We start from the raw sequence: 41,844 nt of genomic DNA on the forward strand, positions 1-41,844 counted from the left end.
CGTCCCTCAGTGATGGTACGGTGGCCCTCAACGTCAATCTGGCTTCGGAGCGGCTCCAACCCTTCGAGGACCACCTGAAAGCTGGCTTGAGGCAACAAGCCGTACTTCATGCGGACGAGACGGGTACCAAGGTGAATGGGAAACTGAACTGGTTCCATGTGGCCTGTTTTGCCAGGGGAACGCTCTATACCCTGCACGAGAAACGCGGCTACGCAGCTATCGAGGCGGCTGGCGTGTTGACCGACTTTACGGGCGTCGTGGTTCACGACGCCTGGAACACCTATTTCCGTCTGCCTGGAGAACATGCGCTGTGCAATGCTCACCTGCTGCGTGAACTGCGCAAACTGGATGAGCATGACCAGCAACCCTGGGCCGGTGAACTGCGGCGGGCGTTGCAGCAGGTCTACCATGCCCAGAAGACCGCGATCCTGACGGATGAGGAGAGAGCAGCGTTCTACACGCGATTTGATGAACTGGTGGCCGCTGGCCTGGAAGCAAATCCAGTGCAGGAACCTGTTCCAAAGCGACGTGGGAAACCCAAACAACTTCCGGGGCGCAACCTGGCCTTGCGGTGTCAGCAGCACCGCGCAGCGATGCTGCTTTTCCTGGAGCGAGCTGATGTGCCGTTTGACAACAATCAGGCGGAACGGGACATCAGGATGGCCTGTGTGAAACGCAAGGTTTCGGGTGGGTTTCGCTCGGAGTCCGGAGGTCAGGCGTTCTGCCGGATTCGCAGCTTCATCTCTACCCTTCAGAAGCAGGGTCTATCCATTTGGACTGGCTTAGTTGACGTTTTTCGTGGCGTCTTACCCAAACTCGACTTCTCGTGCTGAGCAGTTACAAAATATCTTTAATTCTTCATCTATATCAGATGGGCACGCAAACATTACCCTAATAATCCTTGCAGGAACACCTAAATCAGCCGTCAAGCGTTTATCTCCTGTAAGGACTTTACTGTATCATCTACGCTCTTCTTCAAATCTTCACAGCAGTATGTAAAGCTTAGTTGTACTCCATCTAGATTTCCCAAGTCACCTTCAATACCTTCAAACTCCGCGAACTTACCATGAGTTGGGCAATATTGTTCCTCAATAGCATTTCGGAGATTTGCAAGCAGTTCCTCCTGCTTAGCAGTGACTTGCCGTTGAATCTCACGGATGATTTTATCGGTATCAAACTTAAATCCGGACATTTTTACGCCTCCGACAAAACTATACTATCCAAAATACCCCAGCAAATCAATGAGCATCCGGGCATAGTCGTCTACCTTTATCCCCCGTTTTTCCAGCTTCACACTGGGCGGGAAGGTAACGACTTCGGTCTTGTGCGGGAACTTTTTCAGGCCCGCCGCGTCATAGTCCAGCGACTTGTAGGCAAAGGTAATCTGTAGCTGCGTAATAGTTTCGCCAATGCTTAGCACGCGCTTGGCAGTGGCGACCAGCCTCAGCTTGGCGAGGTCTATAAAGTTTTGCACTTCGGGCGAGGGCGGGCCGTATTTCTTGCGAAGGTCGCGCTCTACCCGGCTAAGGGCCTGCAAGGTACGCGCCTCGGACAGCTTGCCGTAGGTGGCAATGCGGGCTTCCTCGGCTTTCTCGGGGCCGTCACCAGCGCCGAAATACTCCGGTGCTAGGCGGGCATTAATCGGCAGGTCAATGCTCACGTTCACGGGCGCTTCCAGCTTCTCGCCCTTGAGCCTGGCGACCGCTTCGGCTAGCAGTTCGGTGTACACGTCAATGCTCACGGCCTGTACATGCCCGTGCTGCTCCTCGCCCAGAATGTTGCCCACGCCGCGAATTTCCATGTCCTTTTCGGCCAGCAGGTGCCCGCTCCCCAGGTCTTGCAAGTCGGCAATGGCCCACAGTCGCCGCTGCGCGTTTTCGGTCATGCGGGGCGGAAAAAACAGGTAGGCATAAGCGGTTTGCGCCCGCCGCCCCACGCGTCCGCGAAGCTGATAAAGCTGCGCCAGGCCCAGGCGGTCGCTGCGCTCAATCAGAATCGTGTTGGCCTCGGGAATGTCTAGCCCGGTTTCCACAATAGTGGTCGCCAGCAGTACGTCGAATGCGCCCTGCTCAAAGCCCAGCATGATTTCTTCCAGTTCTTCCTCATTCATGCGCCCGTGGGCCACGCCAATGCGGGCCTCTGGCACGAGGTTGCGCAGATACAGGCTGCGCGCGCTGATGCTGGCGACGCGGTCATGGATGTAAAAGACCTTGCCGCCGCGCTCAATTTCGCTCAGTATTGCGTGCCGCACGGTGCTGGGGTCGAACGGGGCCAGGATGGTCTGAATGGGTTTGCGGCCCCTGGGCGGCGTCTGGATGCTGCTCATGTCGCGCAGGCCCACCATGCTCATGTAGAGGGTACGCGGAATGGGCGTGGCCGAGAGCGCCAGCGTGTCCACCGCCTTGACGCCTTCGGGCATTTCCAGTTTGCCGCCTTCCATAGCGGGCAGGCCACGCAGAGCACGCAGTTTTTCCTTCTGGCCCACGCCAAAGCGGTGTTCCTCATCCACGATAATCAGGCCCAGATCCCTGAACTCTATGTCGCCGCTCAGCAGGCGGTGGGTGCCAATCAGGATGTCCACCCGGCCCGCCTTGAGGTCGGCCAGAATCTGCCGCGACTGGCTCGGAGTGGTAAAGCGCGAGAGGCCCTCTACCCGTACAGGCAGCCCCTTAAAGCGCTCCATGAAGGTGGAGGCGTGCTGCTCGGCCAGCAGCGTGGTCGGCACCAGAATCGCCACCTGTTTGCCGTGTCCCACGACGCGGTGGGCGGCCCGCAGCGCCACCTCGGTTTTGCCGAAACCCACGTCGCCGGAAATCAGGCGGTCAGCCGGGTTGGGTTTTTCCAGGTCGCGCATGGTTTCCTTGAGAGCCGTGACCTGGTCTTTGGTCAGCTCAAAGCTGAAATTGGCCTCAATCTGAGTGTCCCATTCGGGCTGCGGTGCAAAGGCGGTGCCCGGCGTGACCTGCCGCGCCGCGTACTGCACCAGCAACTTGGAGGCGACCTCCTCGGCGTTCTTACGGGCTTTTTCCTTCGCCCGCGCCCAGTCTTTCTTGTCAAAGCTGCTTAGTTGCGGCGGGTCGTCGGTGGTGCCGGGGTGACGGCGCAGCACCGGCAGTTGCTCAATCGGCACGCTCAGCAGGCTGCCGCCCCGGTACTCAATGTTGAGGTAATCGCGGGTGACGCCCAGCACCTTGCGCGTCTCCAGGCCCAGAAACTGCCCGATACCGTGTTCCGGGTGAATCATGAAATCGCCCACATGCAGCCCCAGCGCGTCGGTAATGGGCCGCCCCGCCAGCTTCTTGCCCCGCAACGCCGAGCCGCCCTGAAAGCCGTAAATCAGGTCTTCGGTAATAACCACCGTCTTGTGTTCGGGAATGACAAAGCCGCCCTCGCCCGCCGAGCGCAAAAAGCCCAGGCCGCCAGGTTCCAGCCGGGGCAGGGTCAGCCAGGGGATTTCGGGCGAGTTGAGCAACTTATCAGCCAGATACGCCGCCGTGCGGTCATGGCGCACCAGCACAAACACCCGGTAACCCGCGCCGCGCCACTCGGCCACATCGCGTTCCAAGTCGCCGAGGCGGGCGCGGTAGAAGGGTAGCGTTTCCAGCCCGGTGTGCAGGTCGGGCAACTCCAGCGGCGAGCGGCCAAAGCTGGTGACCTCGCGCCCCTCCAGCCGGGGCCACAGCGTATCGGTCAAGATGCCCAGCGACGAGGCATAGAACTCCGGTGAATCCAGAAAAACCCGCCCCGGCAGCAGCTCCAGCCGAGTCGCGTCCCACTTGGTTTCGGTCAGGTAGTCGGCTGTGGGTTCCAGCGTAAAGGCGTCTACCTTTTTGCCGCTCACCTCGCCGGGTTGCAGCAGGCGCAGGGTATCAAGCTCGTCGCCGAAGAACTCGGCCCGCACCCACAGCCCTTCCTCGGCACCTTGCGCCAGTCCCAGGCCAGGGGCCAACCTCAATTCCAGAGTGTCGCCCTTCACTTCAAAGCCGGGTTCCTCGCCGCGCTCGTAGCCAAACTTTTCCAGCTGGGCCAGCAGGCTTTCGCGGGGGTAGCTGCCGCCCACCTTTAGGCTCAGGGCGTGTTCTCCCGGCTGGTGGGGAAACAGATCAAGCGCCGTGTTCACGTCTAGCACGATGTGTTCGGCCCTGCTGTCCCAGTCGTGCAGGCCGGGATTAACGCTGACCGGCACGCCAAACGCGCCCGCAGTGGCGTAACTGGGAAGCCTGTCGGGGATAGTCAGCAGCAGCGCGGGGCCGGGGTAGGCAGCGAACAGGGCGGCGCGGGCGATTTGCGGGAGCAGCAGCAGGTTTCCGGCGGGGGCGGGGTCTAGCAGGCGGGTGAGGTTGGGGGTGGAGACGGTGGGCACCGCAGGATTTTACGCCTATTGAAGCGTTGGTGATATTCCCAACGTAACAGATATTACACTTCGCATTTGTAACTGCTCATACGAATTCCAGTTGGATCGGGCCGTTTTGGATTCAAGGCGAGCGGAGGCGGGTAGGAACCCTAGGGGTTTAGCAAAGTCTGTATGCACGCTAAGTACGTTGAACCTAACATTGCGAGATTCCGGGAAAGCACCGGAACCTCTCCATTCCCGCTCCAACGTACTTTCTTCTGCTACGCGCTCCGCGCGGTTTATCTACAAGATAAACGCAGTGTACTTAACAGGTCACCGCTGTGCGTGTGCAGCAGGGCAACCGCAAAGTCCCTCAAATGTAAAGTGAAACTTTTCGTTTGAAAATCACGCTTCGCCATGCCGAGAGTATTTGGCCGATGGATACAGTAAAAATAGCCAGCCTGCTTACTGGCTACTTATCAAATGTTATGCAGTCTCCGACTTTGCGGTTGCCCTGCGTGTGCAGCCGTTTTGCGTCCGGGTGCAGGCCCCAGCGTTCAAGACCCCAGCGTTTAAAAAGGGGGCCGAACACCCTTGAGGCCGCCATGAGAAAAGTCTATGTGTTCTTGAGCGGCCCGGTCAGGCAAGCGTCAAGACACGCGGGCAAGCTAGACCCATGAAAAAGATACTTTCGCTGACCGTCCCTACTGCCCTGATCGCCAGTGCCCTCATCGGCAGCGCCAGTGCCACGCCCCGCATCACGGCCCAGAGCATCATCGTTAACCCCGTGCAGACCAATGTCGCTGTGCGGGTGTGGGTTGACCGTGACCCCAGCGGCAACGTGGTGCCCAACTACGCTCCTGGCGAACGCATCCACCTGTATACCTCGGTCGATCAGGACGCTTACGTGTACCTGTTCAACGTCGACCCCCAGGGCAAAGTTGATCTGGTGCTGCCCAACCAGCTCTCGGGTGGTCAGAACTTCGTCAAGGCCAACACCACCAAGGTCTTCCCCGATTCACGCGACAACTTCACCTTCGACATCGCCGCGCCCTACGGCCTGAACAAGGTGCTGGCGCTGGCAAGTACCACGCCGCTGAACCTGGATCAGATCGCCTCTTTCCGCAGCCAGCAGGGCGGCTTCGCCACAGTCAACGTGCAGGGTCAGCAGCAGCTCGCCCAGGCGCTTAGCATCGTGGTCACCCCCGTCGCCCAGAACACCTGGACTTCAGACACGGCGTACTACAACGTTGTGCAGGGCCGCCCCGCCCAGCGCCCCAACCCCGTCCAGGGCTACCCCGTTCCAACGTACCCCACGCAGCCAATTCAGGGCACCTACCCCTGGGCTACCCAGGGTCAGTGGAGCGTGTACGTCGATATCAACACCGACTCGCTGGCCCGCACCCATGAGCAGTACGCCAACCAGTTGCGCTCGCAGGGCTACCGCCTCGTGACCATCCGCCAGAACGGTAACCACATCCGCAGCGAGTGGCAGCGCGGCCAGCAAACCGCCCTCCTCGAAGTCAAGCAGCAGGGTGGCCGCTACCGCGTGCAGATCGAGCGCGACAACTAAAGCATTCTGCAAAAAGATGGCGCTCTTTTGACCATCTTTTTGCCGAGTGGAACAAGTGAAGAAAAAGAGCAGGACGTAGACTGAAGGGGGCGGCAGTGTTTTTCCGACGTGCCCATCATTCACAGAACTGCTCTAAAGTTCAGCCCTCCTAAACCGACTTTCCCAGAAAGAACCTGCCCCATTGACCGGAGCAGGTTCTTTCTGTTGGAAGTGGTCAACCAGACCACCCGTAAGGACGCCGGATTGCCAGCTGCACGCCCGGAAACCCGTTTGCCCCCTGCCCTCATCCGCTCCGATTGAATCTAAAGTAGAGAGACACGCTGGTCACGCCGTAGTTGCGGGCACCTTCCGGGCGTCAGGTCACTGGTCGAATCAGTAACCACGGCAAGAGTCATGTGCGTCAGTTCACACACTGGTCAACCAAGAGGGCCAGGGCCGTGTGACGTGCGGCTCACTGCAAACACCTTGAAGCCCAGCTCCCGGCGCAACTCACGCACGGTGCCCAGGGCGCTGAGCGGTTGCTCGTAGGGCAGGGGATCGTTGGCGACCAGATACAGGGTGCCGCCGGGCTTCAGCCGCCGCCCCGCCGCCGCGATAAACTCATTTGCCACGTCCAGCACAACGCCGCGCCCCACATGAAAGGGTGGATTGGTCAGGATGAAGTCGAAGGTGCGCTCGCCCAGCGCCGCATCGACATCCGAATGGAAGCACTCGCCCGCCAGCCCGTTGGCTGCCAGAGTCGCCTCCGCACTTCGCACGCTTTGCAAGTCTCCGTCAACCAGCGTGACCGCCGCGCCGTGCCGGGCCGCCCACGCACCGATCAGCCCGGTGCCGCAGCCCAAATCGAGGGCCGTTTTGCCGTTCCAGTCGGGGTTTCCCAGTACATCCAGCAGCAGAGCAGTCGCCTTGTCAGGGCGGGCGGCGCTGAACACTCCGGGCAGGCCCACGACCTTAACGCCCCATTCCTCGTAGGTTTCGGCTTCGGGCATGGGCGGGGTCGGCCCGGGACGGCGCACCAGCCGCGCCACCCGCATTCCGCCGTCCCGCGCCACTGTTTCGCCAGAGCCGAAGGCCGCGCCCGCCGCCCGCACGTAGCGGTCGAACCCCTTGTCGCGGTCGCCCGCCAGGTAAAGCGTGCCGCCGGGCGGCGTGTTGGCGTGCGCCCAGGCGACCTGACCCTGCGCGTAGGCATTGCCCCGGTCGCCCGCCAGGATCAGCGCCACGGTGGGAGCCCGCGTGGGCCAGCGGCCTAGCACGGTGCCCAGCGCGGCAGCCTCGGCGTCCAGTCCAGCCTGTTGCAAGGCGCGGAGTGCGGCCGCAGAGCCTTCGACCGCACGCAAGGTCACGCCCGGCAGACTGGCGAGCAGACCTCCCGCTGCGCTCAAATCAAGCACGTCGCCCTGCACGCGGTCTTTACGCATCGTGCGGGCCAGCAACTCCTGCGCGTGGTCTACCCCAGGAAAGCCGCGCACGCCGGGTTTAGTCAGGGCGTGCAACCCCGCCAGGGCGGGGGTAAGCAGCGCTGGGCGCACGTCGCCGTAATTCATCCCGGTTCCTGTTCTGCTCTCCCCCGCCCTGCTCTGAGACGGTGCTGAAGGCTGCCTGGGCGGCTGTCCCGAGCGAGATCTGATTTTCCGGCTCATCTTCTGGCCATTTTTCTGGTTGCGGGAACGGGTCACGGTTCTCCGTTTATCACATCGGCTGGCGTTCGCCCACCGCTGCCTGCCGCCTAGCCAGTTCTGCTGCCAGATCGTGGGCCACCCAGAGGCCAAGCGTGTCGGCGGAGGGGCCGCCGAGCAGCAAGAAAGCCTCTGGTGTCAGCTCTTCCCAGAGCGGCCACCCGTTCACCCGGCCACCCGGCAGGCTGACCCAGGCTCCCGGCAGGTCGCTGAGGCTGCGGCCCACCTGTAGGCCCTCGGCGGCCAGGGCGGGCACAGCAGGCATCAGGGCCACCAGATCCTCAAGGAGTTCGCGCCGCAGTCCCGTCTGCACCCCGGTCAGGTGCCCGGCGGTGGGCTGGTAGCCGTGCGGGTCGCGGTGGTGTGGGGCCGGAATCAGCGTGTAGCCGCCATGTTGGGGCCGCAGGGTCAGTGGCCCGGTGCGCAGTATGGGCGCGTCTTCGCGGCTGGGCTGCTCTAGCCGGGGGTACTGCTGGTAAGCCCGGCCATGCGCGGTGTGCACCCCCAGCTGATGCTCGGCCAGCGCTGGCCCGGCAGCGCCCGCCGCGATCACAGTCACTCCGGCCCGCAGATTCAGGGTTTCGTGCGTCACGATCTGGTGGGTGTTGGTCACGGTCAGGCGCTCGAGCTTCAGGCGGGCCAGTCCCGAACCCGTTGACCCTGAATCAGTTTGGGCAGACACCGCAGGCAGAGGCACGGCGCGGGTATTGAGCAGCAGATTGGCCCCCAGTTTTATGGCCTGCTGCGCAGCATTCAGCGCCACATTGCCGGGGCGGTAGGTCGCGGCGTACCCGTCTAGTCGGGCAAAAGGCAGCTGTTCAGGGTTGATCAGGTGCAGGGCTTCCGGGAAGTCGGCCAGGGCTTCACGGGTCGGGCGTGCGCCGGGCGTTTCCTGGGTGTGCAATTCGGCCAGGGCACGGGGCCGCCACTGCACGTCTCCCAGAGCAGTTTCAAGCTGCGTCCTGGTCCAGCGGGCCTGCTCCTGCTGGGCCACGGGCAAATCCAGGGTGCTCCAGATTCCGGGGGCCAGAATAGTCGCGCCCTCCTCGTTGGGCAGCCCGCCTTCCTCGATCAGCAGTACGCTCCGGTGAGGCAATAGCTGGCGCAGGTACAGCGTGAGGGCCGCTCCCATACGCCCCGCACCAACCACCACGAGGTCAAAATACGGCTCGGTAAAAGGCTGGCCGACATGCGCCCAGACACGGCCCGGCGCAGCGGCCCTCAGTGGTGACGTTGAAGGTGACGTGGTCATGTGACCATGATGCCCTACCGCTAAGGAGGCACCACCTGTACCGCCCCGCCACGAAAGCCGTATTTTGCCTTCTCGCATCCGCTTAGAGCAGTTTGCAAAAAGATGGTGCTCTTTTGACCATCCTTTTGCCGAGTGCAACGAGTGAAAAAAAAGAGCAGGACGGAGAATGAAGGGGGCGACGGTGTTGTTCCGACGTGCCCATCCTTCACAGAACTGCTCTAGCTTGAATCTGAAATAACCGGGTTTAGTCGGCAGCGCGTATCCGTGTTGTGACCAGAAAGACACCGGTTCTGCCGTCTGGTGGTCACAGGGCTGCTTTCCAAAACGTGCCGCAACCCCGGCGCAATTCGCAGCCACCTTCCCACCCCGCGTGCCTGGCTCTCACCTACCTGTCAGGACGCGTGCAGAGTCAGTTCGTATACTCGACTAGCTCATGGGTCTTTTGCGTGTCTGTTCCAAGGTGTCTTGCTCTCTTGCTCTGGCGGCGGCGTTTTCGTCGGCAGCGGGGCTGAATGTTCGCGTGCTGCTGGTCTCTGGCCCGCAGGTCACGGTCAAGGTGCCGGTGCCGGTGGCTGCCGTGACAGGCGCGGCGGCCCTGGCCCCCCGGTCGCCGGTCGGGGCCGACGCACCACAGGCGGCGGGGCTGAACACGACCACCTGGCAGGTCGCCTTGGCCAGCAACGGCCACCTGACCCTGAACGGGCTGGACGCGGGCAACAGCACCCTGTACCTCCCCCCGGCACTGGGCAGCACGGTCAAGGTCGCCGGAACCACCTACCGGGGCGGGCTGCTGCTGCGCTCGCAGGGGGGGAGCGTGCAGGCGATCAACGTGGTCGATGTAGATGATTATGTGCGCGGTGTGGTCGCCTCCGAGATGCCCGCGAGCTGGCCCAAGGCCGCGCTCTCGGCGCAGGCGATCATCGCCCGGACCTACGTGGCGGCGCGGATCAATCCGGCGCTCGCCTACGATACCTGCGCCAACGCAAGCTGTCAGGTCTACGGCGGCGTCGAGGCCGAAAAACCCCAGACTGACGCGGCAGTGCGGGCCAGTGCCGGGCAGGTTGTTTCGTTCCGGGGCAAGGTGGCCAGCACTTACTTCAGCAGCGATTCGGGCGGCTACACGGCCTCCGCCACCGAGGTCTGGGGCATGAATAACCTGCCGTATCTGCCCGCGCAGCCCGACCCCTTTTCGCTAGAGGGACCGCGTTCCATGTGGAAGCTCGAGATTCCCCAGGGACAGGTGCAGAGCGTTGCCGAGCGTTACGGGGCGCGGGTCGGGGCGCTGCAAAGTGTGGGCATTACCAGGGTCTCTTCTTCGGGCAGGCCACAGGAAATCACCCTTGTGGGCACGTCGGGCACCTTCAAACTGGGCGGGGCTGAGGCGGGCGGTTTCGTGCGTTCGCTGGGCGCTGGCAGCAGCCGGGTGGTTATCAGCGGCCTGAATCCACTGGTGATGCAGGGTAACGGCCAGGGGCACGGCGTGGGCCTCTCGCAGTACGGGGCACTGGGACTGGCCCGCAAGGGCTACGATCACCTGCATATCCTGGGCTTCTATTACCCTGGTACGGTGCTCAGCGTGCTGGCAGGCGTCCGGCCTACTGGTGCGGTGCTGGCCGATGTGGGGCCGCTCAGCAGCCCTGAAACCGCCCAGCTCATGGTGTCCGCGTCCAGTGCAACCACCCTTCTTACCACCAGGAAACCCGTGGCCCAGACCTTGCTAACCCAGACCTTGCTAACCCAGACCTTGCCAACCCAGACCCTGCTAGCCCAGACCCTGCTGAACTGGATCAACGGGTGAAACATCAACGGGTAAAACGGCGGCCCGGAACGCTGCGCCTGCTGGCCGTAGCCGTGGGCGGCCTGCTGCTTTCAGGGGGCTGGGCGCAGGCCCGAACCGTTAAGATCATCACGGCGGATACCCTGGAAATGCGGAGCGTCGACGACCAGGAAATCGTGATTATCACGGGGCGCAATGTCGAGCTGCACGTCGACGACGATGTGGTCAAGGCGCAGCGTGTGGAATTTAACCGCACCCGGCGCACGCTGACTCTGGTCGGGCACGCCACCTACCACATGGCGAAAGACAACCAGAACCTGACCGGCGACGATCTGGTCGTGGATGTCGGGAGCGAGGCCCTGACCGGTCAGGACGTGCTGATCAGCGACAGCAGCCTGGAAATTATCGGGTCGGAAATCGAGCGTGTGCCGGGGCAACTGCGGGCTACCCACAGCTATTTCACGCCGTGTGCCCGTTGTGGCCGCACCCCCAACGACTACGCCTTCCGCGCCGAGCGGGTCATGCTGTATCCCGGCGACCGGCTGGTGGCCTACCGCGCTCAGCTGCTGCTGGCCGACCACCCGGTGCTGTACCTGCCGGTGGTGGTGTTGCCGCTGAATCCCAAGGCTCGCCAGCCCCGCCTGAGCCTGGGCAAGGACAACATAGACGGCTATGTGGCCGGGGCTGACCTGCCCTTTGCCATCGGCAGCAGCGTGCTGGGCACCACCATGCTGCGCTACTACCAGAACCGCAGCCCGCGCCTGGGCGGCGGCGTCGAGCTGCACGATTACGCCCCGAACAACTGGATCGACCGCCTTGACCTGTACGCGCTGATGCTGCCCAGGCCGCTGCCGTTGACCACAGGCTTTGGAGCTACAGGCTCTGGCAATCCCGTAACGCCGGAATACGGCAAGGACCTGAGCTTCAGCGTCAGGGGCCGCGTTCCGGTCGAACTGGCCGTGACCGACCTGACCTACTCGCTGCGGGTCAACCGCAAGGACACCGGGCGGTCGCCCCGCGACCCGGAATACGGCCTGACCAACGCCGACTTCACGGCCAAAGTCGAGTACCCCCGGTTCTCGGCGGCGCTGTTCTACCTCAACCGCTTTGGCCCCGAACCCACCACGGCGCTGTATTACCCGCTCAAGAAACCGGAATTCGGTCTGGACCCCAAGCCGTTTTCGGTAGGCCCGGTCAGCCTGGATTTCGACTTCAAGGTGGGAGCGTACACTGCGGGCAGCAACCCCAACTCGCGCCAGGCCCGCGCCGCCGGACTCAATTTCACGACCTCGCGCCTGGAAGAAATTCACAAGATCGGCTATACCCGCCAGCTCTGGAAACAGGCCGAGTTGCAGGTGACCAACGACTTTACTGGTCACTATTACGGCACCGGGGCCAGAACTGTGCAGCTCAGCGCCGCCGCGCAGCTTAGCCAGTCGTGGGCGACCACCAACAGCTTCACGGTGCGCCAGGACTACATTCGCAACGAGGGCACCAGCCCGTTCGCCTTCGACGTGGTGTCGTATACCCTCAGTGCGCCCCTTTCGCTGAACCTCTCCGCCAGACCGCTGCCCGGCGCGACCTTCAACGTCAAGTATCTGCGCGACGGCTTTATTCCGCCCGGCGCGGGTTACCGCAACGAGCACCTGACCGTCGGCAGCTCGGTTAACCGCGCTCCGGTGAACATGAGCTATGCCCTCGACTACAACTGGGCCACCGGCAACGTGGAGACTTCTTCAGTCAGTTTTACGGCGGGCGATCCCGATTCCGGCAAACTGACCTATGTGTCCCCGACCCCGGCGGTTCCGGCAACGCCCTACTCTGCGGCCAAGCCTGAACGGGCGGCCTACTACCGGCGCACCAGCGCGTGGCCCTATCCGAACCTGACCCTCACGACCACCAGCGCCTATACCCGCACCAGCGGGGGCCTGCAACCGATTACTGTCAAGGCCACGGTGACCGACGACATCCGGACCAACTCTTTCAGCGTGTCGGGCACGTATGACCCTCAGCCCGCCACCAGTGTGTATTCTTCAAGCTCCACCGCCGTTGCCACAACCTACAGCGCCGTCTCGTCGCGCGATTCGGTTCTAAATCCGGTCACCATTGCAGGCAATGAGACGCTTTACCTCAAGTCGCCGCGCGTGACCGGCAACCACTCGGTGACTTGGCGCGGCTACACGCTGGGTATGGCCCACGACCTGCTGCTCAATCAGGCTCCGGGAAACAAAAACAGCGGCAGCGTGACCTTTAACCTGGGAACGGAAGCGGGCAAGGCGACCAACTGGCAGCTGGTGTACGGAGGCTACTACGATATGCGCCGCCAGGGATTTACCCAGCCCTACCTGAAAGGGGCACTGACCACAACAAGGCCCGGCCAGAAGCTGAGCACCACCGCGACTTACAACCTTGTGGGCCTAGACCAGCCCCGCGCCGAACTGTCGGCGGCCACCATAGACGCGGCGTGGCAGCAGGGACGCTTCTCACTTTCGGGCCACGCGAGTTACCAGCGCATCCGCTACGGCACCTACCCGAAAGACATTGCCAACGACACCCTGACGCTCGACCCGCTCCGGGTGGGGGTGGCGCTGGGCAACGGCCCCAAACCGGGCGCGTACCTGACCGCCAGCCTGAGCCAGACATTTACCTACGTCAACGGGCAGCGCCAAAACCGCCAGCCCCTCGGCCCCGTGATCGGGCTGACCATTGACCGCTGCTGCTGGATCATGCAGGCCGAAATAGACCTGACCCGCAAAAGATACCGCCTGGCGGTGGGGCTGCCGGGCCAGATGTATCCCCTGTTCCAGCTTAATCAGGACGGCCCCAGCGTGCCGCTACTTCCCCTCAACAGCCCAGCCACTTCGCCGTGAAGCCCCGTGGCCCGGCCCCGTGGCCCAACCCCGTGGCCCAGCCCCCCGATTCAGAAGTCCTCCGCCAATTCAAGAATTCCGAGGTGCCGACCATGACTGTTTCACCGCTTTTCCGCTTTTCCCGCCGCGTTTTGGGAGCGGCGCTGCTGAGCACGCTGCTGGTCGGCTGTACCGGCACCCAGGAACCGGCGCTGGACGTGCGCCTGGGCCTGATTACCGACGGCGGACAGACCCTGGGCTACGCCGACCAACTGGCGACGCCCGACGGGGCCGTGACAGCCCGTTTTACCAGGGCCACTCCCCTGGCGACCGACCCTAACGGCGCAGGCAAGGGCGTGGGCCTGCTGAACCTTAACAGCGGCAGCAACGCCATTTTGACCACCACCAACGCCGCGCAGCTGCTAGACGCCAACCTGAGCAACCCGCAGCCGTTTAACAGTCTCAACGTGGCCTATACGCCCTCGCCCTGCCTGATCAAATCGGTTCTCAGCCCCACCGGGGACCGCCTGCTGACCCTGAGCGACTGCCAGGGCAACCAGAAGGTGGCGCTGTTCAACGTCAACCGCACCCTAATCTGGTATGCCAACTTGAGTGCCAGAACGGCCAGCCCCACCGGCAACGACACGCCGCCGACCCGCATCGCGGTTCTCGGAGACGTGGGCATCGTGGCGCGTCCGGCGCTGGGCGGAGGCAGCGAGGTTATCCGGGTCGCGCCGCGTACCCCCACTGGCGACCCGGCCCAGGACCTGATCGCGGTGGTCGGCGATCCCCTGCCCAGCATGAGCATCCGCGATCTGGCCGCCGTAGCCGGATCGCCGTCGGTGATCTACGCCGCCACCGACAGCGGAGTGCGCCCGCTTCAGGCCACCGGAGTGCCGGACGCCAGTTCAGGCACCAACAGCCAGGTGGCCTTTGGCAGCGCCCGCGTCGACCGCCTCTGGAGCGGGCTGGGCGGGTCCAGAAGGGTGCTGGCGGCCTGGCGCGACAACGAGGCGAGCGGCAACGGCAGCGAGCCTCTGCGGCTGTGGGACGTGGCCCGCACGACCGCCGTCACCGTTGCCAACTTCAGCAGTGTCCGGGACCTGACCTTCGATCTGAACGGTCAGCTGTACGTACTGACCCGCAAGGTGCTTTCGCGCTACGACACCTCGCTGGGATTTCAGCAGGGCAGCTGGAACGGCAAAACCCTGCTAACGACCCTCAACGACCCCCAGGCCATCACCTGGCTGATTGCTCCGGTAACGGACAAATGAGAATCTGCCGGGTTCAGTGATCCAGAGAGCGCCGCCCGCCAAACTATTCCCGCGACCACATCCCACCGGACTTTGTCCTGTTATGCTGCACGCGTAATGGCGACGGTTCAGGAATTACAAGAAAGGTTGCGGCGGCCCCTCGCCGCTGAACTGGCGGGCGGCTGCCAGAACCGCGTGGTGGCGGGGGGCGTAGACAGGTTGCTGGCCGGGCCGTTAGCCAACCCCTTTCCGAAGGTGCGTGAGGCCTTGCAAGGCTACGGCGAGATGGACACCGAAGCCCGCGCCGAAGCTTTACGCGGCGCCTTAAAGCTGCTGGGTGACGACCAGAAACCCGCGCAGCGCCCACCGCCCACCGCCCACTGGGTCGCCCCCCTTACCCCCGCCCCCGGCGAACGCCTGGCACTAGACGCCCCTCTGGAGCGGCTGGACACCGGCCCCGGCGGCGCCCGCAAACTGTCTACGCTGGGCCTGCACACCCTGCGCGACGTGCTGCACGCCTACCCGCACCGCCATGAGGATCGCCGCGCTCAGCCCGACCTCTCGGAAGTGGAAGAAGGCCAGAAAGTCACGGTGCAGGGCACGGTGGTCAGTAAGCACCGCCGCAGCCCCAAGCCGGGGATGCTGATTATCGAAATCGTGCTGGAAACACCCAGTGGTGGGCGCGTCAAGGCCACCTGGTTCAACCAGCCCTGGGTGGAAAAACAGCTGCGCGAGGGCGCGAGGCTGGTTCTGACGGGCCGCGTCAAGAAGTTCGGGCGCAGTGTGCAGCTGGGCGTAGAGCACCTGGAAACGGTGGACAAGGCCAGCGAAAGCCTGAGCACAGGCCGAATTGTAGGCGTGTACGACAGCAAGGAAGGGATTTCGCAGGAGTTTTTACGCAGGGTCGCGTACGCCGCTTTGCGCTCGGCCCCGCTGGACGATTATCTGCCGGTGCACTGGCGCAAAAAATACAGCGTGACCGACCTGGGCGACGCGTTGTGGGGCATCCATTTTCCGTCCGACGAGGCGCAGTTGGCCCGCGCCAATCACCGCCTGCGCTTCGACGAATACCTGTTTTTAGAACTGCGGATGCTGCTGCAAGGTGAAGACGCTGTGCTGCAAGGCAAACGCTTTGAGGCGCGTGGCGACGACATCAACACCTTTGAGGCCGCGCTGCCTTTCCGCTTCACGAACGCCCAGCGCCGCGTCCTGCTGGAAATCACCGACGACATGCGTAGCGACCAGCAAATGGCCCGGCTGGTGCAGGGCGACGTGGGGAGCGGCAAAACCGCCGTAGCTGCCTGTGCGCTGTATCTGGCCGTGCGCGACGGCTACCAGGGGGCGCTGATGGCCCCCACCGAGATTCTGGCGCGGCAGCACTACGCCAGCCTCAGCGGGTATCTGAGCGGGCTGGACGTGCGGGTGGGCCTGCTGATTGGGGCCATGACCCCGAAAACCAAGCTGGAAATGCAAACCCGGATTGCCGAGGGCGACGTAGACATCGTGGTGGGCACCCAGGCGCTTATTCAGGAAAATGTGCAGTGGGACAACCTGGGGCTGGCAGTGGTTGACGAGGAACACCGCTTCGGCGTGCAGCAGCGGCGCAGGCTGCTGGCGAGTCGCCCCGACGTGCTGGTGATGTCGGCCACGCCTATTCCGCGTTCGCTGGCACTGACAGCTTACGGCGACCTGGAACTCAGTGTTATCGACGAGTTGCCGCCGGGGCGCACGCCTATCGAGACCAAGCTGATTCAGGACAACTTCCGGCAGCAGGCTTACGGCTTCGTGATGGGCCAGATTCGCCAGGGGCGCCAGGCGTATGCGGTTACCGCGCTCATCGAGGAAAACGAGAACCTGGAACTGCTGGCCGCCACCCAGTTGGCCGAGGATTTGAAGACGATTTTGCCCGAGGCCCGCATAGACCTGCTGCACGGCAAGATGGCGGCTGCCGAGAAGGATGACGTGATGGAGCGGTTCCGGACGCGGGAATTCGACATTCTGGTGAGCACCACCGTTATCGAGGTCGGCGTGGACGTACCGAACGCTACCGTGATGGTGATCGAGAACGCCGAACGCTTTGGCCTGGCGCAGTTACACCAGTTGCGCGGGCGGGTCGGGCGCGGGGCGCACCAGAGTTACTGTCTGTTGATTGCGGGCGAACACAGCCAGAAAACCCGCAAGAGATTAAAAATCATCGAGGGCAGCACCGACGGCTTTGTGATTGCCGAGGCCGACCTCAAGCTGCGCGGCCCCGGCGAGATTCGCGGCACCCGCCAGAGCGGCATTCCCGACTTGCGGCTGGCCGACCTTGCCAACGACGAAGAAATTATTGTGCAGGCGCGGGAACTGGCCAAGCACATTCTGGCTAACGACCCCCGGCTGGAGCACCCGCGTTTGCAGTATTTAAGGTCGGAACTGCAAAACCGGAGTTCGAGTGTGGCGTATAGAGAGGTGATTTAAAGCATTTTGCAAAAAGACGGTGCTCTTTTGACCCTCTTTTGGCCGAGTGGAACGAGTGAAAAAAAGAGCAGGACGGAGAATAATACGGATTCCGATTGATTCGGTGCAGTTCTGAATCAATCCGAGCGGATGTGAGTAGGAACAGCATACGGGTTTCGCGGTATAGAGCCACAGACGGCGATTTTCCGACTGTGGCGGAATTTAGCGGAATCCGTATAAAGGGGTCGGCGGTGTTGTTCCGACGTGCCCATCATTCGGAACACTGCTCTAAAGACAACCCAGGAACGCGCCCCGTTCAGGGGGCCGTGCAATTTCGGCAACAAGGCCCAGAGTAGACCAGACACCCTACCCCTGCGGCAATTCCCGCACATGGTCTTCAATCAGGCCGCCGCCCAGCAGCTTTGGCCCGGCGTACAGCACCGCGCTCTGGCCCGGAGCTATGGCAAACTGCGGCTCGGCAAACTCAAGCTCAAAGCCGCGCTCGTCAACGTGAATCACGCGGGCCTTGACGGGCGTAGTGCGGTAGCGCACCTGAACATCCAGTTCACGCGGCAACTCGGCTAGGTCAATCAGGTAATTGGCAGCTGCGGCCTTTAGCCCAGGCCACAGGCAGTCTTCGTAATCGCCCACCCAGACGGTGTTGCTGGCGGGGTCGAGGTGAACCACATGCCGCACCTTATGCGTCTGGAACAGGCCCAGACCCTTTTTCTGACCCAGCGTGTAAAACTGCGTACCCAGATGCTCCCCCACCACTTCCCCGGTTTTGATCTCGCGGATTTTTCCGGTGGCCTGGGGCAAATGCGTCGCCACGAAATCAGAGAGTTTACCCGGTACAAAGCAGATGTTCTGGCTCTCGGCCTTCTGCGCTGTCAGCAGGCCACGCTCGGCGGCGATTTCGCGCACACGTGGCTTTTCCAGTTCGCCTACCGGAAACAGGATGTAAGGCAGCGCGTCGCGGGGGGTGCCCCACAGAAAGTAGGTCTGGTCTTTGCGCGGGTCATCGCCCCGGTGAAACTCTACCTCGCCGCGCTCATTTTCCACCCGCTTGACGTAATGCCCGGTGGCGACATATTTGCAGCCCAGCATCCTGGCCTTTTTCACCAGTTCGTCAAACTTGACTTTGGTGTTGCAATTCACGCAGGGATTGGGCGTGCGCCCATGCGCGTACTCCTCAATAAATGGCCCCACGATGTGCCGCTGAAACTGCTCACGGTAGTCCAGCAGGTAAAACGGCACGCCCACCTGCTCGGCCACGCGGCGGGCCTCGTAGGCAGCGTCGGGCGAGCAGCAGCTTTCAAAGGTGTCTTGCTTCTTGTCGTCGGGCCAGAACCGCATCATCGCGCCAATCACCTGATAGCCCTGTTCCTTGAGCAGCGAGGCGGTCACGCTGCTGTCCACGCCACCCGACATGGCGCACAGCACCCGCTCACCCTGGGGCGGGGTCACGGCTGAGGTAGAGATCGTGGCAGGCGCAGTCATAGCGCCCAAGCATAACAGGTATGATGTCGGGCCAAACGTGAGATATGTCCGCAGATGTGTCCGCCTAGTGCTCTTACAAACTACGGAATAACCCAGGCGCCCTTGTTTGCCCCACGCTCTTCCCCGCAACAGCCGCCAGCCTCTAGAGTGCGTAGCGATGCTCTCCGCCGACTTGCTCCAGACCGCTGCCAAACGCTTCGGCACGCCGCTCTACGTTTATGACGCTGCCGAACTGGACGCCGCCCTGGGGCGGGTGCAAAGCGCTTTTGCCCAGGCCAGGATCTTCTACGCCATGAAGGCCAACCCCAACATGCACCTGCTGACGCGCCTGGCGGCGGCGGGCGTGGGCTTCGAGTGCGTCAGCCCCGGCGAACTGGCGCGGGCCGAACATTTGGGCGTGCCGGGCGAGCGCCTGCTGGTCAACGGCCCCGCCAAGTCGGACAGCGAGTACGCAACGGGCGCACGGCTGGGCGCGACCTTTATCGTTGACCGCGCTGAGGAAGTCGGGCTGCTGCCTCCCGGCTCACGGGCGCTAGTAAGGGTCAATCCGGCGCTGAGCATCAGCACGCATGACCACTTGGCCACCGGGTCAAAGGCCAGCAAATTCGGCGTGACACTGGAACAGGCCCCGGCGGTGCTGGCGGCCTTGCAAAGTGCCGGGCACGCTGCTCTGGGGCTACATGTTCATATCGGCAGCGCGATTAGAGACGCCAACGACTTCACGGCGGCGTTTGAAAGGCTGGCCGAACTGCGGGCGACAACCGGAAGCGTGCAGGTGCTTGACGTGGGCGGCGGCTGGGGCCTGGACGCCGACCTGCACGGTATCGCGCATGAGGCCAGGGCCGCTGCCGAACACTTTGGCGCAGAGTTGTGGGTAGAGCCGGGCCGCTATCTGGTCGCCACTGCGGGAACACTGCTGACCCAGGTGGTGGGCACCAAACGCACCGGGCGCAACTTTTGCCTGGTAGACGCCGGAATGACCGAACTGATTCGCCCGATGATGTACGGCGCGGAGCATCCGGTTAGGCCTCTCTGGGAAGGCAAACAGACAGACGTGTGGGACATCGCTGGCCCCGCCTGCGAAAGTGGCGACCTGTTGGCCCGTGACGTGACCCTGTCTACGCCGGAACGCGGCGACCTGCTGGCCATTGCCGAGGCCGGAGCTTACGGCGCAGCTATGAGTAGCACCTACCTGACCCGTCCCCGCCCCGCCGAGGTGCTGTGGGACAACCAGGACTGGCAGTTGATCCGCAGGCGGGAGACTGTGCAAGATATCTGGCAGACGGAACTGTAACGGGCTAGAGCTTGCTGAGCTTCGGATACTTCTGAATCGCCTCATCTTCCGAGAGGAATTCACCCTCGGCATCGGGACTCCAGATCACCTCGGCGCGGATCAGGTCGTCGGGGTTGACGCTGCTGATGGCGCTCAGGGCGGCGCGGGCCTCGGCAGCGGTAGTCGCTCCGGCGGGGGGCAGATTGTTCAGCGAGTGCGCGGCCACCGCAATGGTCACGGCCAGATACAGGTCGCCGATGTCTTTCTTATAGGTGTAATCATGGTGGGCATACCCGCTGTTGGGGTCGTTGTCCTGATAGTTGCTGGTGGTCTGCTCGGTAAAGGCGGCCCGCGCCTCGGTGGCCCAGCTGCCCACCTGAGTGTCGGTAGCACTCGCCGCGCCCTGCGCCCGCTCGACGTTGCCGTATACCCAGCGTTCAGGGTGGCGCAGGGCCACCAGCGCGGCTTCCTGAAGCATGCGTGCCAGGCCCGCGTTGGTGTCGGGGTCGCCAGCCTGGGCCACCCGTTGCAGCGCCGCCTTGACCTCGTCGCCCTGCGCCATAAGAATCTGCACGCTGACTGCCTGGGCGGTGCCGCTGAGATCGCTGTTGGGCAGGTTGCCAATGCCGCGGCCACCACCGCCCCCGCTCATGCTGCGGCGCAGGCCGCCGACCACCATAAAAATCACCACACCGAAAATAAGGAGTGGCACGATGCCCAGGCCGCCCCCGCCGCCGTAATACCCGCCCCCATAGCCGCCGCTGTTAATGATAATCGGGCCGCTGCTGTAGCCGCCGCCGTAGCCCCCACCATAACTGCCGCCACCGCGACTGCTGCCGCCCGAATACCCACCCCCGGAACTGCCGCTGCTGTGGCTGCTGCCGCCAAAGCCGCCGCCCGACTGCGCCGAGGCGCTGCTGCCGACCAACGTGGGGTACCCGGACAGTTCGGCGCTGAAGCCTGTCATCAGCAGGCCCGCCAGGCCCAGGGTCAGCAGGCCGCGCAGACCACGGCGCCGGGAGAAAGGAGCGGGACGCTGTCGGGGTTGAGTAAGACGCTGCATATTCACCCCAGTCTACGGGCCGAGTCCTGGCAAGGTTCCCAGATGAAACCAGCCTCTTGGTTGCATAAGGGCTGCTCTAGACTGCCCGTATGACCGAACCGACTATTCAGATAACAGCCGCGCAGTGGCAGGCCCTTCAGGAGCAGCTGTACGAGCGCGACCACCGGCTCGCTTTCCGCGTGGAAGGCCAGCACTACAGGCGAGACGAAACAGTCGACGCCTACACCCTCAGCGCCCACGCCGAAGCCCTGCAAAGCGGCGAGGTCGACGGCGACCTGTGGGGCACCCTGGAAGACATCGACGAAACCGCCGACAGCGAAGAAGACGCCTGGAACAAGATCAAGGCGTTCTACTTCAGCCGGGGCTGTGTGCTGCTCCGGGTCACCGGAACGGACGAGCCGGAAGAATGGATTTTGACCAGCGAACTGGCCCGGCACCTCAAGTTACTTGCCTAGGCTGCCTGGCTGAACGCTGCTGCCCTGACGCCCGCCCAAACTCAGCCGACTTTTTCACCCGGAAAGCGCCCATGCTTTTTGAAGAAAGCCAGGATGCTGCCTTCCGCCAGGGCCTCGCGCAGAAATTCAGGGGGCGGCGGCAATTGCACGGTTCGGGCTTGCCCGGTCTGAGCGGTATAGTTGAGCACGCCCGAATTGATGTCGAGCTGCACCTCGTCGCCGTCTTCCAGCAGCCCAGTGAGATCATAGGTAAAGGCCGGAATCCCTAGATTAAGCAGGTTGCGGTAATGAATCCGGGCAAAGCTCGGGGCGATGATCGCGCCGATCTGAAGCTTTTTAAGGGCCTGCGGCGCGTACTCGCGGCTGCTGCCTAGGCCCCAGTTCTTGCCGCCGATCAGCACGTCGCCGGGCCTGACTTCGCCCGCGAATTCGGGGCGGATGTAATGGAAGGCAAAGGTCTGAAACACGTCCTCCCCCGCCATGAAGGGGGCAAACTTGCCCGGCAGGATGTCGTCGGTGTTCACGCTGTCGCCAAATTTCCAGACTCTGGACATGCCTCTATTGTGCCACCCTTCCCGCGTAGCGTGTGGCCCGCTAGTCCGGCTGCGGTTTGCTCTGCCAGGCCAGATAAGCCCCGAACAGGTTGATCAGCGCGGCCAGCGCGTGCCAGGGCAGGAGTTCGCCGCGCAGCCCCCAGAACAGACTGACCAGCGCTAGGCTGACGTTGAACCCCAGACCCACATAAAACGTGAGCCATTCGTGCGGCGTCGCGTACATGGGCGTGCGCGGTCGCGGATCGCTCAGCGCGTCCTGAGCTTCAAAAAACCGGATAATAGTCAGCACACCGTACACCAGCAGCAGCCCGGCCAGAATCATCTCGAACAGACCCTCGTAGCGCCCGATGCGCGTGTATTCGGCGGCTCCCAGTGCAAAGTGGGCCAGTGCGCCCAACATACTGACCAGCGCCAGCCCGAGCGTGCGCGGCGTGCTGTAGTTGGGCGGGTCACCAAGAGGCATAGCGAGATGGATGATAGATGATAGGCGACAGACAGACCCGCGCACCCGCTTACCATACGAACCAGACGACCAGCCTGGAGCGCCGCCCCGAGTGCTCTAGACCACGCATAAAGCCGTCCCAGGCGGCCAGACGCGGGTAATCGCCCAGCGCGGCGTGAACGGTCAGAAGCGGCAATTCGCTGAAGGTCACGAAAGTCGCGTCACTAACCGCGCCTTCCTCGAATAGCAAATCCGTTTGAACGGTGGCACTGGCGTCCGGCGGCAGCCCGCGCCCATCTAGTCCCGCCTGCTGTAACAGTCCCTGCAAGCCCCGGCCACTACGCACCAGAAACCGCGCCTCGGCCTGCCACTCGCCCGCTTCCAGCGCCTCACAGACGATGAAGGCCAGTCCAGCCATTAGCCCGGCCCCCACATTAAACCAGCCTCGCCATCAGCCGAACAGCGCCAGCACCGTGCCGTCGCGTGTGGCTAGGGCGTCCCACTGCGTCACCAGCAAAAAGCCCTCGCCCACGCGCAGACGCACGAAATCGCCGCCGGGCAGGTCGATCACCGCTTCACCTTTTAGGCACAGCAGCCAGCCGTGAGCGCTCTGGCGCTGAAGTTTGGCCGCCAGCCCAATGACCCGCCCCGCCGCGCCCGGCAGCGTGACCCACTCGCCGGGCGAACCCTGGGCCAGGCGAATAAGATGCAGAGGTGGGGGCGCAGGAGGGCGGGGTTGGCGGGGCTGGGGTTGGCGGGACTGGGGCTGGCGGGGTGGGGGTTGGTGGGCCATCCGTTAATTATCATCCGCCAGCCAGGGAAAGCCCCAGGGGTCGGCGGCGCAGCGGGCATCCACAGTGTCAGCATCATGCAGGCGCACCGGCAAGGGGAAATCGTTGGACGTGACTGGAACGGCGAAAAGTGGCTTAACCGCGTGGGGACAAATCCACTGCGGCTCCAGCACCTGCCCCAGTCCCGGCCAGTCGTATTCGGGCATCGGCTCAAAGCCCGCGCTGGGCAAGACATAAACGACACCAGGGGCCATCAGGTCGCGCCCACTCTCCGGGGATGTTTCACGCGGGGCCAGCGAGAGAAAGTAATAGGGGTCGCTCAGGCCCGAAGCCTGCCGAAGCTGTAACGCTGCGTTGACCATGCGTTTGACTTGTGGCCCACGCAGAGCGTACATCATCGCCCACAGGCCCTCTGAGGCGGCAAAAACGCCCGTGCAGCTGCTGAATTCGTCGCCGCTGAGGTCGTGAGGCGTGCGCGGCTCAAACTCGCTGATACTTGGCTGCTGGGAACCGTGCAGCAAATACCCTTTCTCACTCAGCCAGCGCAGAAAGACCCATTTCGGCGTCTGCGGGGGCAAAAGCGCGGGGTTAAGTCCGGCTAAAGCCTCTGCAAATCGTTTAATTTCTTCGTCCGAAGGCCGGTACTCGGGAGCCGTCAGCATCCAGGGGCGCATGCTCAGCCCCGCGCCGCCTGATTCAGCTTTTTACTCGCCTGCAGGGCCATACCCTTCGCCTTTTTCACGTCCAGCCCCAGCTCGGGCGCGACTTCTTCTACCTTGCGGCCCTGTTCGCGGGTGGCGGTCACCAGGGCGCGTTCCTGTTCGCTCAGCACGCCGACGTACGGCTTCAACTCGGCCCAGGTGAGGGCGGCTTTGGCGGGCGCTTTGGCTGCGGCTTTCTGAGTCGGTGTTTTCTGGGCCGGAGCCTTTTTAGTCGCCGCCTTCTTGGTCGCCGTTTTCGCGCCCGCTTTGCCCGCAGTTTTGGCCGGGGCTTTGGCTGCCGCCTTGCGCGGGCTAGCCTTGCCCGGCTTCTTCTGCGGCTCTTTGCCGCGCTCCTCCAGAATTTCCAGGGCGCGGTCGGCGTTCAGGTTGTCCTCGGATTCGCCTTTGCGGAGGGTGGCGTTTTTCTCGCCGTCGGTCAGGTAAGGCCCGAAGCGACCCGACTTGAGCAAAATGGCAGCGCGGCCCTCGTACTCGAAGGTTTTCAGGGGCGGGGCGGGCGTGCGGCCCCGGCCAAAGCGCGGTTGCATGAACAGCGCCTGGGCCTCGTTGATACCGATATTAAACAGGTCCTCGTGGCTGGTCAGGCTGCGGCTGTCATTGGCACGCTTGATGTACGGGCCGTACTTGCCGTTGTAAGCCCAGACTTCCTCGCCCTCGCTGGTGCCCACCAGACGCGGCAGCGAGAGCAATTGCAGGGCACGTTCCAGCGTCAACGTGTTCAGGTCGTCGGTGGGAAACAGGCTCGCCGTGCGAATCGGCGGGTTCTCCGCGCCCAGCGTCACGTAAGGGCCGTAGCGCCCGGCGCGGGCGACCACCGGCTGCCCGGTCGCTTCATCGGTGCCCAGCTCACGGTCACCACTGGGGCGGCTCATGATCTCCTCGGCTTTTTCGGCAGTCAGTTCGTCGGGGGCCAGGTCCTCGGGAAGGTTGGCCTTGCTCTCGCCGCGTTCCATGTACGGGCCGTAGCGCCCCACCCGCACCTCTATGCCGCTGCCCTCCAGCCGGGGCACCTTGATGGTGGCAATTCCGCGTGCGTCGATCTCGCCCATCTGGCGGTCGATGGTGGGTTTAAGGGCCATCCCCTGTCCGGCGTCGCCCAGATAAAAGCGTTTGAGATACGGCACCCGGTGCTCGCGCCCGCCCGCGATCTCGTCGAGGTCTTCTTCCATCTTGGCCGTAAAGTCGTAGTCCACCAGCTGCCCGAAGTGATGCTCCAGCAGCGCAGAGGTAGCAAACGCCGTCCACGAAGGCACCAGCGCCTGCCCCTTTTTGGTCGCGTAGCCCCGGGCCTGAATGGTGCCCAGAATACTGGCATACGTGCTGGGGCGACCAATCCCCGCGCCTTCAAGCGCCTGCACCAGACTGGCTTCGGTGTAGCGGGCGGGCGGCTGGGTTTCATGGCCCTCGGGCTTGACCGAATCGGCGGTCACGCGCTCGCCTTGCTTCAGCGGGGGCAGCGGCGTTTCGCGGTCTTCCAGCGCGGCGGCGGGGTCGTCGCTGCCCTCTACGTAGGCCCGCAGGAAGCCGGGGAAATCAATGGTGCGGCCCGAGGCGCTGAGCTGCACTTCCTCGCCAGAGGTGGCTTTTGCGCCCAGGCGCACACGCAGGCTACGGCCCCGTGCATCGGCCATCTGGCAGGCAACTGTACGCTTCCAGATCAGGTCGTACAGGCGCCACTCATCGCCGCTCAGTTCGCCGCGCAACTGGTCGGGCGTGCGAAAGGTACTGCCCGCCGGACGAATCGCCTCGTGCGCCTCCTGGGCATTTTTAGCCTTCTTGGAGTACACGCGCGGCTGCGGCGACAAGAAAGGCTTGCCGTACATCTGCTCGACCTGCTGGCGCGAAGCCGTGACCGCCTCGGTGCTGAGGTTGGTGCTGTCGGTGCGCATATAGGTGATGTACCCGCCCTCGTAGAGCCGCTGGGCCGCCCGCATGGTGCGCGTGGCCGCGAAGCCCAGTTTGCGGCTGCCTTCTTGCTGCAACGTAGACGTGATGAACGGCGGGTACGGACGCTGCGTAAACGGCTTTTCCTCGGCGGAGGTCACGGTGAGTGGTTGCCCAGTCAGCCCCCCGGCCAAGGCTCTGGCCTCGGCCTCGGCCAACAGGCGCACGTTCGCGCCGCCTTTAAGCTTGCCGGTCAGCGAATCGAAGTCCTTGCCCACCGCCAGCTTTTGCAACTGGCCGTCGGGGCCACTAACGTCGGTCAGGCGAGCCGGAAAAAAGTGGCCGTCTGCGGTCATAGCCTGCACCAGCAGGTCCCACCAGTCGGCACTGACAAAGCGCATCCGCTCGCGCTCGCGCTCGACCAGCATCCGGGTTGCCACCGATTGTACGCGGCCCGCCGACAACTTGGGGGCCACTTTTTTCCAGAGAACCGGACTGACCTCGTAGCCGTACAGACGGTCTAGGGCACGGCGCGTTTCCTGCGCCTCGACCAGATTGGTGTCAATCTGGCGCGGCGCAGCAATCGCGGCCTGAATGGCTTCCTTGGTGATCTCGTGAAAGACCATGCGTTTGACCGGCACCTTGGGCTTCAGCTCCTGATACAGGTGCCAGGCGATGCTCTCACCCTCACGGTCATCGTCGGTCGCCAGAATAATTTCGTCGGCGTCCTGGGCCATCTTTTTGAGCTTGGCGACGTGCGCCTTCTTTTCGGGCGACACCACATACAGCGGCTGAAAATCATGTTCAACGTCCAGGCCAAGCCGCGCCCAGGCCTGTCCCTTGTACTTTTCGGGGATGTCGGCGGCACTTTTAGGCAGGTCCCGGATATGCCCGATAGACGACTCGACGGTATAGCCCTTGCCGAGATATTTCTCGATGGTACGGGCTTTGGCGGGAGATTCTACAATGACGAGGGTCTTGGGCATAGGGGCAACTCCTGAAACGTTAAGTCAAGGTGGAGCGTAGCACGGCCCCTGATCCGTTCATGGAACCATAGCTTCCAGTCCGGGCAAGGGCAACTTTAAAGACAAGTGACCCCGTCCTTCGTGACGGGTCAGGGGCGGTCGTCGAGCACCTCGTCCGGCACGCCCGCCAGCGCTGCCCTGACCACTTCCAGCCCGGCCCCCGGCTGATGTCCCTGCTCGGAAACCGTGCGCTTCCAGTGACGTGCGCCCGGCTGACCGGCAAACAGGCCCAGCGTGTGCCTGAGCATGCGGTTAAGCGGCTGACCACGCTCCAGTTGCGCAGCGACGTAGGGCAAGAAGGCTTCGATGGCCTCCCGGCGCGTGACCGGCGACGTGTCCTGACCGAAAATGTCGCGGTCGGCGGCGGCCAGGATGTAAGGCTCCTGGTAGGCGGCCCGACCGATCATGGCGCCGTCGGCCCAGGCCAGAGCACCAGCAGCAGTCTCGAGGTTCAGGAGGCCCCCATTAAGCACGGTGGTCAGGTGAGGAAAATCGGCCTTGAGCTGCCTCACCACGTCATGGCGCAGCGGCGGAACCTCGCGGTTCTCTCTGGGTGAGAGGCCGCTGAGCCACGCTTTGCGGGCGTGCACGATGAAAGTGTCGCAGCCTGCCGCTTCCACCGTTTTGACAAAGTGCGTGAGGTGCTCGTAACTGTCCAGGTCGTCTATGCCGATGCGGTGCTTTACAGTCACGGGCAGGTGGGTCGCCCCCCGCATAGCCTCGACAGCGCGGGCCACGGTGTCTGGCGTTCCCATCAGGCAGGCCCCGAACTGGCCGCTGCTCACGCGGTCGCTGGGGCAGCCGCAATTCAGATTCACTTCGTCGTAGCCGTACTGTGTGGCGATTCGGGTGCATTCGGCCAGCGCCGCCGCGTCACTGCCGCCAAGTTGCAGGGCCACAGGGTGCTCGGCGGGGTCATAGCCCAGGTGCCGTTCCTGATCGCCGCGCAAAATGGCCCCGGTGGTCACCATTTCGGTGTACAGCAGCGTGCGTTTTGTCAGGGTGCGGTGAAACACGCGGCAGTGCCTGTCCGTCCAGTCCATCATGGGCGCGACCGAAAGGGTGTGGGGCGGGGGCAGGGCGGTCATAACGGGTCAGTCTAGCGCAGGCGCACCGCCTGGCAAAACGGAATGGCGGCGCGCGACGCGGGGTGCAGCGACACCGCGACACAGGGATATGCCCCACCAAAATGGGATGGCAAGGAGAGTCGTTTTTACCGTGCCGCTCATGCCCCCTTTTCTGCGAGCTACACCCACACCCGAAGCCGTATAACTAGCCCCATGACCACTGCCGACCTCGCGCTGCTGCACGCGCCCAACCTGACCCTGCCCCACGCCTTTTCGACCCGCGCAGGTGGCTTTTCGGCGGGGGCCTACGCGGGCCTGAATCTGGACGACCGCGAGGACGACCCGGCTGTGGTGGCCCGTAACCGCGAGCAACTGGCCGGGGCGCTGGGCTTCCGCGCCGGGCAGGTGGCCCGCCTGACCCAGGTACACGGCACCGACGTCACCCTGGCCGAACACCCCGGCCACTGGACCGGCGACGCCCTGGTGACGGCCACGCCAGGCGTACTGCTCGCCATCGGTACCGCCGACTGCTACCCGCTGCTGCTGGCCGAGCCGCAAGCAGGCGTGATTGGCGCGGCGCACGCGGGCTGGAAGGGCACGCTGGGCCGCATCACCGAAAAAACGGTGCGGGCGATGACCCGGCTAGGAGCAAGCCCCGAACGGATTCACGCCGCTGTCGGCCCCGGCATCTGCGCCGAGCGTTACGAGGTCGGCCCCGATGTGGCGGCGCAGTTCACGCAGGCGGGGCTGGGCGAGTTCGTGCTCAACGTCAGTGGCCGCGTTCACCTTGATCTGGCCGGGGCCAACCGCGCCGTGCTGCGGGAAGCGGGCGTACAAGACATCTGGGTCAGCGGGCGGTGCAGCACCGAGGCCGACTTCTACTCGTTTCGGCGCGACCGTGGCACAACGGGGCGGATGTGGGCGGTGATCGGCCTGCCGGAAGCGCCAACCGCAGGAGGGGCGGCGTGAGCGTGCTGCGCCCTGACGACGTCATCACGCACCTCTCACAGATTACCCCCGAATTCCTGGCGGCGCGGGGCCTGCGCGGGCTGCTGCTTGACCTCGACAATACGCTGGTGCCCTACGGCAGCTACGAGGAAGCCCAGGACATGCTTGCCTGGGCCGCCGAGCTGCGCGGCGCGGGGATCGGGCTGTACCTGCTCAGCAACGCTACCGGCAAACGCGCCGCCTTCTGGCTGGAGCGGCTGGGCTTCAGCGGCGTGGGCATGGCCGGAAAACCCAATCCACGCGTCTACCTACGCGCAGTGAAGAAACTGAAGCTGGAGACGCCGCAAGTCGGCATGGTCGGCGATCAGGTGTTTACCGACGTGCTGGGCGGCAATCTGGCCGGGCTGCACACCATTCTGGTGCATCCGCTAGTGGTCAATGCGCTGCCGCACACCCGCGTGGCCCGCAAGCTGGAAAAGCTGGTGCTGCGGCGTTACGGGCACGAGTGGGAGTATTAGAGCCGTTCTCCGAGTGATGGGCACGTCGGAAAAACACCGCCGCCCCCTTCATTCTACGTCCTGCTCTTTCTTGTTTACTCGTTCTACTCGGCAAAAAGATGGTCAAAAGAGCACCGTCTTTTTGCAAACTGCTCTAAGTAGCCCTCAGTCCGTACAGCCTTCAGTCGGAGGCGACCAGCACCACAGCCCAGCGCCCCGGCACGGGCAGCGTGGTGTTCTCCCCTACCTCGACCGTTTGCCCACTGAGCACGTCGCGGTAGCGCCCCGGCTGCACACCCCTAGACGGAAGCTCACGCGGCTCGGGGGCGGTGTTCATGGCGACGTAAGCCGCACCCGAATTATGTTTGCGGGCATACACCAGCTCCTCAGCCTGGGCGTGCAATACCTCGAAACTGCCCCGTTGCAGGGCGCGGCTGGCGTGTCGAGCCGCCGTCAGGGTACGAATGAGGTTCAGGGTGTCGTGATCCCACTGCGCTTCGTCCCAGGGAAAGGCGCGGCGGCAATCGGGGTCGGGGCCGCCGGGCAGACCGATCTCGTCGCCGTAATAGATACAGGGCGTTCCCAGGTAGGTGAACTGAAAGATGGTCGCCAGCCGGAAGGCGCTGCGGTCGCCGCCCACCGCGCTAAGGTAGCGGGCGGTGTCGTGTGAATCAAGCAGATTAAGCTGGACGCTGACCACTTCGGGATGGTACATCTGCGTTACCTCGACCATGCGGGCAGCAAAAGTCTCGGCGTTCATCGACTCGACGCGGCCCACGCCGCTGCGCTCGTTCATGGGATGATCCAGCATGTTCGCCCCGAAAAACGCCAGACAGGAACGCGCGAAGTGGTAGTTCATCACGGCGTCGAACTGATCACCCTGCAACCAGCGCCCGGCGTCGCCCCAGATTTCGCCCACGATGTAGGCGTCGGGGTTCAGGCCCTTGACCCGGCGGCGAAATTCCTGCCAGAAGCTGTCGTCGTCGATCTCGTTAGGCACGTCCAGCCGCCAGCCGTCGATGCCGAACCTAATCCAGTGTTCGGCCACGTCCCACAGAAAATCGCGCACGCCGGGATGCCCCGTGTTGAACTTGGGCAGTGCCCGGTTGCCCCACCACGACACGTAATTGGCAGGCCGGGTGTCGTCGTAGGGTTGCAGCGGCCAGGCCTCGACATGAAACCAGTCGCGGTAGGCACTGTCCGGCCCCTGCTCCAACAGGTCATTGAACTGAAAAAACCCCCGACTGGCATGGTTGAACACGCCGTCAAGCACCACTTTCAGGCCGCGAACGTGGCAGGCATCGACCAGTGCCCGCAGCGCCTCGTTGCCGCCCAGCATGGGATCGACCTCATAGTAGTTGTGGGTGTGGTAGCGGTGGTTGCTGGCCGACTGAAACACCGGGCAAAAATAGATGGCCGTCACGCCCAGACTCTGGATATGGTCGAGTTTGTCCAGCACGCCCCACAGGTCGCCGCCCATGTACTTGTGAAAGGTGGGGGCCTCGCCCCAGGGTTGCAAGTTCATGCCGCCGACGCGCCCTGAGCGGGCAAAGCGGTCGGGGAAAATCTGGTAGAACACGGCGTCCTTGACCCAGTCGGGGGTCTGCGGGGAAAGGGAGGCGTCCGGCGTCATCGCGGGGCAGCATACCCCATACGACTTCCGGGTGACTTCGGCACTTTTAGACTCGGTGCGACTTGCAAAGCTGGGCCGCAGAGCGGATTCGGGGGGCTCTTCTTCGGATACGCGCAGCTGTAACTTTCCTGCATGTGGCGGAATTAAGCGAAAGTCCGTAACACCCACAAAGACCCCGCCACAGGCCGTCCGCTTAGCCCCGCGCCCACGCCTTCAAAAAGGCCCGCGCCCCCTGCGCGTCACTGACTTCGTGGGTCGCCGCCGCTTCTGCCAGGGCGCGAACGGCCTGCCCGACCCCCGGCCCCGGTTCCAGCCCCAGCAGTTCCATGATTTCCTGCCCGGTCAGCAGCGGCGCGGGCGCGGAGGGCTGCTCCTCCAACGCGGCCAGCACGCGCTCCATGCCCAGGGCGTAGGCGTAGCGGCTGGCGGGCGTACTGGCGGGGCCACGGGCGGCTTCGCGGTCAGCGAGCATTACGCTTAGCAGATCGGGCAACAGCTCACGGCGGCGGTGAACAAAGCGCCGGGCCTCCTTTGCATTGGCAGGGAGCGGCAGCATGTGCGCCCCGACCAGTCTGGAAGCGTGGGCAATCTCGCCCGCTGGCAGCTTGAGGCGGGTCAGAATCCGGTACGTCAGCTTGGCCCCCACCTTGTCGTGACCGTAAAATGTGCGGCGTCCCGTATCCGGGTCGGTGGCGGCAGTCGGCGGCTTGCCGATGTCGTGCAGCAGCGCCGCCCAGCGCAGCGGTAGGCTGGCGTGCGGCTGCCGGGCAATCAGCTGGTGCAGCGCCTCCAGGCTGTGCCCGTACACGTCCAGATGGTGAAACCCGCCCTGCGTAAGGCTCCGGCCCGCGCGGAGTTCGGGAACCGTGAGCGCCAGCAGGCCCAAGTCTTCAAGTTGCTGAATGCCGTGAGCGGCTAAAGGATGCGCCAGTAACGTCTGCACCTCATCACGAACGCGCTCGGCAGCAGGGACAGCCAGCGTTCCGGCAGCCAGCGCGGCGGCGACCTGCTGGACCTCGTGCGCGGTAGCCGGGGCCAGTGAAAAGCCCAGCGTCACGCTAAGCCGCGCCGCACGCCACGCCCGCAACGGGTCGGCCCGGAGGTTTTCAGGGCGCACCATCCGCAGCCGCTTCGCCCTTAGGTCGGCCCCTCCTCCCGCCGGGTCGATGACCTCTCGCCCGGCAGTGAGCGCCAGGGCATTCACGGTGAAATCGCGCCGCAGCAGGTCGTCAGCGATATCCGGGGGCAACGGCACAAAATCGTGCTGCACGCCACCCGGCGCACTGACCCGCCAGTAGCCGCGCTCGGCGTCCAGGGGAAACACTGCGCCGCCGGTGCCCTCTGCCCGTTGCCGGGCTGCCGCCGCCGGGTCGGGAACGGCCCAGTCAAAATCCCTGGGGGTCACGCCGCGCAGCCAGTCGCGGGCCGCGCCGCCTACCAGCAGGCCACCCGGCGGGAAATCTGGCAGGGGCGGGCGGCGGAACATGCGGGAATGTTATAAGAACTTAGAGCAGTTTTCCGAACGATGGGCACGCCTGAACAACACCGCCGCCCCCTTCATTCTACGTCCTACTCTTTCTTACTCGTTCCACTCGGCAAAAAGATGGTCAAAAGAGCACCCTCTTTTTGCAAAATGCTCTAAGGTGAGTCGGAGACCAACCCGAGCCACGCGGTCAAGCTGCCGCTCGCACTCCCGTATAAGCGCAAGCACTAGCGTGGGGCGTAAGCTTTCTGGCGTAGTTTTGGCTGGGGGCAGCCCGTGCTCAATGCGCCTGCATAGCCGCCGGACAAGACCAGCCGCTGACAGGCTATACACTGTTCAGGCGTTATAAACCGGACGTACTTTTGGCACCCACCCCAGCAAGTCCTTTTGAGTCTCACCACAACAGGAGAAAGTCAATGCAATACGTTGTTCACCGACCCCGTGTGGGCGTTTTTATCGATACCCAGAACCTGTATCACAGCGCCCGCGACCTGCTGGAGCGCACCGTCAACTTCGAGACCATTTTAAATTACGCCACCGCCCAGCGCGAACTGGTTCACGCCATCAGCTACACCGTCGAGCGCGAGGGCGAGGGCACAGCGCGGCCCTTCATCTACAAACTGTCCACGCTGGGCTTCAAGGTGCGGCGCATGAACCTGACGGTGCATCACGTCACCGACGGCGGAAAACCGATCTACAGCGGCAACTGGGATATGGGCATGGTGGCCGACATGTTCCGGATGCTAGACCACATGGACGTGATCGTGCTGGGCAGCGGCGACGGCGACTTTACCGACATCGTGGAAGTCTTGCAGGAGCGCGGCAAACGGGTCGAGGTCATCGCGTTTCGTGAGCACACCAGCCAGGATCTGATCGACGCCTGCGACCGGTTCACTCACCTGCCTGACATCGAAGAAGGGCTGATGCCCGCCCGCGTCTCGAAAAACGGAAAGACGCCCGCTGATGAAGAGCAGCCCTGAGCCTCTGACGGGTGCCGACGACGTTCTGACGCGGCTGAACTTTGAATTGCCACCTGGGCGCATCGCCCAGACCGGGGCCGAGCCACGCGACCACTCGCGGCTGATGGTGGTCGGCAAACACAACTGGCACGGCCCTGTCCAGCACCACCACTTCTACGACTTGCCGTCGCTGCTGCGCCCCGGCGACCTGCTGGTGTTCAACGAGTCGCGCGTGATTCCAGCCCGCGTGCTGGCCCGCAAACCAGTTATTGCCGGGCAGGGCGGCGGCCAGATCGAGGTGCTGCTGCTGCGCGAGGAAGAAGCGAACGTCTGGAGCGCCTACCTGAAACCGGCGAAGCGTGCGGGCCACGAGCTTTATCTAGCCGAACACCGCGCCGAAATCGTCGGAGTTCTGGACGACGGGGCGCGGCTGCTTCGCTTCGAGCACGACATCAAGCCTCACCTGGGCGACATCGGGCGCCTGCCACTGCCACCCTACATCGAGGCCGGTGACTCGGATGAGGTGTGGCGCGAACGCTACCAGACGGTGTATGCCCGCACCCCCGGCAGCGTGGCCGCGCCGACTGCCGGGCTACACTTTACGCCTGAGCTGCTGCACAAGCTGGGCGGCATGGGCGTGGAGCAGGCCAGCGTAACCCTACATGTGGGAGCCGGAACCTTCAAACCCATTACCGGGCCAGTCTCCGAACACGTTATGCACGCTGAGCGCTACTCGGTCAGCCCGCAGACGGCTGAAGCGATCAACCGTGCCCGCCGCGAGGGCCGCCGCGTCGTGGCCGTGGGCACCACCACCATCCGCACGCTGGAAAGCGCCTGGGACGGCCAGCAGGTCGGGGCGGGCGAGGGCGACACCCGCATTTTCATCACACCGGGCACGCCCGTTAACGTGCCCGACCTGCTGATTACCAACTTGCACCTGCCGGGGAGCACCCTGCTTTTGCTGGTGGCGGCCTTCGCGGGCGAGCACACGGTCAGGTCAGCGTATGCAGCGGCCCTGGCGCAGAACTACCGTTTTTATTCGCTGGGCGACGCGATGCTGCTGGAAAATCAACGGGCTGGGGGTCAGGGTTGAGGTGAGTGCTGGGTGACCACTGATCCGGACTGCGCTCAATTCTGCCCGCAATCGGGAGCGGTCAGGCCCCTTCACGGGTGCCGCTTTGACCAAGACAGCGGTCAGGCCCCTTCCTGGGTGCCGCTCTGACCAAGAATGTAGTTGCCCGCTGGTGTCTCAGATCTCCTTACGCCCAGAGTGGAATTGAGTATCAGGGTCGGCTGGGTAACGTAAATTTCTGCTCGGCAGCGGAGTAAGGAGTTCCTGGCTCCAGTGACATGGCTCTGGGAAAAGCGCCCAAACCCACTCCACTTGCGCCCAGAGCTATTTTTGGCTACTCGCTCTGCTTCGCCGCTTTGCAAGTCCGCTCGGGGCGATGAGGCCATCATTACGCGCCAGCTCCTTAGTCCCCGGAAGCGTTCTCCCACCCTTGAAGACCAAAATGAAAGGGTCAGTGCCGATACCAAGATTAATTTTACATTAAACCTTCAGGAATAGGCAGCAAAACCGCTCGTATCGCCCGTATACTGCCCGGCGATGAGTCAATCTGTTCCCGAAAGCAAAAACCCTCTGCTGAATGTCGGTTTCAAGATTCCATTCGATCAGATCAGGCCCGAACACGCCGAGCCTGCCATTACTGCCCTGCTGAGTGTGGCCTGTGAACGCGTGGAGGCGCTGGCACGGTCGGGTGAGCGCGATTTCAAGAACTTCATGCAGGATCTCGATCTGCTGACCGAGCAACTCGGCACCGTCAGCACCATCATTCATCACCTTGACAGCGTGGTGAGCAGCGACGAATGGAAGGCGGCAGTCGAGGCGATCATTCCGCTGACCACCGAGTTCTACACCGAACTGAGCCTGCACCCGGAGCTGTGGCAGGCGCTGAAATCCTTTGCCGAAACGGACGCGGCCAGAGGGCTTGACCCGGTACGCGCCCGGCACCTGAAGCTGACCATCGACGAGTTTCGCCGGGGCGGGGCCGACCTGCCAGACGATAAAAAAGCCCGCTTGACGGAAGTCAATACCCAGCTGGCTCAGGCCACCAACCAGTTCAGCAAGAACGTGCTGGATGCTGTGGCCGCCTACGAACTGTATGTGTCTGCCGAGCGCCTGCAAGGGGTGCCGCAGCGCGTGCAGGACGCGACTCGCCAGCTGGCCCAGGATAGGGGCCAGGAAGGCCACCGCCTGACGCTGCAACAGCCGGTGCTGACGCCGCTGCTGACCTATGCCGACGACCGCGAACTGCGCCGCGAACTGTGGGAAGCCAGCGGCCAGCTGGGGCAGCAAGAAGGGCGCGACAACCGCCCGCTGATACGGGAAATTCTGCAACTACGCCGCGAGCAGGCCACGCTGCTGGGCTTCAGGAATTTTGCCGACTACGTGCTGGAAGACCGCATGGCAAAAACGGGTGAGGGTGCCCTAAAATTCGAGCGCGACCTCGAAGCCAGAACCCGCCCCGCCTTCGAGCGCGAAAATGCCGATCTGGAGGCCTACTACCGCAGCAAAGCCGGAGCCGAGGCCCCCGCACTACAGCCGTGGGACGTGGCCTACTGGGCCGAGAAGCAGCGCCAGGAAAAGTACGATTTCGACGAGGAAGCGCTGCGGCCTTATTTCTCGATGAACAATGTGCTGGAGGGCCTGTTCGAGATTTGCAGGCGCGTGTTCGGCATCACGGTGCGGGAAGCGCAGGCCCCCGGCTGGCACCCGGAAGTCAGGTATTACGAGATTCACGACGAACAGGGCCAGCACATCGCCAGCTTTTACACCGACTGGTTTCCACGCGACACCAAGCGCGGCGGCGCGTGGATGAACGCCTTTATCACGGGCGGCCCGAAGGAAAATGATGTAGACCCGCACCTGGGCCTGATGTGCGGCAATATGACGCCCCCCATATCAGAAGGGACCAGCGCACAGACCCCCAGCCTGCTCAGTGTGCGCGAGGTTGAAACGGTGTTTCACGAGTTCGGCCACCTGCTGCACCACGCCATGAGCCGCGTGGCGGTCAAGTCGCTCAGCGGCACCAGCGTGCCCTGGGACTTTGTGGAACTGCCCAGCCAGATCATGGAAAACTGGGGGATGGAGCGCGAAGCCCTCGACCTGTTCGCGCGCCACTACCAGACCGGCGAAAAGCTGCCGCAGGAGCTGTTTAGCAAGATGGTCGCCGCCCGCAACTACCGCGCCGCGAACACCGCCATGCGCCAGTACAGCTTTGGCCTGACCGACCTGACCCTGCATGTAGAGTTCGATCCGAACGGCGCAGCCGACCCGGTAGACGTGGCCCGCCAGACCATGCAGCAGTTCTACCCGGTGGCGCTGCCTGCCAACTACGCGCAGATCGCCAGTTTCAGCCACCTGTTCAGCAGTCCAGTGGGCTACGGCGCGGGCTATTACAGCTACAAGTGGGCCGAAGTGCTCGACGCCGACGCCTTTTCCCGCTTTGCCACGGAGGGAATTTTCAACCGCGAAACGGGCCGCGACTACGTCGACAAAATCCTGAGCCGGGGTAACAGTGACGACCCCGCGCAGCTTTACCGCGACTTCATGGGGCGTGACCCGGATGCGGATGCGCTTTTGCGGCGGAGTGGGCTGCTTTAAGGGCTTGTGGCCTGTGGCGTGTAGCTTGTAGAAAAGGCGAAAAAGAGGGGCTGCGGCGGGGGCTACGGCGTCTCTGCTTTTTAGGGCTTCACTGAAAAGCTGCCGAGCAGTTTGCCGTCGCTGAGGCGGTAAATGTACGCTGTGAGCTTGCTCAGGTCAGGGTCGCGTTTGGGGTTGTAGTGGTAGGTGAGCAGGGCAGCCCGCGTGTTGTCGGGTGTCAGATGGGCGCGGAAGGTGTACTCGCCGCGCTTTTCCCACTGCGGGTCGTGGATGCTGGCGAGGCGCTTGCCCGTCTGCGTGTCCCAGACTTGCAGCGTGTTGCCCAGGATGTAAAGCCTGCTCCCGTCCTGGCTGACGTGCTGGACAGTACTAAAAGATTTTCCTTCCAGCGTAAGCAGCCGCTGACCGTCCCGGCTCATGATGTCGCCCAGGCAATTCCACTTCAGGCCGACCATTGCTGGGCAGACGGCAAAGCGTTCGCTGGGCAGTTCCTCACCCAGATAAATCGTGTCCTGGGCGGCGTAGGTATCAAACATGCTGCGGTGTCCCTCGGCTTCCTGGGCGCTGTGCGGGACGTGATAACTCAGGGGCGTCTGCTGCCCGGTGTTCAGGTCATAGCGGATAAACGGAAAGTCAGGCCTGTAGCTTTTGCTCGGTTTGTCCCAGTCGGCGGCCTGAAGATAGGCAAATTGCCCGCTGCGGGCGACGGTCATCACGGACCGATCCGGCAATCTGGCCCACTCGCTTTTCAGATCAGGCGCAAAGCAGCGCAGCAGATGATTTTGCCCCTGGTTGTCGGTGTCAGCCACACAGGGGCCGCGCAGAGTTCCCCAGAGAGTGTAGGGTGCTTTACGCGAAAACTCTGGAAATTCATCTAAAAATAATAAGCCCCGGTGTGATAAAGAAACCTCGCCGGGCTTAGGAATACTGCCGCCACCAATTAAACCCGCGTCCGAAACTGTGTGGTGAGGCGCACGAAACGGCGCATGACGGCTGAAGCTGCCGCGACTGGTCAGCAATCCCGCCGCCGAATGAATCCGGGTGACTTCGAGCGCCTCCGTGCGGGTCAGCGGCGGTAACAGCCCCGGCGCTCGCCGCGCCAGCATAGTCTTGCCACTGCCCGGAGAACCTACCATAAGCAGGTTGTGCCCGCCCGCCAGGGCCACTTCCAGCGCCCGCCGCGCCGCCGCTTGCCCTTTCAGGTCGCTCAGGTCAGGAAAAAAGGCGGAATCGTCCGCAGGCGCCTCGGGCCGGGTAACAGGCAAACGCGCCGCGCCGCTCAGGTGGGCCACCGCCCCGCGCAGGTTCGCCGCGCCGTAGACGCTTACGCCCTCGATCAGTGCCGCCTCCTGCGCGTTGCCCTCGGGAAGCAGGGCCTCGAAGTCATGGGCCGCCGCCAGCAAAGACAGGTTAATGGCCCCGGCAATAGGCCGCAAACTGCCGTCCAGCGCCAGTTCCCCCGCCATGATGGTTTCCTCGAGCGCCTCACGCGGCAGCACCTCCTGCGCGGCCAACACGCCCAGCGCAATCGGCAGGTCGTACAGTGGGCCTTCCTTGCGCAGGTCGGCAGGCGCTAGGTTGACCGTGATCCGCGCCGCCGGAAAGGGCAGCCCCGCGTTGCGAATGGCCGCCCGCACCCGTTCCCGCGCCTCGCTGACCGCCTGATCGGGCAAGCCGACTACCGTAAATGCGGGCAAACCGGGACTCACGTCCACCTCGACCTCGACCAGCACGGCGTCCACGCCGATCAGGGCCACGCTGCGGGCGCGGGCCAGCATCAGCAGGGCCTCATGAAGAAAAGAAAACTCACGCCCTACACTGTAAACGGGCGTGATGCACAGCGGTCTTACGGCCTATTTCGCCAGCGACTTGACGATGCTCAGATCCACGAATTTGTTCAGGTCAGGCACGTCGCGGGCAAATCCGGCTTCCTTGTTGAGCTGGGCGTACTCCGCCAGGGTGTTGAGGTTGATGTTCCAGGTCACGCGGGTGCGGGCCAGCGACTTAAACAGCTCGCCGCTGTTGGGGCGCTTGCCGGTATAGGTGTAAATCTGGTCGGCAATGGCTTTTTGCGCTCCGGCATTGCTCTTTTTAATAGAGTCGATGGCCGCCAGATGCCCACGCAGCAACCCCCGCAGGGCCTCAGGATTGGCGGCGGCGTACTTGCTGTTGAGAGCCAGTACAGCAGTCGTGTAGTCGCCGTTATTCCAGATGGCCTTTTCGTTGGCGATCATTCTGGCTCCCTGGGTTTCCAGAATCGCTCCCCAGGGTTCAGGCACCAGGGCGGCGTCCAGCTGACCGGCGACAAAGCCCGCTGATACATTCGCCGGGTCGGTGGGCACGATGGTCACGTTGCCGCCCTCGTCAGTCGCTTTCAGGCCGTTTTCGCGCAGCAGGTGGCGCAGACTGATGTCCTGCACACTTCCCCGTGTGGGCACCGCCACCTTTTTGCCCGCCAGCCCCTTGACGCTGCGAATTCCGCTGTCTTTGCGGGCCTCCAGCACGGCCCCGGCGTTGGCCGCCCCCGAGTAGACCTGTAGGGGAACGCCGCGCAGATAGGCGTTCATCACCGGGCCGATGCCAACATAGGAAGCGTCAATGGCCCCCGCCGCGAACGCCTCGTTGACCTGAGAACCGTTGGTGAATTCCTTGACCACCAGTTTGACGTTCGGCCCCAGTTCCTTCTGAATCAGGCCCCGGTTGATCCCGACCAGCCCAGCCGCATGGGTCACGTTGGGAAATACGCCCAGACGAAGTTCTTTGGCCTGCTGCGCCGAAGCAGTGCCGAGCAAAAGCAAGGAAAGCACAGAAATGACTCGAAGTGACATGCCCTCCAGCATAGCAAAGAAGATGACCAATTTGGTCAACTATTATCTGGCGTTCTTCAACCTGTTCTCCCTAAATCTGCTCCCGCTACCCCGGCACAGACAGCGCCCCGGCGCACGCGGCCCGGCTTCCTATACTGGCAGGCATGGAACTTGCCATTGTCGGCGTCGGAAAACTGGGCCTTGCTCTGCTGGAGGGCGTGACCTCAAAGGGGATGCTGCCCGCCTCCGAAATCGGTCTGATCGACGCGCATACCGAGCGGGTCAACGGCATCGCTGAGCGACTGGGCGCAAGGGTCATCCGTGAAAGCGACCTGCCGCACGCCCGGCGCGTGCTGGTCAGCCTGCAACCGCGTGTGTTTCCCGAGGTCACGCACTGGCTGGCGCAGGAGAACACCGGATACATCAGCACCATGGCTGGAGTCAGCGTTAGTACCCTGGTGCGGCGGCTGGGCACGCAGCGAGTCGTGCGGGTCATGCCCAATCTGGCCGCCACCATCGGCCACTCGCAGACCGCCATCGCCGGGCCGAAGGAGGCGCAGGACGCAGGCGACCTTGACTTTGCCCACCAGTTGTTCGGGGCTGTCGGGGACGTATACGACCTGCCCGAGCACCTGTTCAACGCCTTTACGGGCATGAGTGCTTCCGGCCCCGGCTACCTGGCGCTGGTAGCCGAGGCCCTCTCCGACGGGGCGGTGCGAATGGGCATTCCCCGCCCGCTGGCTCACGAACTGGCGGCCAAACTGCTGGTCGCCAGCGGGGAACTGCTTCAGCGCCGCGCTCACCCCGCTATGCTCAAGGATGAGGTGGCGAGCGCAGGCGGCACGACTATTTCCGGCTTGCAGGCCCTGGAAGAAGGGGGGGTGCGCGGGGCCATCATTCAGGCAGTGGTAGCGGCGACCCGGCGCGGCAACGAACTGGGCAAGGATCAGGAAGAATAGAGATCGCTGCAAAAGCCGGGGCGGGTCTAAAGGCAAAAACCGCCTGGGCGTAGAGCCTATCCAGAAAGTTATGACGAAGAAAAAGCCGTGCTCGACGTTACCCTGACCAAACCAGAAGCGGCGGCACTCAGCACCGGCTCAATTCGTTGCGGTAAGCCAGAAAGCCGCCCCAGACATGCAGGCGGCTCTTTTTATTCGTCCCGGCTTGAGGCTTACGCCCGCGTATCCCGCCGCTTGATCAGCTCGGCTTTCAGCTCGTCGAACTTCACGCCCTTGCGCTCCTGGGTGCCTTCGGGCGTGCGTTCGCGCAGGCTGACTTCGCGGGCTTCTTGTTCCTTGTCGCCCACGATCAGCATGAAGGGAATGCGGCTCAGTTCGGCCTCGCGCACCTTGGCCTGCATCCGGTTGCTGGAATCGTCCACTTCTACGCGCAGGCCCGCCGCGTGCAGCTCGTTTCGCAGTTCCCAGGCGTAGTCGTTGTGGCGGTCGGCAATCGGAATAATGGCGACCTGGCGCGGGGCCAGCCACAGCGGGAAGTTCCCGGCAGTCTGTTCGATCAAGAAGGCGGTCATGCGCTCCATCGTCGAGAGCAGGCCACGGTGAATCATTACGGGACGCTGGCGGCTGCCGTCCTCGGCCACATATTCCAGCTCAAACTTCTGGGGCAGCAGAAAGTCCAGCTGCACGGTGCTCAGGGTTTCATCCTTGCCCAGCGCCGAGCGCACCTGAATGTCTACTTTGGGGCCGTAGAACGCCGCGTCACCGGGCGACTCATAGAATTCCAGGCCCATCTTACCCAGGCCCTCGCGCAGTTGAGCCTCGGCGCTATTCCACATTTCGTCGTCCTGAAAGTATTTTTCGGTGTCATTAGGGTCACGCAGCGACAGGCGGTAGCTGAAGCCCGTGAAGCCCAGCACGTTGTAGCAGTCCTGAATCAGTTCAATGGCGGCCCTCAGTTCA

At 63.4% G+C, this 41,844-nt stretch carries 32 protein-coding genes; 14 read left to right on the forward strand and 18 right to left on the reverse strand.

Going from position 1 to position 41,844, the window contains the following annotated elements; genetic code table 11:
• Positions 1-833, forward strand: an 833-nt coding sequence (locus QZ269_RS02760; RefSeq protein ID WP_291424070.1) for an IS66 family transposase, incomplete at its 5' end; no start/stop codon positions are given.
• Positions 834-925: 92 nt separating this feature from the next.
• On the opposite strand, the gene QZ269_RS02765 is transcribed toward QZ269_RS02760, so the two are convergent.
• On the reverse strand, positions 926-1,192 hold the full coding sequence (locus QZ269_RS02765) for a hypothetical protein (RefSeq protein WP_291424072.1): 267 nt from the start codon (positions 1,190-1,192) through the stop codon (positions 926-928).
• A gap of 24 nt (positions 1,193-1,216) precedes the next feature.
• Positions 1,217-4,363 (reverse strand): DEAD/DEAH box helicase, encoded by a 3,147-nt coding sequence (locus QZ269_RS02770; protein ID WP_291424074.1) that lies wholly within the window; start codon positions 4,361-4,363, stop codon positions 1,217-1,219.
• Between the two features lie 646 nt (positions 4,364-5,009).
• Between QZ269_RS02770 and QZ269_RS02775 the strand changes: the two genes are divergently transcribed.
• On the forward strand, positions 5,010-5,906 hold the full coding sequence (locus QZ269_RS02775; protein WP_291424076.1) for a DUF4384 domain-containing protein: 897 nt from the start codon (positions 5,010-5,012) through the stop codon (positions 5,904-5,906).
• Between the two features lie 416 nt (positions 5,907-6,322).
• Here QZ269_RS02775 and QZ269_RS02780 read toward each other — a convergent pair whose 3' ends face one another.
• Both QZ269_RS02780 and QZ269_RS02785 read right to left on the reverse strand, forming a co-directional pair.
• On the reverse strand, positions 6,323-7,453 hold the full coding sequence (locus tag QZ269_RS02780; RefSeq protein ID WP_291424077.1) for a class I SAM-dependent methyltransferase: 1,131 nt from the start codon (positions 7,451-7,453) through the stop codon (positions 6,323-6,325).
• Positions 7,454-7,598: 145 nt separating this feature from the next.
• Positions 7,599-8,837 (reverse strand): FAD-dependent oxidoreductase, encoded by a 1,239-nt coding sequence (locus QZ269_RS02785; protein WP_291424079.1) that lies wholly within the window; start codon positions 8,835-8,837, stop codon positions 7,599-7,601.
• Positions 8,838-9,270: 433 nt separating this feature from the next.
• Between QZ269_RS02785 and QZ269_RS02790 the strand changes: the two genes are divergently transcribed.
• From QZ269_RS02790 to recG, 4 genes are all read left to right on the forward strand, one after another.
• A complete protein-coding gene (locus tag QZ269_RS02790) occupies positions 9,271-10,635 on the forward strand; it encodes a SpoIID/LytB domain-containing protein (protein ID WP_291424081.1) in 1,365 nt (454 codons plus the stop codon).
• The gene (locus tag QZ269_RS02795) at positions 10,632-13,484 is read left to right on the forward strand and encodes a hypothetical protein (RefSeq protein WP_291424083.1); all 2,853 of its coding nucleotides are present in this window, start codon (positions 10,632-10,634) and stop codon (positions 13,482-13,484) included. Before QZ269_RS02790 ends, QZ269_RS02795 begins: the two co-directional genes overlap by 4 nt.
• 92 nt (positions 13,485-13,576) lie before the next feature.
• Positions 13,577-14,737, forward strand: a complete 1,161-nt coding sequence (locus QZ269_RS02800) for a hypothetical protein (RefSeq protein WP_291424085.1) — start codon at positions 13,577-13,579, stop codon at positions 14,735-14,737.
• A gap of 96 nt (positions 14,738-14,833) precedes the next feature.
• Positions 14,834-17,176 (forward strand): ATP-dependent DNA helicase RecG, encoded by a 2,343-nt coding sequence (recG, locus tag QZ269_RS02805; RefSeq protein WP_291424087.1) that lies wholly within the window; start codon positions 14,834-14,836, stop codon positions 17,174-17,176.
• Positions 17,177-17,521: 345 nt separating this feature from the next.
• Here the strand turns inward: recG and mnmA are convergent, their stop codons facing one another.
• On the reverse strand, positions 17,522-18,655 hold the full coding sequence (gene mnmA / locus QZ269_RS02810; RefSeq protein WP_291424089.1) for a tRNA 2-thiouridine(34) synthase MnmA: 1,134 nt from the start codon (positions 18,653-18,655) through the stop codon (positions 17,522-17,524).
• Positions 18,656-18,812: 157 nt separating this feature from the next.
• Here mnmA and lysA point away from each other — a divergent pair, with 157 nt between their 5' ends.
• Positions 18,813-19,949: a diaminopimelate decarboxylase gene (gene lysA, locus QZ269_RS02815; protein WP_291424092.1), complete on the forward strand. Its 1,137-nt coding sequence runs from the start codon at positions 18,813-18,815 to the stop codon at positions 19,947-19,949.
• A gap of 4 nt (positions 19,950-19,953) precedes the next feature.
• Here the strand turns inward: lysA and QZ269_RS02820 are convergent, their stop codons facing one another.
• Positions 19,954-20,895 carry a DUF1517 domain-containing protein gene (locus QZ269_RS02820; protein ID WP_291424132.1) on the reverse strand — a complete coding sequence of 314 codons (942 nt, stop codon included), beginning with the start codon at positions 20,893-20,895 and terminating at the stop codon, positions 19,954-19,956.
• A gap of 185 nt (positions 20,896-21,080) precedes the next feature.
• Here QZ269_RS02820 and QZ269_RS02825 point away from each other — a divergent pair, with 185 nt between their 5' ends.
• On the forward strand, positions 21,081-21,446 hold the full coding sequence (locus tag QZ269_RS02825) for a hypothetical protein (RefSeq protein WP_291424093.1): 366 nt from the start codon (positions 21,081-21,083) through the stop codon (positions 21,444-21,446).
• Positions 21,447-21,487: 41 nt separating this feature from the next.
• On the opposite strand, the gene QZ269_RS02830 is transcribed toward QZ269_RS02825, so the two are convergent.
• The 7 genes from QZ269_RS02830 to dusA all read right to left on the reverse strand — a co-directional run bounded on the left by QZ269_RS02830 (position 21,488) and on the right by dusA (position 27,952).
• Positions 21,488-22,000 (reverse strand): homoaconitate hydratase, encoded by a 513-nt coding sequence (locus QZ269_RS02830; RefSeq protein WP_291424095.1) that lies wholly within the window; start codon positions 21,998-22,000, stop codon positions 21,488-21,490.
• Between the two features lie 40 nt (positions 22,001-22,040).
• The gene (locus QZ269_RS02835) at positions 22,041-22,463 is read right to left on the reverse strand and encodes a hypothetical protein (RefSeq protein WP_291424097.1); all 423 of its coding nucleotides are present in this window, start codon (positions 22,461-22,463) and stop codon (positions 22,041-22,043) included.
• 49 nt (positions 22,464-22,512) lie between these two features.
• Positions 22,513-22,860, reverse strand: coding sequence for a hypothetical protein (locus QZ269_RS02840; protein WP_291424099.1), 348 nt, complete (start codon positions 22,858-22,860; stop codon positions 22,513-22,515).
• 33 nt (positions 22,861-22,893) lie between these two features.
• Complete coding sequence (locus QZ269_RS02845) at positions 22,894-23,235, reverse strand: hypothetical protein (protein ID WP_291424102.1); 342 nt, start codon at positions 23,233-23,235, stop codon at positions 22,894-22,896.
• Positions 23,236-23,238: 3 nt separating this feature from the next.
• Complete coding sequence (locus tag QZ269_RS02850; RefSeq protein ID WP_291424104.1) at positions 23,239-23,907, reverse strand: hypothetical protein; 669 nt, start codon at positions 23,905-23,907, stop codon at positions 23,239-23,241.
• A 2-nt stretch (positions 23,908-23,909) separates the two neighbouring features.
• Positions 23,910-26,825 (reverse strand): type I DNA topoisomerase, encoded by a 2,916-nt coding sequence (topA, locus tag QZ269_RS02855; protein ID WP_291424106.1) that lies wholly within the window; start codon positions 26,823-26,825, stop codon positions 23,910-23,912.
• Between the two features lie 128 nt (positions 26,826-26,953).
• Positions 26,954-27,952, reverse strand: a complete 999-nt coding sequence (dusA, locus tag QZ269_RS02860) for a tRNA dihydrouridine(20/20a) synthase DusA (RefSeq protein ID WP_291424108.1) — start codon at positions 27,950-27,952, stop codon at positions 26,954-26,956.
• Between the two features lie 192 nt (positions 27,953-28,144).
• Between dusA and pgeF the strand changes: the two genes are divergently transcribed.
• Both pgeF and QZ269_RS02870 read left to right on the forward strand, forming a co-directional pair.
• Entirely contained in the window at positions 28,145-28,900 is a 756-nt protein-coding gene (gene pgeF, locus QZ269_RS02865) for a peptidoglycan editing factor PgeF (protein ID WP_291424110.1), read from the forward strand.
• Positions 28,897-29,397, forward strand: coding sequence for a YqeG family HAD IIIA-type phosphatase (locus QZ269_RS02870; protein ID WP_291424112.1), 501 nt, complete (start codon positions 28,897-28,899; stop codon positions 29,395-29,397). Before pgeF ends, QZ269_RS02870 begins: the two co-directional genes overlap by 4 nt.
• Positions 29,398-29,557: 160 nt before the next feature.
• Here QZ269_RS02870 and QZ269_RS02875 read toward each other — a convergent pair whose 3' ends face one another.
• Positions 29,558-31,009 (reverse strand): glycoside hydrolase family 13 protein, encoded by a 1,452-nt coding sequence (locus QZ269_RS02875; RefSeq protein ID WP_291424113.1) that lies wholly within the window; start codon positions 31,007-31,009, stop codon positions 29,558-29,560.
• A 193-nt stretch (positions 31,010-31,202) separates the two neighbouring features.
• The gene (locus QZ269_RS02880) at positions 31,203-32,495 is read right to left on the reverse strand and encodes an HD domain-containing protein (protein WP_291424115.1); all 1,293 of its coding nucleotides are present in this window, start codon (positions 32,493-32,495) and stop codon (positions 31,203-31,205) included.
• A 413-nt stretch (positions 32,496-32,908) separates the two neighbouring features.
• On the opposite strand from QZ269_RS02880, the gene QZ269_RS02885 reads away from it, so the two are divergent.
• The 3 genes from QZ269_RS02885 (at position 32,909) to QZ269_RS02895 (ending at position 37,118) form a co-directional block, all read left to right on the forward strand.
• Positions 32,909-33,472, forward strand: a complete 564-nt coding sequence (locus tag QZ269_RS02885; protein ID WP_291424117.1) for an NYN domain-containing protein — start codon at positions 32,909-32,911, stop codon at positions 33,470-33,472.
• Positions 33,456-34,544 (forward strand): tRNA preQ1(34) S-adenosylmethionine ribosyltransferase-isomerase QueA, encoded by a 1,089-nt coding sequence (gene queA / locus QZ269_RS02890; protein ID WP_291424119.1) that lies wholly within the window; start codon positions 33,456-33,458, stop codon positions 34,542-34,544. The genes QZ269_RS02885 and queA overlap by 17 nt, the downstream gene beginning before the upstream one ends.
• A gap of 516 nt (positions 34,545-35,060) precedes the next feature.
• Positions 35,061-37,118, forward strand: coding sequence for a M3 family metallopeptidase (locus tag QZ269_RS02895; protein WP_291424121.1), 2,058 nt, complete (start codon positions 35,061-35,063; stop codon positions 37,116-37,118).
• 80 nt (positions 37,119-37,198) lie between these two features.
• Here the strand turns inward: QZ269_RS02895 and QZ269_RS02900 are convergent, their stop codons facing one another.
• A complete protein-coding gene (locus tag QZ269_RS02900; protein WP_291424123.1) occupies positions 37,199-38,896 on the reverse strand; it encodes a YifB family Mg chelatase-like AAA ATPase in 1,698 nt (565 codons plus the stop codon).
• 75 nt (positions 38,897-38,971) lie between these two features.
• Positions 38,972-39,946 carry an ABC transporter substrate-binding protein gene (locus tag QZ269_RS02905; RefSeq protein ID WP_291424125.1) on the reverse strand — a complete coding sequence of 325 codons (975 nt, stop codon included), beginning with the start codon at positions 39,944-39,946 and terminating at the stop codon, positions 38,972-38,974.
• Positions 39,947-40,089: 143 nt separating this feature from the next.
• Between QZ269_RS02905 and proC the strand changes: the two genes are divergently transcribed.
• The gene (gene proC, locus QZ269_RS02910; protein ID WP_291424127.1) at positions 40,090-40,884 is read left to right on the forward strand and encodes a pyrroline-5-carboxylate reductase; all 795 of its coding nucleotides are present in this window, start codon (positions 40,090-40,092) and stop codon (positions 40,882-40,884) included.
• Positions 40,885-41,096: 212 nt separating this feature from the next.
• On the opposite strand, the gene QZ269_RS02915 is transcribed toward proC, so the two are convergent.
• Positions 41,097-41,844: threonine--tRNA ligase (locus tag QZ269_RS02915; protein ID WP_291424129.1), on the reverse strand; the 748-nt coding region annotated here is incomplete at its 5' end.

Origin of the sequence: Deinococcus sp. (assembly GCF_018260405.1) — a bacterium.
Lineage (GTDB): Bacteria > Deinococcota > Deinococci > Deinococcales > Deinococcaceae > Deinococcus.

What these genes read in the sequence shown, in the direction of transcription:
- QZ269_RS02765 (WP_291424072.1), bottom strand. Translation starts at nt 1,192, where the DNA reads ATGTCCGGATTTAAGTTTGATACCGATAAAATCATCCGTGAGATTCAA.
- QZ269_RS02775 (WP_291424076.1), top strand. Translation starts at nt 5,010, where the DNA reads ATGAAAAAGATACTTTCGCTGACCGTCCCTACTGCCCTGATCGCCAGT.
- QZ269_RS02780 (WP_291424077.1), bottom strand. Translation starts at nt 7,453, where the DNA reads ATGAATTACGGCGACGTGCGCCCAGCGCTGCTTACCCCCGCCCTGGCG.
- QZ269_RS02785 (WP_291424079.1), bottom strand. Translation starts at nt 8,837, where the DNA reads ATGACCACGTCACCTTCAACGTCACCACTGAGGGCCGCTGCGCCGGGC.
- QZ269_RS02790 (WP_291424081.1), top strand. Translation starts at nt 9,271, where the DNA reads ATGGGTCTTTTGCGTGTCTGTTCCAAGGTGTCTTGCTCTCTTGCTCTG.
- QZ269_RS02800 (WP_291424085.1), top strand. Translation starts at nt 13,577, where the DNA reads ATGACTGTTTCACCGCTTTTCCGCTTTTCCCGCCGCGTTTTGGGAGCG.
- recG (WP_291424087.1), top strand. Translation starts at nt 14,834, where the DNA reads ATGGCGACGGTTCAGGAATTACAAGAAAGGTTGCGGCGGCCCCTCGCC.
- mnmA (WP_291424089.1), bottom strand. Translation starts at nt 18,655, where the DNA reads ATGACTGCGCCTGCCACGATCTCTACCTCAGCCGTGACCCCGCCCCAG.
- lysA (WP_291424092.1), top strand. Translation starts at nt 18,813, where the DNA reads ATGCTCTCCGCCGACTTGCTCCAGACCGCTGCCAAACGCTTCGGCACG.
- QZ269_RS02820 (WP_291424132.1), bottom strand. Translation starts at nt 20,895, where the DNA reads ATGACAGGCTTCAGCGCCGAACTGTCCGGGTACCCCACGTTGGTCGGC.
- QZ269_RS02825 (WP_291424093.1), top strand. Translation starts at nt 21,081, where the DNA reads ATGACCGAACCGACTATTCAGATAACAGCCGCGCAGTGGCAGGCCCTT.
- QZ269_RS02830 (WP_291424095.1), bottom strand. Translation starts at nt 22,000, where the DNA reads ATGTCCAGAGTCTGGAAATTTGGCGACAGCGTGAACACCGACGACATC.
- QZ269_RS02835 (WP_291424097.1), bottom strand. Translation starts at nt 22,463, where the DNA reads ATGCCTCTTGGTGACCCGCCCAACTACAGCACGCCGCGCACGCTCGGG.
- QZ269_RS02840 (WP_291424099.1), bottom strand. Translation starts at nt 22,860, where the DNA reads ATGGCTGGACTGGCCTTCATCGTCTGTGAGGCGCTGGAAGCGGGCGAG.
- QZ269_RS02845 (WP_291424102.1), bottom strand. Translation starts at nt 23,235, where the DNA reads ATGGCCCACCAACCCCCACCCCGCCAGCCCCAGTCCCGCCAACCCCAG.
- QZ269_RS02850 (WP_291424104.1), bottom strand. Translation starts at nt 23,907, where the DNA reads ATGCGCCCCTGGATGCTGACGGCTCCCGAGTACCGGCCTTCGGACGAA.
- topA (WP_291424106.1), bottom strand. Translation starts at nt 26,825, where the DNA reads ATGCCCAAGACCCTCGTCATTGTAGAATCTCCCGCCAAAGCCCGTACC.
- dusA (WP_291424108.1), bottom strand. Translation starts at nt 27,952, where the DNA reads ATGACCGCCCTGCCCCCGCCCCACACCCTTTCGGTCGCGCCCATGATG.
- pgeF (WP_291424110.1), top strand. Translation starts at nt 28,145, where the DNA reads ATGACCACTGCCGACCTCGCGCTGCTGCACGCGCCCAACCTGACCCTG.
- QZ269_RS02875 (WP_291424113.1), bottom strand. Translation starts at nt 31,009, where the DNA reads ATGACGCCGGACGCCTCCCTTTCCCCGCAGACCCCCGACTGGGTCAAG.
- QZ269_RS02880 (WP_291424115.1), bottom strand. Translation starts at nt 32,495, where the DNA reads ATGTTCCGCCGCCCGCCCCTGCCAGATTTCCCGCCGGGTGGCCTGCTG.
- QZ269_RS02885 (WP_291424117.1), top strand. Translation starts at nt 32,909, where the DNA reads ATGCAATACGTTGTTCACCGACCCCGTGTGGGCGTTTTTATCGATACC.
- queA (WP_291424119.1), top strand. Translation starts at nt 33,456, where the DNA reads ATGAAGAGCAGCCCTGAGCCTCTGACGGGTGCCGACGACGTTCTGACG.
- QZ269_RS02895 (WP_291424121.1), top strand. Translation starts at nt 35,061, where the DNA reads ATGAGTCAATCTGTTCCCGAAAGCAAAAACCCTCTGCTGAATGTCGGT.
- QZ269_RS02900 (WP_291424123.1), bottom strand. Translation starts at nt 38,896, where the DNA reads ATGCTGGCCCGCGCCCGCAGCGTGGCCCTGATCGGCGTGGACGCCGTG.
- QZ269_RS02905 (WP_291424125.1), bottom strand. Translation starts at nt 39,946, where the DNA reads ATGTCACTTCGAGTCATTTCTGTGCTTTCCTTGCTTTTGCTCGGCACT.
- proC (WP_291424127.1), top strand. Translation starts at nt 40,090, where the DNA reads ATGGAACTTGCCATTGTCGGCGTCGGAAAACTGGGCCTTGCTCTGCTG.